Source organism: uncultured Dysgonomonas sp. (genome assembly GCF_900079725.1).
Lineage (GTDB): Bacteria > Bacteroidota > Bacteroidia > Bacteroidales > Dysgonomonadaceae > Dysgonomonas.
Window position 1 is genome coordinate 2,132,930 of sequence record NZ_LT599032.1, and the last position, 57,671, is coordinate 2,190,600.

Here is a 57,671-nt window from a genome sequence, read left to right on the forward strand (position 1 = left end):
TCAATGTAATCCGCTTTATTTTTTATCGTTTTGTAGAATGTTTCGACTTCTAGTGAATAATCGTCATCACCAAAGTTTTGTAAATAACCTAATGCCACCTGATCGGAAATTTCCGGTTTAAGAAATTTGTCACTGGGAGCCCAAATATCAAGAGGTGTTGCAGATGCCGTATTCGATATCAGGTGGATATATTGACTCATCCGGTTATAACTTAACTTTATAGATTTATCTTCATTTAAAGCATAAGCCATTGCCAATCGTGGTTCAAGGTTTCCAAAACTTACGATAGATTTATTTGTGCCGTAATATTTTGTTCCTACTGGGGTTCCTTCTTCATAAATCTGAAATTCAGGATTGAAGACTACCGCTTTATCATTTTCGTATATATTTATTTCTTCTTTGCCGAGTCGTTGGAAGTTACTGTATCGGAGTCCGTAGCTGACTGATAACTTATCCGTTAACTTCTGCTCTGCACTAAGGTACAGGGCATTCTCAAAAGCATTCTTTTTAGCAATCTGATCCGGAATAACTCCCGATGTTTCATCGAAGGGTCTGATTGTTCCGGGATTAAACTGATAATAAATAGAATTAAGTCCATAATTCAGGATCAAGTTATTGGATAGATAATGCTTAAAATCATATTTGAAGTTATAGTTTCTAATATTTGACTTCCAATCGATACCTGCAAACTTTATCTTTAATCCATATTTATAATCGCTATAAATAGCTGACATATTAGAGAATATCTTATCGGTAAAGATGTGATTCCATCTTACATTGGTTAGAATATTTCCATAATTGTTTATCAAAGATTTATTCATGTCAAATACATCATTACCCAAATATCCGGAGACAAAAAGATTATTCTTATCGTTGAACCGATAATTAAGCTTGGCATTCAGGTCATAGAAGTATGCTGAGTTCGGCTCGTCTGCCAACTTCAGTAAAAGGTGTGCGTATGTCCCTCTTCCAGCCACAACAAACGAGCTTTTGTCTTTTACGATTGGTCCTTCGACCAATAAGCGACTGGAGATTAAACCGATTCCCCCATTTACATGATATTCTTTATTATTTCCCTCTTTCTGATAGATATCTAATACAGAGGATGCCCGACCTCCGAAATTGGAAGGAATACCTCCTTTATATAGTTTTAGGTCTTTGATCACATCAGAATTGAAAACAGAGAAAAAACCGAACAGGTGTGAAGTGTTATAAACTACCGCTTCATCCAGTAAAATGAGATTTCCATCTACAGAGCCTCCTCTTACATTAAATCCTGATGCGCCTTCCTGTGCATTGGTTACCCCAGGGAGTTGTAACAATGATTTCAATACATCGACTTCCCCCATAACCGCTGGCATTTTCTTAATTGTACTTATGGGAAGCTTATTGACGCTCATTTCGGGTTTGAAAATCCTGGTCTTATTTTCATTGACAGTAACTACAACCTCTCCTAATGTTGAACTTTTCTCAAACATCGAAAAATTTTTCGTTGTATTTGCGGTTAGGGAAATACTCTCTTGAATACTTTCAAAACCCATGTAACTGATGATAACAGTATAATCTCCTTTGGGTAGTGTGATGGAGTAAAAGCCGTAGGAGTTGGTAACGGTAGAAGCACTTCTTGCTTCTGAAATGATAATACTTGCACCAATCAATGTCTCATTATTGGAGTGATCGGCAATAGTACCGCTCAATGTAAATTTCTCTTGCGAGAAAGCATTGGATGCAGTGATTAAAAGGAAGAGCATGCAAAAAAGTTTCATTCTACTTGTTTATTAGAGATTATATCATAAAGTATAATTGCGATACAAATATGATATCAATAATAAGCGTGTAGAAATTTTTGAGAAGAAGGACAAGATTTATGCGATAAACGGAGCTATGTCTAGCTTTTAAAGACTATCTATAAATCTAACTTCATTGTATAATTATAATAATAGTCGTGTTTATATTGAACTTTCCCTTCATTCAGCTTTTGGAATCCCAATCGACTATAGAAGGTAACATTCTCCGGCAATTGAGTTGTTAATCCGATTACATGGCATTTCCTCTCTTCGGATCTTAATTGTCTGATACTGTTCTTTATCATAAAAGAGCCAATACCAGTTCCCCTATATTCTTCTTTGACTACAACCATTGATAAGTAATAATATTCATTGGTGTTGATCGCTTTCGTTAGTAATTGTTTATTATAGGAATCCATTCCTAACATTTTCTGTAAAGTTAGTAAGCCGAATTTTATAATAAATCCAGGTAATCCTATTTGTAAATAAGTTTTGAATTCCGGTTTGACACCTCCGGGAGGGAGTAAACTATATACACCTATTATGCGACCTGACTTATTGTCTTTAACAACGTTTGTCACTGATGCTTTTTGATTGAGAAGAAGCAAAGTCGTCTTGAACAACCAGAATAAGCCATCCCATAAATTATCTTTTCCTGTGAATATTAAAGCATAAGCCGGATTCGACACAAATGTATCCGTCAACATAACAGCCACTTCTTCTACATCTCTTTTTTGTAGCGTTTCTATTTGAATATCAATATTAGTCATATATCGTTAGCTTTTTATTCACAAAGATATTTAAGAAGAGTAGCGAATAAAAAAATCATCAGCATAAGTTCTTCCGATGGGGAACTCTTTATCTCCTATAAAAATGGTGGTTCCTCTAACAGCTTCAATTTTATTGAATGGTAAAATATAGCTACGATGTACACGGATAAAATCCATAGAATTTAGTTTTTCCATCATATCTTTCATAGACATTCGGGCTACAATCGTTTTGCGGTCTTTTATGTGAATTTTGAGATAATCGGCTAATCCTTCAACATATAGAATGTCCGCTAAAGGAATTTTCACCAGATTAAAATCGGCACGAACAAAGATATTCTTATCTGTACTTTGATCTTGCTTATTGATATAGTCAAAATACTCCTGAGCTTTGGATATAGCTTGTGCAAATCGTTTCAGATTAATAGGCTTAAGTAAATAGTCAATAGCATTTAATTCATAGCTGACAACGGCATATTCACTAAAAGCAGTAGTGAAAATCACCATTGTTTTTTGCCGCAATGCTTTTACTAAGTTGATTCCGGTCATCGCTGGCATTTGTATATCGCAGAAGATCAGATCGACCGGATATTTATGTAGATATTTTAGAGCTTCACTCGGTTGAGTAAATGTTCTTTGAAGATTGATACTATTATTCTTGTCACACAATGATTTAATCACTGTAAGAGCTAACGGTTCATCATCTATGGCAATTGCATTCATCATTGTAAATCGATATATAAAGAAACGAGAAACTGCTTTTCTGTATTATTGATAACCAATAAATGTTTTGATGGGTAAATTAAATTTAACCGATGCTTTGTATTTTCAATACCTAATCCACTTTTTTCATACATATTCTGCTGAATACTTACTTTATTGTTTGACACACTCAACTGAAGTTCTTGCTTATTCATCGTTATTTCGATTTTTATATGGCTTTTTTGCTCAGAATTTACTCCATGCTTAAAAGCATTCTCAACAAAAGGAATAAGTAGCATAGGAGCAATTTGCAAGTCTGGAATATTTTCCATGCAATTATATTCCAGTTTCACGCTCCTGTCTAAGCGAAGCCGTTGTAATTCAATATAATTACTAATATAATTTATTTCATCTTCCAGTAAAACAAAGTCTTGTTGCGTATCCCTCATTGTATAGCGCATCATCTCGGATAGTTTATCTACCATATCCGCAGCTTTGGGTGAGGTATCAATAACTGTCGCATATATATTGTTCAGCGTATTAAATAAGAAATGAGGATTAATCTGTGATTTCAGGGATGCTATTTGTGCTGAAAGTTTCTCGTTTTCTGCCTGCTTTAGTCTCGTGTAAAATGCCCATAAAATAGAAGAGCCGATTGATAAGAGCCACAATACAATAGCATTGATCATAATAACCGGAATGATTTTTTCAACTATCGGTTCTGATTCAGTTAGCCTTTCAGGATTAAAATCAGAGAAATAAAATATTATGCCAAGAGTAAATAACACTATTACTATTATCAATAATAACAATAGAAAATAGAGCCAATTCTTTTTTGAAAATAAGAACCTAGGGATTAGACAAAAATAATTGAAATAAAATGTAATTAACAGCACACTGCTTATCATAAAGCATAGGAAAAGATACTTGATATCAGAAGCCGGATCTAATGAGTTGAATACCTGATCGGTTGAAATATATGGAACAACCAGCAACAACAACCAGACTAAGGTATGTATGGCAATGGTAAGTCGTTTAGTTTTCATAATTATATCTGAAATAAATTGCAAATTAAAGGTTTGTTTGTTTTCCTCCAAAAGAAATGAGAAGAACGTAGATAGTTTAGAGAAGTATGAGGAACAATCATGCTTTTTCGATTATATTGAATATTATTTTTTCTTTCCAACTGATAAACCACCTGTTTAAAAAGAGAATAATAAAAGCAAGGTTTTACCAAAGAACACTCTTTCATAAAAAGGAAGATTTTTTGAGTAAATTCGTAGAGCGAGATCTTGCTATATTATTCTCTGATTATACATTTGTGTTCAGATGAAAGAAAAGAAACTACAATGAAAATTTCTTAATCTACTATCTCTTTCAAAATAAAAAGAACCTAAGATCAATTTCCAATTACAACCTTATTAATCAGTCAATCATGGCTATCCTCTATTATACAGACAACAAAGCCTCCAAATAAAAATCCTAAAACACAATCAACCCAACATTCCGAAGACATTGGATATGCGCCCCAGTAGCAACCCCAAAAATACCAATACAAGTAGCCTAGTATTAGTCCGATAAACATGGCAAAGAATACTGATTTATTTTGAGTTATAAATACCCGTAGCCTTTTCATTATTTTCATGGCTCATTCCAATAAAAGCCTGACATATTCAATGTATTTGATCTTTTTTCTAAAATTATATTCTTTCGGATTTCCTTTGCAAAAAGATTATTGATTGCATGCCCCGGATGATTAGCCTCTATTTTCCCTTTTATGAAATATCCGACTAAAGCAATATCTCCGATTATATCGAGCAGTTTGTGTCGCGCTGGCTCATTTGAGATATTTAATGGCTTATTCATCATATATCCAAGATGATTAGCATTTCGTTTCTTTACATGTAACATATCTGATAGGTTATCCAATTTATCTTGTTGTATAACCTGATCGTAGATTATAATTGCATTGTCTAGATCTCCACCCTTGATGAGATTTTTATCTATTAAGGACTCAATCTCCCGAACGAAAACAAAAGTTCTTGCAGGAGCAAAATCTCTTACAAAAAGAGATAAGTCTGATAAATATGCGCCTTGTTGTTTCAATAGTACCGAATCAAATGAAATACTGCTCTTAATACTGAATGATTCGTTAGGTGTTAAGCTAAGAGATGCACCTGATATTTCATCTCTCACTTTAATTTTTTTTCGGGGGAAACTTAGATATATCCTTTTTGCATTTTGGGTAACAGTTCCTGTTTCTAATATCTTTTGAACAAATGAAATAGAACTTCCATCCATTATCGGAAACTCAGGAGCATCTACATCAATTAAACAATTATCTATTTCGCATCCATATAAAGCGGCTAATGCATGCTCAACAGTTCCTATTTGCATTATTGAAGAGCCTAACACAGTTCTTCTTTCTGTGGACACGACATTCTCTGCCACTGCATCTATGATTGGTTTATTAGGTAAATCTATACGTCTGATTTTATAACCATGATTTTCAGGTGCCGGATTGAATTTTATCTTTACACTCAATCCTGAATGCAATCCCTTTCCTGTAAGCAGAAAGCTGGTTTTCAATGTTCGTTGGTTTATTATCATATTGGATTTACATTAATTATCTCCTTTTTAATTAAGATGGGTGATTAGAATATTTAAACTAATATGCCCAAACTCATTATTGATGCAAATATTTGTTCTCATTTGAGATCACGTTCATATATCATTTCTAAGTTTGAAAAAGGGACAATACCCATAATTCGCTTGTATTCTTGTCCGTTTTTAAATAGCAATATATTGGGTGTCCCTGATATATTATATTTATCAGTAACATCATTTTCATCTTTTATGTTGACAGTATTGAAACGAACCATCTTGCCTTTCTCCAGAGCCAATCGATTCAGTTTACATTCCATGTTTTTGCAAACGTCGGAGTTCGGTTGATAAAACAGGACAAAGGACATTCCCATCGAAATACTGTCCTGAAGTTTATCCGGAGTTATATTTATCAAAGACGAATTGGTTCCCAACTGATCCTGATTCTCTATTTCACGATTCCCAAGAATGTAACAAAGTGAAATAACAACAATCAGTGCGAGTATAAAATACTCTGGTTTGATTCGCATACTCTCTCTCTTTGTTTTGTCGGTATAGGGAACTGCACTATTAGGCGACAGGTATGATATCGCCATGCAGTTCGCCTCTCCGACTAGTATGAAATGAAAAAAATTAACGTCCAGTTACTTGTAAGTATTCAATCCGTTTCTTTTGGTAACCGGTATACGACTCTACATACTTGTCCCGATTTTGCTGCAATAAGGTTTGGGCATCAAGTACATCGGTTAATGTAACCGTACCTGCTTTATAGTAGTTCGTATTCAGTCTTAGGTTTTCAGTAGATTGTTCTACACCGTCTTTTGCCAGTAAAATCTGCTTATAGGCATTATCCAGCTCATTTTTCACATTCTGCATCTGTAAGAGCAACTGTTCTTGTGTGTCAACTTTGTTATTCAACGCAATCTGTTCCTGTATTTTTTGCCGTTTGATAGCATGTGAACCTCCCCACCAACCTGAAAGAGGTACACTTACCGACGCGAATAAAATACCGTTTCCTCTCCATTTATCAATGATGTTCTCACCGTAATAGGATGCTCCTACCGCTACTGTAGGCAAATAATCACCCCTCTTCATCTTTGTTTGTAATTTGGTTGCTTCCACATTTTTGTCGAGTAATTTGCTTTCCATCCTTTCGGATAAAGCTGTGCTATGATCGACATAATATGCTATGGGCGATTCTGCATTTTCAATATCCGGTACAGCAATATCAAAATTATCAGATACGGACAGTTCCAATCCCATTAGCTGGCACATAGACATTTTCACAAGTTTAATCCCATTTTCCAGATTGATATGATTACTTTGTACTTCATTTTTTTTCAGTTTTACCTTCAGTACATCGTTATTTGTTATAAGCCCTGTTTTATAAGACAGTTCCACATCTTTGAGTAGTACATCCAGTTGAGCATCTATTATATTAAGCGTTTTTTCTTTTTCGTATAATGAGACCAATTGCCAATAGAGACCTTCAGTATTTAAGAGTACTTCATTTTCTGATAGTTTTGCCTGGTACTGGCTTACTTCTGTTCCTAAATCAGCGAGTTTGTTCCCTGTTACTATTTTCCCTCCGGCAAATATTGGTTGAGTAACCGTTATCCCAGCTTCAAACCCTTTGTCTAACAAACCCAATGACATTCCTGCCAGATTCAAAGACATCAAGGGATCTTTTGGTAATAGCCCCATACCCGAAGCACTTATCGATGGGAAATAGTTCGTAAACACTTCCTTCTTTGCTTGTTTTGAGGCATCGATCTCTAAACGGCTGTTTTTTATTTTCCGGTTATTCACGATAGCCATCTCTTTACAACTTTCAATATTGTATTTGTTCTGTGCTCCCAGATTTAGACTTGTCATGCACAGTATTATAATTGTAGAGGTAATATATTTATTCTTCATTTTCAATTTTAATTTTAGGTTTATTGTCTTCTTTGCGATATGCAAACCAATACATCAGAGGAAGCATCGTCAAAATAAACATCATTGATATCATTGTGCCGAAACATATAACGGTTCCCATAGGTGCCCAAAGTGGACTTTGACTGACAATCATCGGGATAACTCCCATCGATGCAGCAGCCGATGTCAGAAATATGGGGCGCATCCTTCGTTTACCGGCCTCTATACATGCATCAAGCACCGAGTGTCCGTGTTTATATCTTAGCTCTTCTGTATAATCATACATAATAATGCCATTACGCACAATGATACCGATCAAGCTAACGACACCGAGTACACTGGTTATACTGAAATCGAGCCCCATTATCTTTAATCCGATCACAGCTCCGAGTATACTAAGCAAAGTGGATGACAATACCAAAGTCGCTAAGCTCACTTTCTTAAAATGGAATACCAGAATAAAGAAAATGATAAAGATAGATATAGATAACCCTTTGATTATTTTAGGGAAGTTTTCCTCATGAAAATCTTTTACACCACCATAGGATATGCTGACGCCATGTGATAGAGAATCAGATGAGGATTGATTCTCAACGAGTTTTTCAATTTTTGATTGTACTTGACTCACTTTTTCCCCTCTTTTCAAATCTACATATACCGATAATGTACGTACACCGTTACGTCGTACTATCTGCCCTTGGTTCCAGTCGGCAGATACAGTCGCCACTTGGCGTAGGGGAACTGCCGGCGAAACCAGACCTGAAACATACTCATTTGAAACATCTTCGGCTGTTGGGTCTTTCTTTTCCCATTGTGACTTTAATACGACAGGAACCGAATAATCTCCTTCCCACAAAGTAGTTATCGGGGCTCCTCCAAAACGTGATGCCAGCCCTAATCCTACTATTGCCTCACTGATATCCTGCCGATTTGATTCGACAGGATCGAGTGCGATATTGATCCCCGGTAGTATCTCTTCGTAGTTTGTATAAACCCTGAGAGGTTCATTCATCTGTTTTAATCTGACCATCAGGCTGTCACTGAATTCCTTCAAGTCGCTGATACTATCTCCTGACAAACGGATCTCTATATCGGCATCAACACCCATTTGGTAATCCAACTGTTTAAATTTGACAAACGCATTGGGATAACGGTAAGCATATTTAGAAGCATACTCGTCCAATAAGTTTTCTGTATCGCTGCTGGAAGTTGTATTGACTATGAATTGTGCAAAATTTGTTCCTCCCAATTTTGGCGCATAAACCGTATGAAAACGAGGAGAACCACTACCCATAAAGGCTGTTACAGATAACACCCGCTCATCTTTATGAAGTATTGTCTCCATATCTTTTGCTATCGCTTCAGTTTGTTCCAATGAGCTGCCCTGCGGTAGATAAATTTCTACGGCAAATTGATTGCGTTCTGCTATTGGCATCAGCTTTATCGGTAAGGTAAGAGCTAGTGCAATACCAACGATAATAGACAAGACCCCAATAGATAGGGATAGCTTCGGATAGCGGAAAACAGCTTCGATCAATCGGTTATACGAAGATTGTATTTTGCCGAGCATCGATTTTTTCTTCGGCCTACTCTTATCTGTGACTTCTTCTTTTACTAACCCTTTTTTTATAAATACATATTGAAAATAAGGGATAACCAATATAGCTACCAGTAATGAGATACTCAGTGTGATAAGTATCGTCCATGGGAATGCGATCACAAAGTCATACATTTGTCCGGTGAAGGTTATTAAAAAAGGGAAGAAGGTTATTCCAATGGCTAATGTTGCAGAGAAAATAGCTTTAAAATATTCCTTAGCACTGGCTATGGATGCTTCCCGCCTAGGGATGCCATGATCCAGCTTTTCCAGATAGCTGTCGACAATCACAATCGAATTATCTACAATCATACCCAAGACAACAATAAGGGCTGCAAGCGTTACCGTATTAAGTTCCATTCCGAATGCAAACATCAGACCGATGGAAATAAAAATGGTAATGGGAATAGAAGACGCAGCAACTCCGGCAACACGTAACGGCAGCAGAGTCATGGTTACAATTATTACAGCTATGATAGCCATTAATAATTCTTTCAGAAAGGTATTGGTTGAATCGTTTACCACCTGAGGTTGATCGGCTATTCGTTGTATTTTTATATCATCGGGAATTGTTTGCTGAAATCTGGCAATAACGATGTCTACATCTTTTCCGTACTGAACAATATTATATCCTTCCCTCATTTCTGCCGATAGAATAAGGCAGGCTTTACCATTGTTGGTAGTATAGCTTGTCGGATCCGGGTATTCACGTACCACTCGCGCTATATCTTTCAGGCGGATATGGTTGCCTTGCACATCCGAATAGACTATTTGTTCTTCCAAGTCTCTTTCTGACTGATAAGGACGTGAAATGTGGATGGGAACAACCATATCTGCATTGTCAATTTTTCCACTGGCTGTAATAAATCCCTTGGTTAGTAATGTTTTGTACAGGCTGGCAATATTGATTCCGTAACTTGCTATTTTTTCTTTTTCAATATAGACACTAATCTGTTCGTTTTGAACACCGTAACGACGTAAATTGGATACAGATTCTACTGTTCGTAGCTTGTCCTCCAGATTCTCCATGTAAGTTTGTAACTGGCGCGGAGTTTTGGTATCTGACTCTATCGAAATAAGTAGGGCAGAGGTATCTCCAAAATCATCATTAGCGATAAGAGCCATTACTCCACCTGGTAACTGCATCTTAAACAGAGATAAACCATGTTTTATTTTTGACCAGACTTCGTCCTTATTATTTACATTATCATTCAGCTCCACAAAAACATAAACCATCCCGTCTTTGGAATAAGAATAGGTCTTTGATTTTTTGACTTCTTTGTAGGTAAATAGAAAACGTTCCAGAGGTTTAGTCAGTTGTTCTTCCACTTCTGCTGAAGTAGCACCCGGATATACTCCAACCACGACTCCTTGGCGGATAGTGAAAACAGGAAATTCCTGTTTGGGCATAACCTTCAATGCAAAAATACCGAATATGATGAGTATTCCCACAATAAGCAAAATAATCTTATTGTATCTTATAGACCAGGCTATAAGGCCTTTTTCTTCTTTCATTATGCTTCTTTTTTATTTATTAGTGACTTCAACCACTGATCCCGGGCTTATATTCTGATAGCCTTCGGTAATAAGCTCATCTCCGTCCTTAAGTCCTCCCACAATGGTTACACCGTTACCGATCAGTTTACCTAAAACGACTTCTTTATATACAGCTTTATCCTGGGAGTCTTTCAGCCACACAAAATGTTTACCTGATGCATCCAGTTGCACAGATTTAAGCGGTACAACGATATCCGAGAATTTATTTCCTGTTGAAGTCCTGTCATTAGACAGGTAAGCTTTACAAACCATCCCCGGCATGATGCGGGAATCTTTATTTACGATCTGTACCTTGATGTCATAAGTATGGGATACCGGATGTGCGGATATCCCTTTTTCTACAATTTTCCCATCGAATGAACTATCGTCCAAAGCCGATATTTTAATTGTACAGGCTTGTCCCACTCTCAAAGCTGATATTTCGCGTTCGGGTATTGCAATCTTAACTTTTACCGTATTTATTGTCACCAGATTATAAACAGGAGACCCCGGCATCACATTGGCTCCTGCATCGAGGTAGCGCTTACTTACAATTCCGGAGAAGGGAGCATACAAATTACAATCGGATAATCCTTTACGGGCGATACGTTCAGCGGATTGAGCCTGCTCCAGTGCAGTTTTTACTTCTACATATTGTATCTCCGGCAGGCTGTTGTTGTCATGTAACACGGTTAATCTGTTGTAGGCATCCTGCGCTCTGTTTAAAGCTGCTTTAGATGCATCATACATACTTTGCAGGGATATTGTGTTTAGCCGGGCCAACAGTTGCCCCTTTTGCACAGCTTGCCCTTCCTGGAAGTATATCTGTTCAATATTTCCACCTGTTTGAAAACTTATATCCACGGCGTTTTCACCTTCAACGGAACCGATGTATTCCTGTTTATAACTATTATTCATTGAACTTACCTCCTGTATTTTTACAGGTACTCTGCGTTCCTCATTTTTATCTTCTTTATTCGCAGAACAGGCTACTGTGCCGATTAGGAGCACTCCATAAATGCACTGTCTTAAGACTAATTTATTCATACCTTAATAATTTGAGACTAACTATTTTAATTCCAGTCGCAAATTTCAGCCTATTTAGTAAAATTACTTTTATCAAAATGTTGGAAAATATGTTCAAAATCTTGCTTTTTAGATTATCTTCGTATTACCTATTAAGGAATGTATTTTAATTTGTTAGGCTGTGAATGAGAAGAAATACGCGAAAATATCTCTAGAAGATATTGTGAATCAGAATTCAATACCTGGTATTCAGAATTTTATTATATCGGAAGAAAAAACGTATGTAAAGAATTCTTCAGTCAATTTTCAAAATTCTTTTTTTGATTTGAAATATCCACATGTCTGTGAAGGAATAGGTTTTGCTATTTGTACAAAAGGTAAGGCAAAAATCAGGATTAATCTTCGTGAATATCAATTAGACTCTAGTTCAATTATTACATTACTGCCCAATTATATTATTCAAATACTAGAGCAGGACGGAAATTTAGAGATAGAATTTTTAATGTTTTCTTTTGACTTTGTTTCTGATATTAAGATAGTGGCTGAAGCTGATTTTATCGAGAAAGTGCAACTGGCTACTTATCTGAAGATTGATGAAGAGACAGCTCTCGATTTACTTGAATTTCACGCTTTTATTGTAAAGCAGTATAAAAAGACGAATTATGATGAAGCTATCATGAAGAACTTGCTTATTGCTTTGATGACTAAAGTTTTACTCATTCATCAAGAATCAGATAATAAAAAGAAATCGGAGCCTTTAACCCACAGAGAAGAGATATTTCAGAGTTTTTTAAGGTTGTTATTCAGATATTATAAAAAAGAGCGCACAATAAAATTCTACGCTCAGAAGTTATTACTCACCCCTAGCCATTTGAGTAAGGTTATTAAAGAGGCAAGCCAGAGGTCTGTTTCACAATGGATTGATGAAATAGTTATCATGTCAGCCAAAGCAATGCTCAAAAGTTCCGATATGACTGTATCACAGATAGCAGAAGAACTAAACTTCGCAAATCCCTCATTCTTTGGCACATACTTCAAAAAAAGAACAAACCTTACTCCTTTACAATATAAAGAAAGCTAGTTTTTCAGTTCATCGACTTTCCTTCTTTATTATTCTTTAATTTTTACAATTACTTTATCTTCAGCATGCCCTCTTTGTATATATTCCAGAGCTTCATTTGTTTGCTCAAAAGGGTAAACTTTGTCAAGAATGACCTTGATAATTCCTGACTCTATAAATTTCGTTATTTCTTCAAGCTGACGACCATTTACTTTCATGAAAAGAAATTCATAAGCAATGCCCTTTCTTTTAGCTTTTCTACGAATACCAGAACTTATTACAGACAAAAGAAAACGGATAATCCGAGATGCACCTATATTTTTGCAAAATCAGGTGTTGGTGGCCCAGATATAGAAATAACTTTACCTCCCTTTCTTATATATTAAGTGACTTTTTAAGTGTTTTGGAATCTTGCGATTGATTGGATATTTCCATAAAACAGTCCCTCGTATTCCTGATCAAACTGGTCACCTTTTCTGCCTATTTGGACAAAAGAAAAAACCTTGACTTTCTACTGAGAATCAAGGCTTTACTTCTTTCTGCATCATTTGCTAGTGATCCGCTTTGGACCAACCAATTTGTATCTTAAACCAATGTTTATTAATATTTTACCAAATAACTACTACTACATCAGTAGCGGTTTAGTAGTTATTTTGGGCTTTTTGTTGTCTCTCATAACACCACTTTTGGCTTGGAGTTGACTTGTATTCTTTATATATACAAAGGTATAATGAATATTTGACATGTAATAAATTATTCCTTTTGTTTAAACATATTTGTCTTCAGACATTTGTTCTGTTTTGCTTTTGAATAGACGGCTGAAATATTGCGGATATTCAAATCCAAGTGAAAAAGCAATCTCATCAATCTCATCAACTGAAAGTGTAGTTATCAACAGCAGGCTTTTTGCCTTTTCAATTAAAAAGGTGTGAAATATGCTGTTGTGTATTCACACCTGTCAGATTGCGAAGTAGATCGCTCAAATAGTGCGTAGACATGGCTAATTTGGATGCAATATCATTCGCCGTAATAAGTTTGTCTTTATTATCATCAAAATGTATTTGTAGTATAGACTGAAAGCATGTCAGAATATCTGATTCAACACTATTTCTTGTCCTGAACTGTCGTGTGTAAAAGCGTTCGGCATAATTCAATAGTACACCCAGTTGAGATACTATTATATCCTGACTATGTTCGTCGATGCTCCGCTTATCCTCACTTTCAATATTCTGCATCCCAATACGGCATTCCTTCGATAAGAGGTAGAGACAGGCATTAAATACAAAAGGGACAATAAAATAAACATTTAACAGGCTTGCCTTTCTAGAAGCAAGCCTGTTAAGCAGATAATATTATCTCCAATATACAACTAAGTTTTAAAATATACGTAATACCAGTCCAGGATCGGAATTATCGCCCGTACCTGCTGCCATTAATCCCACGTGGCGTATCACTTCGCTAGGAATTATCAAACGATTATTTTCCAATTTAACTTCATTAGTTATTTCTACTGGGGTATCGCCTGCTAGGTCTTGTGCATAAATCTTATGCTTGCCCCATTCCACATTTTGTGGGAACACGAGAGTTACATCTTTAAAATATCCAAAGATTCCTACCGGAACATCAATATCCTCTACAGGAATTGTCACTCCCACCTCCTTGGTATAGTATTCACGTCCAAGGGTTCTGCTTACCGATACAAGGGCTATAGCTCCATTTGGATACCTTGAAGCTAGTACATAAGGCCGGTCTTCCATACTAGAATCCGAGAGTTCGGGAAGCGCCATTCCACGGCTTACACGTGCTGGAGCTGAAACCTGTACAGCCTCTCCGATTGTATGTGTTTGAACCCAGGTTTCGTTTTCATGAAGTATCCAGTTGTCATGTAATCTCTGCTCGTCTATAGTGTAAGGGACACTGCCAATGCCGAATGGTTCAGCAATGCGATGCCATCTCACCCCACGTATAACCTCATCAATACGGGATTTCACGTTACGTCCAACCTCTGGAAACGGTTTATCAGGAGTGCCATCAGGTAGGTTGCCAAGAAATGGATAACGCATGATACCAATTGCACATCCCAGCCCTGCAGCTATATAAGGTTCGTCTTCACAATTGAGGATACCTTTCGCACCCTCTTCGGCAGAGAAGGGCAACAGGTCGCAGATACGCTGTATGGTAACTGGCTGTGCAGTTATGTTTTCTACATCGTAGGTACGGAATATATCGCTAAAACGGGCATAATGCAAGTGCATAGGTGGGGCGAATTCCCAATAGTTGTGTACAGAAGCATGTTCCACCCACATCCCCGGAGCGTGCTGATGCCCTAGGTTGGTAATCATTCTGCGCCACTCTTTATTGTGACATTGGCGTCCCCAGTCTACTTTCCAATAGCTGAGTCCTGCATGGTTCGACTCTTGGAGGCGCATTGTCCAAAAATCTTTATCCGGTATTTCAGTAAACTTTTCTGCTTTTTCGGCAGCTATCCATCCGCCAGCACCACGCCATCCCCGGCCCTTGATACTGTCGACAAGTTGTTTTAGTCGTTCCTGATCATTCCCTTTAAATGATGGAAAACGCGTTGGGTCAAGTGCAATTGTTCCGAAATTATGAGAGTGGGTAGTATCAGTTACCGGAACATCCCACGAATCATCCATTACAAAAATAAGATCTTTGCGTATTTTCGGGTAAAAGTTAGTCCATCCTTCATATTTCCCTTTCCCGAAAAGGTTTTGTTCTACCATCCCTTTCATTGGGGTGCGCCCATTCATCACATAGGTTTGTACATTCCATGTACAAAAATAATCGGGGGCATTGGATGGTTTATCGGGAATGAGACTTTTAATGTCGCTACTTTCCGTACATGCTATGGCCCCAGCAAGACAAACGATGAAGAATAGACATTTTCTTAATAAATCGGTTGTTTTCATTTCTAATTTGTTTTGAAACAGAGGTTTATATATTTACTTCTCTTTGAGTCCTTCCAAGATACCTTCATAACCTGGCTTATGTTCATATTTTTCGCTGAAAGGCAATACTTTGTCAGGTATTCCTTCATATAGCCATCTCCATGAATATTGATCTGTCACACCCCAGAAGGTAATTCCGAAACGTTGGTTTGCGGGCAGTTCCATCATTGCTTCGGTAGCCCAGCGATAAACTTCTTTTTGTTTCAGTGCACTTTCTTCAGTGAACACATAGTCTGAATTATTTTCCATATTGGTCTGTACATCCAGTTCTGAGATGTGTACTTTCAATCCCTTGGCTCCGGCATCCCTGACAGCTTGTTTGAGTTGCAGATCGTTTATGTTGGCATTGGTATGCATTTGCAAGCCGATACCATGTATAGGAACTCTCTTTTCTATTAGTTCATCCATCAACTTGTTTACAGCGTCACTCTTGACTTTGCTGTACTCTTGTCCGTATTCATTATAAAAAAGTAAAGCATCGGGATCGGCTTTATGTGCCGCACGAAAGGCAATCTCAATATATTCGAGTCCGATTTTCTGATACCAGATGTTTTCTTCAATGCGTATTGAACCATCATCCAGCAGTGCTTCATTTACAACGTCCCATGATACAACCTTACCTTTGAAATGCCCAGCAACGGCCTTAATATATTTTTCAAGTAGCATAATGAAATCTTCACGGGTTCCGGTATAATTCTTTAACCATTCGGGAGTTTCACGATACCATACCAAGGTATGTCCGTGAACACGCATTTTGTTCTTTCTGGCAAAATCAATTATTTCGTCAGCTGCCGCGAAGTCATAAACATCTTTGCCCCGGCTGATAGCAGTCATTTTCATAACATATTCGGCAGTTATACTTGAGAATTCCCTAGCCGCCAATTCCCTGTATTGTGTGTCGTTTTTCAGAAACTCGGGCGAAATGGCACCTCCGAAGGGGAATACTGCTTCCCGCAACGTCTGTTTTTCGGGAGTGGGTAAGTCCTTAGAACTGCCGCAACTGCTTCCAAAATATGTAAGGAAAGCCAATGATCCGGTCAGAATTGCCGCATATATTGCTGTCTTTATTTCCATTATTTTTCAATATTGTTAAAAAAACTTGACAAAGTTGACATATATTTATTATTTTGACTCTGTCAAGTTTTCTTCTATTTGTAGGGCAATCTCTTGTGGTTGCCTGTTTTTATGTATCCCGGGTACCAAAAGGACACCCCTACTTTTTAACCAAATTAGCTACTCTTCGCTCCGCTGAGTGATATTTGACTCGTTTTCGCTTCATCAAACGATGTTTCCGACAACCAACGTTCACAGGAGTGTAGCGTATGTAAATCCGTCAATTTTAGCTAACACTGAACATTATTTCAATGATCCAATTGTTAATTATTGACAGCTAACTATCAACTGAACAAGGTATAGATAATTATTTTCAAATCTGATAAAACCTTTACCTTTCGAAATCTTCAGAGCCTTATTTCACATTAAACTGAGCCTGTTTCAAATCCGCATCCCGGGAAGAAGAGCCAATAGATACAGTAAACATTCCGGGTTCAACGCCATATTTCATATCAACATTGTAGAATGCCAATTGTGCAGGAGTTATCGTGAACTCTACGTTACGCGTTTCACCTGCACGCAGGTCGACACGGGCGAAATCCTTGAGTTCTTTTACCGGACGTGTTGCCGAACTTATATTATCAGTAATATATAACTGTACGATTTCGGTACCATCGCGCATTCCGGTGTTGGTCACTTCGACCGAAGCAGTCAGTGTGCCATCTGCTTTGATCTCATTGGTAGAAAGTTTTACTTCAGAATATTGGTAAGTTGTATAGCTCAATCCATAACCAAACTCATAAAGTGGGGTAGATTTTCCTGTAGCATAAGGAAACCATTTCGATGTGAACCTGTAATTATAATAGGTTTGTATCTGCCCCGAATGGCGAGGTATAGTCATCGGCAGTTTGGCCGAAGGATTCACGTCTCCGAATAGTATTTCTGCTACAGCCTGCCCTCCTTGTCCACCAGGTTCCAGAGCATTTACAATAGCAGGAATATGGTCGTCAATCCATTCTGTAGTCATTGGCCGTCCGCTCGTAAGCACAACTATTACAGGGATGCCTGTTTTGTATATTTCTTCAACAAGTTCCTGCTGAAGACCGTAAAGCGTCAGATCATAGCGGTCAACATTTTCGCCGTTGGTTCTTTCGTTCCAATTCCACCGCATTGAATTTTCACCCACAACCACAATGGCAAGATCACTCGTGCGTGCCATACTAACAGCCTGCTTTACTTTTTCAGTATCCATCTTGCGGATGTCCCAGTCGAAATCGCAAAGTGAAAACTGTACATCTGGGCGTACTTGCTTTAGACCTTCCCAAATGGTGATCACGTTTTCTTCGGGCTGTTCCATGGCCCAATCGCCTAATATAGACTGATTATTGCAGTTTGGACCTGTCACAAGTATTTTATGATACTTTTTGTCGTCAATAGGTAATAGTCCTTCGTTTTTCAAAAGCACAATACCCTGCCTTGCCGCTTCGAGCGCTGTCGCACGGTGGTCTTCATTGAAGACGATCTTGCGTGTAGTTTCGTCTTTCACATATGGGTTTTCGAAAAGACCGAGACGGAATTTGGCTTCAAGGATCATCCGAACCGATTTGTCTATCCTTTTTTCCGACAGCTTACCTTGTTTCACTAGATCAATGACACCGAAGTAGAATTCGGGCCCATGCATGTGGATATCCATACCTGATTCTACAGTCAGCTTAAATGCGTCCTCCCACGTGGGTACGACTCTGTGGTAATCCTCAAGCCGCTCGATATCCATCCAGTCGCTCACGAAAAACCCTTTAAATTTCCATTCGCCGCGAACTACGTCTTCGATCAAGTATTTGTTGGCATGGCAAGGTATCCCATTGTATTCGTTATGTGCAGACATAAAAGTTGCAACTCCGGCGTCAATACAGTCTTTAAACGGTGGAAAAAATATCTCGCGCATGGTTCTCTCCGACACGTCGAACGGAGCACCATTGATACCATTTACAGACTGGCTTCCTCCTACAAAGTGTTTGGCACAGGCAAGTACCTTGTCTTGGCCTGTATAATCTTCCATCTGAAGCCCTCTGACAGTAGCTGCCCCCATGCGTCCTACGAGTAGGGGGTCTTCTCCGAATGTTTCTCCGAACCGTCCCCAACGGGCATCCCGTGCAACTTCCACATTGGGCGTGAATGTCCAATGCATTCCTGTAGCCCGCATTTCAAGAGCGGTTTGGCGTGCCATCTTTTCAATCAGTTCGGGATTGAATGATGCAGCCTGATTTATCGGGGTAGGGTAAACTGTTGCTCCTTTCACCAATGCATTGCCATGGATGGCATCAATTCCGATGATAAGCGGAACTTTGAGCCGGCTTTCGGCAGCTAGTACCTGAAGGTGGTTAGCTTCCTCTACTGTAAGTACATGCAAAAACGAGCCAATCAGGCCTTCACGGGTCATTTGCTCGATCTTCTCGGGTGGAAATTCAGGATAGAAACCATTGGCATGACCTTTTTCTATTTCTTCGGGATCGACTCCGGCAGCAGTTTGCCGCATATGTTCCAGACCTACATACTGGCACATCTGACCGACTTTTTCTTCAAGTGTCATACGCCCTAAAAGGTCGGACACTCTTTTTTCTACCGGCTGTGCAGGATCAAGATAGGCGGCTTGGCCCTTTTCTCCGCCGCAAGCGAAGAAAAGAGCAGATACCAAGCCTATCAATGAAAATCTGATGATGTTCATCTTCTTTTTGCTTATAGTGTTTATTCTACTACAGTAAGGATATATTTACGATGCGTAGAGTGGTGGGGGGTACTGACTTCGAACAGGATTGAGACTGTGCCTATCGAGGTTGGCGTATAGGATATACTTGCTCCTCTTGCATATTCCACACCATCGACATACCAGATGGCAGTGCAATATTCCACAGGTGTGTACTGTAATTCTGCCTCCCATGGATGCCCCATCTGAGTCTGGACAGGTCTTTCTTCAATATCCATCAAGAAACCCATTATACGCGGATAATCATATTCTGTCAGCACCGGCGCTTCGGGATCGTCGCTGCATTTTGTAAATATCAATACTCCCGCCGCCATCAATAGTATTATATATATAAACTTTTTCATAATTATAAATTTAATAATTCAATTAGTCTTTATCCCACCATACACGGGCGTTCCAGCTATCTTCTGTTAAGCCCATAGCAGCGATGGCTGCCCTGTAATTTTTACCGTTCGAAGATGCTTCATCGAGAGGGTAGAATAGTCTGCGTGGCACAGTCTGTGATTCGATGGATTTACCCCCGGGGTAATCTTTACCGGGTTTAAGTGCAGGGTATCCAGTCCGGCGCCAGGAAGCAAAAGCCTCCGGCCCGTTTACATAATGCAATACCCATATTTGTTCGCAAACTTCTTTCAGCCTGTCAGCCGTTGCTGATGGAAAAGGATTTTGCAACATATACGCATCTATCTCATCTTCTGTTATTGCTTTCATTTCAGGATAATTGCTCTGGTATTTCATACTGGCTCTGAGTGCTTTTTCGTATAAGACTTCAACAGTCTCTGGTATCGAAGCAAGGTTCCATCTGAGCTTGGCTTCCGTTAAAAGCCATTGACTTTCGGCATAAGTCATCAGGTATCCAGGAGTAGCACCACCTAAAAGTGAATTATTTACCTGAGGCAGAGTCACTTTGTTGTCCCAGTAGTTTTTGGGGTCTCCAAACCAGTAGCCTTTTGCAACCCAAGGCTCGTAATTGAAGCATCCTGGATCGATTGCGGTAATATTTGCCTTCAAAGCATCATCAGCAAGGAACATTTCCAATGCATCAAAACGGCTCCACGGGTCACCTGCTGTATAGAAATCTGCGTTCTCAAATGAATAACATCCGGCTAAACGTGTCAGCCGTGGGTCGTTCATTTCAAGCAATTTGTTAAACCATGTAGAGCAAATAAAAGCTTCCGGATAGTCATCAATTCTACGGTATCTTTGCGATATTGCATTTCGGCGGAATTCTTCCGTTTTAAAGTCATAAATATCCATATACGGGACAAAAGCATCATCATCTAGTTGTAGTAACCCTGCGCTGTTCGCCATAATCTTGTTGATTTGTTCCTGCGCTGTCTGAGGCTCTATTTTGACCAACCTCATGGCAGCTCTCAACCACAACGAGTTTGCAAAACGTTTCCATTTTTCGATATTACCGTCATACACAATATCACCTGAAACTGCATCGCCACTGGTATTAAGAGCTGCACCCGCCTCTTCCAATTCTTTAAAAAAGTCGTAATAGATATCTTTTTGTGGAGTATAGGTAGGATTGAGGATACCACTATAATAACCCATTCCGGCATCGAAATAAGGAACATCGCCATAAGTATCTGTCAGGATCATCATGAGGTATACCTTAAATATTCTGGCAACAGAGTATATATTCACCTGATCCGGATTTTCTTTGGTCTGTTCGAGAATATCCACAAGGTTTTTAATTTGTACTGAATATATTTTCTTCCATAGTTTAGACATGGTTTCGTTATTACGGGTATATTGCCCTCCATATAGAGTCGCATTATATTCGCCTACATAAATCTGTGATATGGCCGACAAATAAACAACCATAGTTTCTGTGGTTTCCATATCTCCCCATGTCATCAGCTGTACATAAGTGAGCTGATTGTTCGGGTCCATCGAGGGCGAAGTCGTAGGATTGGTATTCATCTCGTCGAAATCGGTGCACGACGATGGCAGAACGACCAGGATGGAGAAAGTCAGGTATTTTATTATTCTTTTTAGCATAACTGTCTTTTTTAGAATTTGATGTTAACATTAAGTCCAAAACTACGTCTCGATGGCATTGAACCCCATTCTAAACCGAGGGAAGTCGAGTTATTGTAATTGGAGTCGGGATCTATATTGTCTATGTTCTTCCAGATAATGAACGGATTACGTGCAACGAAAGAAACAGAAACATCCTGAGCGAATTTATTTATCCACTGTTTGGGAAGATCGTAAGTAAGAGTCAGCTCCCTTAATTTTACATAGCTGTTGTCGTAAACGAACTGTTCCGGATCGTTGTCGGAAATATGTTGCCAATACACTTGCGGGTCGATTATTTTGGTATTCGCTGTATAGGATTTTGTTCCATCGGCGTTTGTAGTTTCCACAACACCCGGAGCAACGAATCCTCCAGTCGGTTCCCAATCGTTGGTATGTTTCCCTGCAGCTTTGCGTTTTTCTTCCGACTCATACCATGCATCACGTCCTTCAATGGTCGACTTGTGCTTACCACTGCGTACGAGATCTCTTGCTGTAAGGGAGAAGAGGTCTGCACCCACTTTTACGTCAAATATGGCTGAAAGAGCAAGTTTCCTGTAACGGAGAGATGTTGTTAGTCCTCCGGTCCAGTCCCAGCTGGCATTACCTATCACAGATCTGTTAGTCGATTTTAGAGGAAGCCCGGTATTAGGGTCTATGATAACATCGCCGTTCTCGTTTCGCTGCAATGTAAGCCCTGTGATCGAACCATATTTTTCACCTTCTCTTGCTTCAACTACAACATCTAGCCATCCCGCTCTGGATAGTTCCTGTGATTTTACATCAGGGTGAAGTTCTATGATCTTGTTTATGTTCTTGGAGAAGTTTACACTTACGTCCCATGAAAAATCTTTAGTTTCAACTGGACGTCCATTCAGCACGATCTCAACACCTTTGTTATCTACTTTGCCGGCATTGATCCATGCACCTGCGTAACCTGTACTTGTTGATGTGGTCATACTTAATATCTGGTCGTGGCTACGTTGGGAGTAATAGGTAAAGTCAAATCCCAGCCTGTTTTTCAGGAAGCGCATATCCAATCCTATTTCGAAGGAGTTTGTCCGGGTTGGTTTCAGGTCTTTATTTGGGATAACGGTGTTGCTTATGCTTCCTGCACCCATTGAACCGTAACTTTTCGATGACATTTTGTATTGCAGTTGCAACTGATAAGGATCAGTGTCGCTACTAACTTGCGCAAAAGAGGCCCTGACTTTGGCATAAGGAATAATATCCTTATTCACGTTCCATACTTCAGAAAAGACGAAAGATGTACTAACTGAAGGGTAAACATACGTTCTGTTACCAGCCGGCAGAGTGGATGAGTAATCCATTCGCATAGTAGCATCCAGGTACAGGAACCCGTTGTAACCTACGTTTGCCATGGCCATCAGCGAGTTGATCTGTTTTTCGTACGGAATTTCGTCAACTTCTATGCTGGTAAAGTTTTTCCAGCTTTGTACAGTACGGTCGACCATATTTTGTGCGGTAATAAGGCTTGTCTTATTGTCTACATAAAATATATTACTACCGACATTTGCGCCGAAGTCAAATTTGCCGAATTTGTCTTTGTAGAATGCAAGAGCCTCTACATTGTACGATTTGTTTTTGAAGTCCATCTCCTGCATGTAACCGGTTTCACGGCCAGGTGTAGTCATTGGAGCAAATTCCCTAAAGTTCATAAAGTTAAGGTCTGTACCACCTGTCAGACGGACCGAGAATTTGTTGTTGATTGCATAATTAAGCGATGCCATGCCGGAAAATTTATCCTTTGTCGAATTGTTTTCCATCGCATAGAGCATCCAGTATGGATTGAGAGCATAAGGATTTCTGCTGTTCCAATCGCCATAATTTCCATTTTCATCTTGATAATAATTTTTCAACCAAGCTTGATTGAATGTGGTAGGAAGCGTTATTAAGTTTTTGGCAGCGTTATAGCTGTCACCAGCTAGTGCCGGGCGATTCTTAACGTCTTCGCGGACATACGTTATCTTTGCATCTACGTCAACTTTACTGGCGATTTTTGTATTTCCCCTCAGATTGATACTGTTACGTTTCATATTTGTATTGGGAACGATGTCTCGATTGTATAAGTTGGTATAGGACAGCCTGACGCCATTGTCATCTTTTACATTGTTGATGGTTACAGTATTCTGGGTTGTAACACCAGTTCGGAAAAAGCCGTCGAGATTGTTCTTTGTGAGTTCGTAGGGACGTGTTTGCCCATCGAAATAATAGTAATGCAGATTAGGGTCAATCTTTGGTCCCCAACTTTGATTGGAAGATGTTCTGTCGCTGGGATCTTCACCATAGAACGAGCCATTGAAACCTTGACCATAAGAAGTTTGTAGGTCATTGTATTTGGTAAGCTGCTTTTCGATTGTCGTTGTCGAATTGAATTCCACACCTAAGCCTTGTTTTTTACCAGCCTTTTTAGTTGTTATCAGGATAACACCATGTGAAGCACGGCTACCATAAAGTGCGGCTGCAGCCGGACCTTTCAGTATCGACATGTTTTCAATATCGTCGGGGTTGATTGAAGAGATACCGTCACCGAGGTCAAAACCTCCACTCCCGTTTGCATCCGCAAAATTGGTATTATCAAGCGGAATTCCGTCCACAACATAAAGAGGCTGGTTGTTCCCAGTCAGTTCGGTCATACCGCGTAATACTACGCGTGTACTACCCGAAGGACCACCGGCAGTCTGAGTAACTACTAGTCCCGGAATCTTCCCGGCAAGCGAGTTGATGACATTTGTTTCTTTAGCTCTCTGTAACTCGTCTCCTTGCACTTCGCCGATAGAATAACCAAGGGCTTTTTTCTCTCTCTTAATGCCAAGGGCTGTAACTGTTACTCCTTCCAGAAGCCTGCTTTCGTCTTCGAGAACGACATTGAGATTGTTCAGGGTCGGGGTTATTAGAATCTCCTGTGTTTTGTAGCCAATGAAGTTTATAACAAGAGTCTCGTTTACAGCAACGTCGATTTTGAAATTTCCACTTTCATCTGCAATGAATCCACGCTGACTGTTCTTCACCGTCACGGTTGCACCGGGCATGGGCTCTCCACTGTTGTCTTTAATAGTTCCGCTTAACTTCCACATCCCACCCTGGGCATACAGACCCAAAGAGTTGGTAAGCAGAAAGAGAAACAGAAGTCCCACAATCTTAAATCTTTTCATGGTTTAAATTTTAAGGTATTAACGTTAGGGTTTAGTCTTACATTCCGGTCTAAATTGAGGAATGCTCAGTACAAAACTAAAGCATTTTTTATCGTCCGTAGGTTTGAAAACTGTCAAAATAAAGTTTGAAAATTGACATATTTTAATTTTTAGAAGATAATGGACCGCCGCTTCACGGCCCGATTTTACTAGGACTTACGCCGAAATGACGCTTAAAGGCAGTACTAAAATATTTGGCATCGAGAAATCCTGCCATAAGTGATACCTCAACGATTGAATAATTATTTGAGAGCAGTAGTTCTTTTGCATACCGGAGACGAATTGTGCGTATGAATTCATTGGGTGACTGGTCGGTAAGAGCCTTCAGTTTTTCATAAACCAATGTCCGGCTCATAGCCAGTTCCAGACAAAGGTTCTCTACCGAAAAACTGCTATTGGAGATATTGTTGTTCACTATTTTTATGCATTTAGCTATAAACTGTTCGTCTAGGGTGGCGGGTTTCACATGGTCTTCTGTTTCTGTGGTTACATTATCAGGCCTGACGGTTTGCAGGCTGTCGGAAGTCATATAGTACTGCTGGAGGTGTATACGGGTTTTGAGTGCATTAGAAACTTTAATTTTTAGAGCATCTACATCAAATGGTTTGGTTATATAATCGTCAGCCCCTAAAGACAGGCCTTCTATCATGCTCTCCTTGTTGGAGATGGCAGTTAGAAGAATCACATGTATATGTGAAGTCTCTATATTGCTTTTGAGTTGATTGCACAGTTCATCTCCGCGCATTCCGCTCATCATAATATCTGATATGACGATATCAGCTTTGTTCTTTTTGAAAAAGTCCAATGCCTTTTCAGCTGAAGGAACGCTATATACCTTGTACTCGGAAGAAAGAATACCTGAAAGGTAATTCCGCATGTCATCGTTGTCTTCAACAAGCAGTATATTATAATGGTGGTTAGCTAAAGTTGATCTCTTTCTCTTACCTTTTTCCTGTATTTTGTGTATAGTATTTTCCGAATGATCCTTTGCTACTCCGGTATTATAGGACGGGAATGTAAGGAAGAATGATGTCCCTTTACCTTGTTCACTTTCGAAGGATAATTCCGCTCCTATTTGCCTCATTAGTTTGTATGTATACATAAGTCCTATTCCCGCACCGGTTTCGGTTGAATTGATCGCATTGGTTCCCCGGTATATTTCCCGGAAAATTTTTTTCTGTTCCTTTTTGGCAATGCCTATACCGAAATCCTGCACTTCAATTACAGCTTTTTTACCCTTCGTGCTTAAACGGACAATGATATTACCCGGCCCGGGAGAATATTTCACAGCATTGGAAAGCAGGTTGTCAAGAATACTGTCAAGTTTTCTTAAACGTGTTTCGATATATATAATTTCGGGCGGAGACTCTATTGATATCTCCAGATTCTTTACTGCGGCCAGTGGTTCGAACTGGATTACTTTATCTTTTAGAATGTCCTGTAATTCGCATATAGTGAATTTTTGCCTGCCCGGATCGGACATTCCTTCTTTATGGAATTCCAGCAACTGAGACACCATCGTGTGTAATTTGTTGGCGTTAGAACGGGCCAGTCTGAGATATTCCATCCCTCTTGTTTCCAATCCGGCTAACTGGTCAAGACTGTCGAGAGGAGCCATTATGAGAGATAGTGGTGTCCGGATATCGTGTGCTACATTAATGAAAAAATCGAGTCTCTCACGCGAGGCTTTTTTTAGCATAAGTTCGCGATAATATCTCCAACCCCAATAGACAAGTATCGCCAGTGCTAACCCATATAAAGCCCATGCCAGATATGTATTCCAAAAAGGTTTGCGGACAATTATATCGAGTTCGCGTTCAGCGAGTAATACGCCGTCTATCCCATCAAGGCATTGAACCCTAAACCGATACTTTCCGGCAGGTATATTGGTGTAACCTGCCCGGGTAGATTGTGTACTTGTAGTCCAGCCCTCATCAAAGCCTTCCAATATGTATTTATAGGTATAGTTATGCTTACGGTAAATGTTGGGGGCGACGAAACCCATAGAAAACGAATTCTGATTGTGTCCCAGTGAGATACTTTTTGTTTCGGACAAGGGACTTTTCAGTATTTCGGGTGCATCAGCCGGAGTTATGTACTGGTAAGAGAGCATAAAGTCGGTGAAATAGAGTTGCGTTTCATTCTCCATTTTAGTCATCTGATCGGGGCTAAATATTACAGCACCATCTGTACTCCCAAAAGCCATTCTTCCATCGGATAATTGTGCAAATGACATGAACAGAAAGTCCTTGGTTGGCAGGTCTATGTTATAGAGTAACTTTCCGGTTGAGGGAGCAAAGCAAAACACACCCTTGTCGGTACTAATCCATAATATTCCGTTTCGTCCCTTAATAATACCATAAATAAAATTGGATAGCAATCCATCGTTAGTGGAAAAAGTACGAACTTCTCTTGTTTTCATATTCATACAGTTAAGTCCGCCACCGTCGGTGCCAAACCATATCTCATCGCCAATAACCACCGATGAATAGATGAAACTATTACTCTGAATACCTATACCGATGGGGTCGTTAAAGAAAAGTCTTCTCTTATGAGTATATTTATCGAACAGGTAAAAGCCGTTGGATGTGGCAAGAAAAAGTGTCCTTTTATTGAAAGAATTTATCGACCGTATTTCATTTATGTTATGTAATGAGATCTTTTGTGTACCATCTTTAAATGACACTTGGGCAAAAGGTGTATAAAGACAACCGAACCACAAATCCCCTTCTGCATCGCAATAGGAAGAATAGATACAGTCGAGTTGCGACGCCTCACTCAAAGAAGGTATATGGTAAATATCTCTTGTAGCTTTATTTATACGGTAAAGACCTGTACTGTACCCTCCTGTCCATATTTTTCCGTTTTTATCTTCACAGATAGTAAGGAAACTGTTGTATTGTTCAAGAAAATGAGTCCACTTTCCCGATAAGGTATGCAATAAACTGATGCCCTGATTAGTGGCGAACCATAAATCGCCGTCGCGGTCTTCGTGTATTGCATACACATGCGAGCCTTTTATTGATTGTTCGTTATTAGGTTGATGACTGATCCATTCAAAGTTACGGCGTTCACTTATTGCTGTCACTCCCGATGTATAGGTAGCTACCAAGATATTGTTATCGTCCACGAGAATATCGTAAACGCCGTTTCCTTTCAGTATACGCCCATGATGATCTGAGTCGGAAAGTATCTGTTCACAATATCCAGAAATGATGTCGACAGCATAAACACCACGTCCGTCGAACCCTATCAGGTATATATTGTCTTTCCATTCCCTGATAGCTTTCACAGGAGAGGGAGGAAGATTATCGAGACACTTTACAGACAGATATTTCTTATCCTTAACGTTCCATATTCTGATGCCATTGCTGAACGTACCTATCCATAATAGATCAGATTTGGAATCATAATATAAACTCATTATATTGTGCCCTTCGGCCAAAGTTTCACCTTCGGTCGTATTAGTCTCTGTATTGGTCCATTTTACTCCATTGGTAGTTCCAATAGCTAATTTCCCTCCAGAAAGGGGAATAATACAGTTCACGCCTATTTTTGAGGATGATGCTAAGATATCAGTTCCGGGCTTTTTCGCATCGAACCGAAGCAGGCCGCACGATGTACCCAACCAAAGTATACCCATCTGGTCTAGATAAAGATCATTCAACCAGCGTCCTGAATCCCGGATGCTAATATCATCTATAAACTTGAACGAGTCTGATAAGGCGGAATATTCATATATTTTGCCTCTGTCAGTAAAAGCCCACAGTGCCTCCTCAGGTCCCATTCTTACATACACTATTCTGCCATCATTATCCTGCATAACTTCAGCTTCAGCTAGTTGATAATGTCGGTAATTATACCCATCGTAGCGGGTTATGCCTGAACGCGAGGCTATCCATAAAAATCCATTCGTATCCTTTACCATTCCGGATACTGACTGACTCATACGCTTCTGTGGATCCGACAAGACAGCATGGCTGAACCCATATTGAGCCGATAGAGAGTATACTCCAGTAAGTATCAGCAAATTAATAAGCGATATTATTCTCCGATAATGAAACATGGTTTATTAGATTGGGTTAATGATCTGCGTTAATGTGACGGGTTAAAAACAAATATAATCAATATGATTGAGAATTCTATTAATTATTTAGACATAAAGGGATGTTTTACCTTTACTATTTTCTCTATAGGTAAAGATAAATTTATAATTGGAAAAACAAGGAAGCATTATTTTTGTAATCTCTAAAAAACAAATAAAAAATGCTTCCTAATTTTTCATCCTAATCTTCGGTAGTCACTATTTATTAAATCTAAAATAGAACCTCATGAGCTATAGTTCAATGAATGGTAAAAGCTCCATCAACCAATAAAGCATGCCTATGAACAAAAATACTTTTCCTCCAAATACTTTCATATTCTTTATGAATTAGTTAAAAAGAAATATGTGCAGAATTATTTTACTTTGCGGCTCAAACGATGTTACCGGGAGGTTCAATTGTGTTTATGAGGCTGATTTCTTATTTTTAAGCAATACACCACTAAAAGGTTTAAGATCAACAGTCAATTGCATTATTAATACTCGGAAAGTGGTTAGGAATGATAATCGATAACAGGAATTAATTGATTTGGAAAAGTTGTTTTCACTTGGCGGTTGAAAATAGATAAAAATCAGAGACAAACAGTAACAATTTAGTAGTGCTTTTTCCTTTGTTGTTTATAAACACAAAATCGATAGATCTTATAAATAACTGAAAATAAAATATTAAAATAATTATTATATGTGGGTTCTGATTCTGCAGGATCAATAAAAAAAGCTCTGTAAATAAATTATTTACAGAGTTTAATATTTTCTAGTGATCCCGCTGGGACGGGTCGTATATCTTCAACTCGGCTATACAAGCCAGTTTGCATGATGTCTAAAAAGTAGTCCTTGAGTCAGGCTACGATTGTATGTCACTATTTTTCTGCTTACTTCACAACTTCTTGTGGTACAATAAAGATATGGCTTATTTTTAGAAAATTCAACACATTAAATCAATATAATAAAGATAAGTTTCTGATCTGAGAATACTTATTTTACTTACGATTATCACCAATAGGGTATAATAGATAGTTCCTGATGTGTATCTATACCCTAAAAGGTGCATTTGCTAATCAAGATACTGATGTATAGGTATCATGTTGATAACTATATCATCTTTTTCAAATCTGTCACTTTGGTTGAGAGTAACGATTGTTCCTTCTTTGAGTCCAAGATTCTGCATAGCTTCTAATAAACCATTGTACTCTCTGTCGAAGTTCTCATCGTTTATATTCAGGCACACTTGTATTGCTTCTTTGATTGTGTTTTTCTCCATTGCTACAAAATCACATTCTCCACGATCTTTATAATAGAATATTTGTTTGTATTTTCTACGAAGATGCAAGAAGATTAGATTTTCTAAACGTCTCCCCATATTTTCACTTGTTGATATGGAGTTTTCTGTATAAAGTCCCATATCCATTACATATACTTTCTTTGGATTGCGAGCCTGTATTTTGAGCGAGTGACTGAACATTGGCATGAATTCCAATAAGTAAGAGTCTTTCAAGAAGGAAAAATATTCTAAGAAAGTAGCTGCCGATTTTATGTCAAACATCCCTACTAACTTATTTGCTGATACAAGATTGCCAATATTAGTTATCAGATAGGCTGTTAATTGGCGTAACGAAACAACATCACGAACAGAATGTCTTACAGCTATGTCTCTCATTAGTATATCATCAACAAGAGTATTTAGAATAAATGCCATACCAGTCTTTACATATTCGGGTATACCTCCCATCTTTAGATATTCTATTACCGCATCTTCGCCATTATCCAGTCCTTTGAATTGGATAAACTCTGAATAAGAAAAAGGAAATAGTTCCATCGATAAGTGTCGACCTGTCAAATGTGTTCCCAATTCAACACTCAGCATAGATGCATTTGAGCCTGTAATAAATACTTTATATCCGTCTCTCAAAAGTTGATTTACATACTTTTCCCATTCCTCAACAACTTGTATCTCATCAAAGAATAAAACTTTTATTTCTCGTTTTTCTATCTCTCTATGAAGTCGAGTGAAATCACCTACTTCAAATCCAGACAAACGAATATCATCAAAGTTTAAATATATAGCATCCTGATAGTCTCGACGAAGCAATTGTAATAACAAGGTGCTTTTTCCACAACGGCGGATACCTGTTATGATTGTCGCAAATGAATCTGCAACTGGTACATTAACCAGTGCATCACGAACAAATCCCGAATCTCGTTTAAGAAAACTATCTCTTTGTGAGTCTATAACTAAGGCTATTTCATCTTGTCGTATCATGTATTTCGATTTCTTTTGATGCAAATATAAGATATCTTTTAATATAACATAAGATATTTATGCCTAATATTTATCATGAAGATCCAATTAGATATTTTGTTAAAACCATGTTACAATATTTCTTTTAAATTATCTTTGTATATTAAGGTATAGATTTTTTAATTAACTCTTAAAAGATAAAGTGAATCGGCTAAACCAATTATATGAACAACTTGGCTTTAACAGAGAAAATGGATTGTTTCATCTGAATGAATACGATTCATGGATTCACAATTTCCCCTATAGAATAAGCCGATTAATAAAGGAAGTTATAAGACCTGTTGCATTTTTTTGTATTTTCAGTGATATAAAAACAGAGGATGATCATCCAACTCCGTTTAATAAATCATTTATTTTTTTCTTTGACAATCCAACAGTGGAAGAAGAAGAGAATATTCATAAGCATATTATTAACTTTAGTCTTGCACAATTAGTATTTATAAATAGAAACAATTCATTAGATTTATTTCACGGTAATAATTTTGAAAATTCCCATCTTGATTTTTTGCTAAGAAATGGGACAATAAGAGATTTTGACGATTATTCTTTTGTAAATCAACTAAACGGAAATGTTTATAAAAAGTTGGGGGCAAAGAGTAAGTCAATTGATACATTCTTATTGAACAATATTATAGATGCAAGACGCATCTTAGTTGCTAAAGATGGTTTAAACCTTTTACCCAAAGCTGCAAATAGGCTAATAGGTAGGCTTCTTTTTATCAGTTACCTAATAGATCGAGATGTAAAGTTCAGCGATCAAGAGATTATAAAAGGAGCAACAAAGGAAGAGCGAAAAAAAGCTTTTAGAAGTATAATATCAGATAGGGATCTCATATACAAATTCTTTTCATATTTGACAGATAAACATAATGGAGAGATATTTCCACTTATAGAAAAAAATAGGACTGATAACATTATTTATAATGAATATGAAATAGTAAACGAGTCTCACCTTAATGTATTAAGCCATTTATTCAATTGTGCTTCATTCTTCCAAAATGGAGAAAAATATGCTAACTATGTTGTTCAAAGATCATTATTCGATTTATATGATTTTGAGGTAATCCCTGTAGAGCTAATAAGTAGTATTTACGAAACATTCATAGGGAAAAAATCCGAAAATGAAATCCGAGAAATATCTAAGCAACAAACAATTAAAGCATATTATACCCCACCTTATATTGTTGATTATATCTTATCTCAAACGGTTGTTCCTTTCTTAGAAAATAAGAATGATACAAACTGTAAAATCCTTGATCCTGCTTGTGGCTCAGGAATATTTCTTGTAGAGACCTTACGGAAAATTGTAGAGAAAGAAATATCTCTGACTAAAAAATCGATTCCTGATGACCGCTTATGGAGCTTAATAAAAGCTAACATATATGGAATAGATATTGATGCTGATGCTATTGATATAACAATTTTTTCATTATATGTAACCATTCTTGATTATAAGAAACCAGCTGAAATAGAAAATTTTAAGTTTAAAAATCTTAAGGGAGAAAACCTATTTGGAGGAGATGATGCCGATTTCTTTAATATAGATCATGAGTTTAACAATGAAATCAAGGATTTAAATTTCATTGTTGGTAACCCCCCTTGGGGGAAAGTCTCTAAGTCCAAATATGTTGAATACATTAAAAGACGAAATTCTGAGGAAAACAAAGGAAATAAGAAGGAAGATCAACTGACTCTCAGCATTGGTGATAAAGAAATATGTCAAGCTTTTCTTGTTAGAACAAGTGATTTTGCAAAATCAAATCAAAATCAATTAAAATGTTCTTTTGTTATAACCAGTAAAATACTGTATAATACTGACTCAAAATCATTCAGGAGCTATTTCTTGCAGAATTTCAAAGTCCGTCAAATGTTAGAACTTTCTCCTATTAATAACAAAATACGTGGAGGGAATCATGTATTTGACACGGCTAGATATCCAGCATCAATTATTACATTCGAACCAGAGTTAGATAGATATAAAGTTTTAAATAATGTAGTTCAACATATAACAGTAAAACCGAATATTTTCTTCACAACATATAAAAGTATTGTAATAGAAAAGCATGATGTAAAGAAAGTTAAGCAACAGTATTTTATAGAGAAATTTGGAGGTTTTGATTGGTTATGGAAAACATTAGTTTTTGGGAATCATTTAGATTTTCAATTCATTGGTAGATTAAAGTCTCAATTTAAGACAGTAGCTGAACTAGGGTTTAACGATTACAATGGCGGTTTTAAGGCTGTTGATGGAGATATACAAAAAGAAGCTTCTGCTATTTATAAATATCTCTTTTTAGATGCTGAGAAAGGTTTTTCTCCTTATTTCATAACTACACCAACAACGTGGGAAGAATATATTAAGACAAATAAAGATTACAAGAACAATGAGAATGTAAAAAAAGGAATACTGGGATATATACCTCTTTTAAAATATTTCCAAGGAAATCGTGTAATCATGAAAAAAGGAGTCGTGCTTAAACCTAATTTATATGCAGGAGAACATTATTTTGGAGCCGTGACAGCTTTTTGCAAAGAGAATATATGTTATACAGCCACCGTTGCGGCCTTACTTCCTCCTAAAGATTGCACAGATCTGCAATTGAATGCATTAACAGCTATGTTTAATTCTAAATTATTTACTTATTATGCATTGAATACAGGCTCTTCTATTGGTGTAGAAAAAAGTCGTTTTAATTTTGAAGATTTCTTTAATCTTCCACTCAAGTTAACCGATAGATTAGGTGAATTAGCTATTTCTATTACGCAAAATAAAGATAATGAAAAACTCATCTTTTCTTTAAAACAAGAGATTGAAAAAGAAATATACAAAGCTTATAATATCTCAAAAAAAGAAGCATCCCTTATTGATTTTGCATTGAATGTATCTATTCCATCTCTACTTAGAGAAAAAAATCATGATAGCTTAAAATCGTTAGAACTTTCTTCTGAACAAGACCAAAATTACATAAGTGAATATACTGAAATCTTTCAGAATCATTTTATCAATCGATTTAAAAGCATAGGGAAAAAAATTATTCCCGAGGTTGTATACTCGAATAGCTTTTTAAGAATAAATTTTCATATAGTTTCAAAAACTTCTATTGACGAAGTAGATCCACGAAAAGTAAGTAAAGATGACTTGAACCTAATTTTAGGAGAACTATCTCTTTATCAGGTAAGCAAAGAGCTTTTTATACAACAAGATGTAAGAGGCTTCGCTCCAACATATTTTTATATCATCAAGCCGAATGAGCGCAAAGTATGGCACTCTGCTGTTGCTTATATTGATGCACTAGATTTTGAACAAGAAATAGTGAAAGCGGAAATTAGTTTAATGCAAAAAGGAAATTGAACTATGGTAGGTGCAGAAACTTTTGTAGAAAATAATTTCGGTTCTATCAATTATACGTTTAAAACCAGTTTAGAACTTATAATATATGGATATTCACAACTCAAAAATAGTGGATTGAAAGTGTCAAGAAGTGAGTTGTTAAAAGAAATGATGTCAATCCGCAATAAGAAAGAGGGAGAAAAAACGTCTTTGGATTTAGAAGATTACCTCAGAAATGTTTTGGTTAATGATTATATAGAACCAAATAGAGTTTTTTTTGGACTAGAAAACTTTAAATTTCACTGCGGAGTCGAAGAATTATATAACAATATAAGAACAGGTATATTAGATATTAAAGTTTGCTCTTCAGGGTTAGAGGATAATGTGTACTACATTTTTGAATGTAAACGCCTTAATAAAAATATCATTTATCAATATATTCATGAGGGGATAGTTCGATTTACAACTGATCAGAAATATTACCCAAGTTCTAATACCTCTCTATCTGGAATGATTTCCTTTCTTGAGTCGGAAGATAAAAATAAGATATTAAATGCTTGCGATGTGTACAGTATTCTTAATGCCCATTTAAACAAGCATAAAGAGGCAATAAATTTGTTAGAGAACCTCAACACAATAAATTTAATTAGTGATCACATAGAGGTTTCTAATTTTAATAATTTATATTATAGTAATCACAAACGCAACGATAAGCCGAATATTCTGATCTGTCATATTGTATTAGACTATAACGATATTGTTATAGAGTAGGTTAGGGAAATAATGTGGCAGTTTTTTTGTATATTGCACTTTGAAAACACATAAGTCCTATAAAATGTATATCTATGGAATTAAAAGAACACCGAAATTACAGTCTCTTGAGAATTGAAGAACTATCAAACCGAGTCTCTCAAATTCAAGAATTAAAAGATAGCAACCTGTGTATATATTCAACAGGTAGCTATGGACGACTCGAAGCCTCCAAAAATTCGGATATAGATCTTTTTTTAATTGATACAGGTGAACAACAAGCTTCTAATTTAGAGAAAACTCTTATTAATGCGGAGATAATTAAAATTTGTCGTAATTTTGGATTGCCTGAGTTCAGTAAAGATGGATTGTATCTGAATGCCCTATGGTTAAAGGATATGAAGAAAAATCTAGGTAGCCCATCAGATGATTATTTCAATTTCTTTACAGCTAGAATGTTATTACTCTTAGAATCAAAGGCTATTTATAATGCGGCACTATATGATAAATGTTTATCAGAAATAATCAATTGCTATTATGTAGACTTCCATGACCACACAGAGCATTTTCAACCAATATATTTGACAAATGATATTATTAGATTTTGGAAATCTTTATGTTTAAATTATGAGCATCGAAGGATCCGAAAACAAGTGGATAATCAAAATTCAGGTCAAGAAAAACTTGTAGCTCATACTAAGAATTTGAAGTTAAAGTTTTCGAGAAAACTTACTTGCTTCTCTTTTGTCTTAATGTTACTTGCACGTGAAGGAACAATAGATCAAAATGAAGTGAAAGAAATAGCATTGCTAACACCTACAGAAAGATTACAATCATTGAAGAGTATAAATTCAAATGTTTCAGATAAAATACAGAAAGCACTTAATTCGTATCAATGGTTTATTGATAAAACACAAGTGCCAAGTCAAGAAATGCTAAATTGGATTAGTGATAAAGAAGAAAGAAATATTGCATTTGAGAAAAGTAGACAATTTGGAGATGAATTGTTTGATATTCTAGAAGCCGTTGATAAACAATGCATTCTTCCCAAACTTTTAATATAAATGGATAGAAGAAATTCTTTTTATGTGCTTTACCCCAAAAATGATAGATTAAAAAAGTATTTAAACTCTATCAAACTAATCTGCGATTATAATCAGCGGACGGAAGCTCATATTACAGTTAGAGGACCATATAAAAATAAAGTAGGAGACGATTTTGTTGCAAAATGGTCAAATATTATCTCTGGTGAGATACTGTATATTTCTTTTGTCGAGAATTTTTTCCCTTTTGGACAAAATACAGTTTACTTCAGATGTGATGATAACAACGCTCTTAAAAAGGTGTGGAACAAATTAACATATAATGATTTTAAGCCTCATATAACTATGTATGATGGCAAAAATAAAAGATTTGCCATCAAGCTGTATAATTTGATTGCAAGTGATTTTGAACCCTTCCTCTACGAAGTTGACAAACTATCATATCTAGAACCTAAAAATCCAACTTTATTGGATATGTTCTCTCTTAAAAGTAACTTTGATTATACTTTTTATAAAGAAATCTTGGATATAGATATAGATTTAGAAATATTAAAAAAAATGCCAGAAGAAACAAAACTTTCTTATATAAAATCTATTTTGAGACATTTAAAAATGGAGTTTAACACCTACAATTATAAAGGTTAAATAGCGATTACAAACCTTGCCGATTGTTAGTTTCTCTTCTAATATTTTGCTTTTCAACAGTTCTACGTTGTTCCAATTCTTCTTTTTTACTTATCAGCACATCTGCACCTAAGCTTATTTGCCTATTTTCTTTTTCACAGGTAAGTATATCTTCTTGCAAACTTATCTGCTCGGATATAGAACCGTTCCTCATAGCATTATAATACTCAAAGCTTTCATCTAAAGGTCTGTTATAATTAAAAAATTTATCAAAACCTTTCTCAACTTGCTGAAAAAGATTAGTCCTATCAAACCCTCCTTTAACCGTTCCTTTTTTTGTGTTTTTGTGATTGGTTAGCGGACTTATTTTGATTTTGTTGGATTGGTCTTTACGGCTTACAATCAAATGGCAGTGCATATTCTGTTTGTTGTCTGACCTATCCCTGTCGAAATGTATCTTTCCGTAGAACTTTATATCTTCTGCCGATAATCCTTTATTGAAGTTTTTGGCATATTCGGGAATAACCACTTCACGGATATAGCGTTTCATGGCTTCGGCCTGCTCTTGTTCAGTTGCTCCCATTGCTTGTAACTCTTTCGTCGATGGGCTGATATGGATAGCGTAAAACTTAGCATCTGTTTTCAGTAGTTGAGCTTTATTGTTATCTATGTCCTTTACAACTTGTGATTTATACAGGTTCTCTTCTGTCAGGTTAAAGAAGCCTTCGGTATAAATACCTTTCTCCATACGTTCTAAGTCTTCGTGCTCTAGGTAATTTCCTAGTCGTCTACAGCTACCTGCATTGTTATATACTCCATTTGATGGTGGTGGAAAATCTATATTCATTTAGTCTATTCTTTGTGTGTGTTTGGTGCTATTATTCATTTATCAGATTTATAATTTCTGTTTTTAGGTTTTCTTTTCGTTTTCCATCCATTAATCCTGCTGTGGCTAGTTCTGAATAAAGGCTAATTAATTGAAGTAATTTCTTATTATCCTTCTGCTGTGTTTTATATATTGCCGATAGCTGTTTCGCCTGATTGTTTATTGCATCTGCGTGTCCTGTGAATTTTTCGCTTAACATTCTTAATAAATTACTCTGCCCTTCCTGATTGGCTTTAAGATGGGAAAGGATAATATCTTCCATTGATTTGACAATCTGGTCAAATCTTATGGCAATTGAATTGCTTGTCCGTATCATTGGATTGAGCTGTTCTTCTTCATAGTGTCGGATAAAACGGATAATATCATCCTGCCGTTTATTGATCCTCCTTAGTTCTGCCTTTGTTGATTCGGGAGCTTCGCTCGGATTGATATTTGCCTTATCTAAATACTGAAAAGCAAGTTTTGTTATTTCTCCTTTTTTCAGCAAATAGCGTTTGCTGAGTTTCTCTATAATCCTATCTGTTTCCTTATCTATCGCGATGGTGGTAAAGATGGTTTTTCTATTCTGTTTTTCCATTGTTATAACTATTTTATAGTTATTCATATATATAACTTGCTTAAGCAGAATTGTCTATCAATTCCAGTTATAGCAAGTGTTATAACAGTGCTTTTTAATAAAGCACTAAAGCCGAAGGCTTTGCCCCGAAGGGCAAGAGGAGAACAGGACGATAGTCCAGTTCCCTCTTGCTCAATTTAGCTAAACAATCCGAAGCGGTGGAGCGAGGGTGTTTCTGCTAAATGCGGAGCCTTTAGGGAGGGTGATAGACTGACACAGCCCTCACCTTTTTGCTTCATTCTGCTTAGATGAGTAAATGCAGAATCATTTCAGGATTTTACCCTCTTCTATGCCCTTGTTGAACATTACAATCTCCTTCTTTGAGGCATAGGACTGGATAAAATCTTTGACATCTGCCATACGATAAAAGGTCTTTCGCCTGACTAGGAAATAACGAAGCTGACCACTGTCCCGATATCTTTGAAGTGTTCGATAGCTGACTTTTAGTAGAAAAGCGAGATCTTGGTTGTCTAATAATTTATCTTCATTGTTAAATGCTTCTCCTGTAGCCATCATTGCTTTTAGGTCGCTACCTATAATTGTAAGCTTCTTGAATAGTTTCTCCATCCATGATAGAAAGTCTTCATTGTCTAAATACATAATTCTTTGTTTTGAAATTAATAATTGATTAATTCCAATCGATTGGTAAAGCAAAGAACTGACAATTGGAGACAGAAAAATAGAGGGATAGTTAACTACCCCTCTAATGATTATTTGAAATCAACTTATATACAATATGTTATAAATGCATTATTTTTCATCTTGTTTCTTTATCCTTACGCATGATCATATTACGAAGGAAATCGAGAGCTTTCGTTCGGTTGAATGGTTTTCGTTTATATATTTCACAGGTCTTATCTGAGATCTCGCCAAAAGAAACATTGAAGATCAGTTCGAATTTATTCCCAATCTGACTTTTACTTGCTGGCTTTCCTTCATTATTCAAGACTTCCTGACTTAGATAAAGGCTTTCGACAATCTCTGCTAATGCGACAATCCCCAAGTCTTTTGACTTAGGAATTATATGCAGATCGGATTTAAAGGTCTGCTCTTTTATAAATCGTTCAGGATGGGCAAACCTTGTTTCTAACAGAATCAACTCTGAGTTTATAACAGAAATAGCTTTTTGTAAATACAGCTTTCTTAGGACATTTTTCCCCCTGCTCGTATGTAATTTGTGACTGTAATGATTGAAACTCTACACGAGTAAAATTTAATCTCTGATAAATCGTTTGATAATCAGGATTAGATTGATTTAAGGTTAATACATGTTCTAAGAAGGTTTCATAGGCATGTTGCATTTCAAAGTTAGATACTTTTTTCGAGGGAGCAGATAAGTGCTCAAATAACCTCGACATCATCAATTGTTTCATAATATACAGAATGTATTAATTAATAAATAAGAACTACTTTTTATAGTATTCTTGATTCTAATTATCTACTAATGAAACATATTTTTTAAAACTCAATTTGAGAAACCTTTATTCCTTGAACGCTTCCTTATCCTAGTCTTTTGAATAATTTCTCTTTTAGGATCATTACTATATCTTTTTTCTGGTTTCTCAACATCGAGACTCTTCTGCATAGCATGGCTCAATAGTTCAAGCAATAAGTAATACATATATTTTTATTTTATTCTTTAATAAATACTATAAAAGTCAGGTTTGAGGCAGATGCCAATTCTTAAATAGTTAGAATATTTATCATACTCTAAGAGCTTTTCTGAATATCCGTTATAAAATTGAACGAATGTATATTGGTATGATTTTTTAGTTATTCTATACGCTATCCCTAAAGCAAGATTTCCATTCCCGATGCCTTTTCGTGGTGTTATATCCAAAGATAACCACCAGCGTTTTGACGAGTTAATTACATTAACTGAAAATATCCCATATCCTTTATAATCAATCAAATTTTTGTTGTTCTCACCGTCAACATATGGTATCCATGCTTCTGCACGGAGACTTATCCAAGAATTAAGGAAATACTTCCCTGTAAGGCTTAAGAAGTTCCAACTACGGGACTCATCTCCAGTTCTTCCATTTGATTCATGTTGAAGTTGGAGAAAAGCAGCACCCGTTAGTTTATTCCCATGAATAATGTATTTTCCTAAACCTATTCCCGGATTGTAATTATTGTCTTTAAACGGGCTTGATTCTTCGTATATCTGCCAAAATGATTTTTGAGTATATGTTAAATAAGCAAATGTATTAAAAGGTAAAACTGTTTTAGTAAGACGCTGTCTGATACTGACTTGAAAAAGAGCATCGGCAGAACTATTTGTTATTTTTCGGTTCAAGGGTATACCTGTTATAAAGAAATTATCTCTGTATGCAGCAAATGCTGGGCTACGATCCTCGATCTCAATTGATTCATCAACTGTTAGTTCAATATGATTGGGAGAAAGTAGCTCCTTCACAGAACTAGGAGCTTCTTTTCTCATCAAACTATCTAGTGTAACCTGTGCATCTAAAGAATAGATTGTTATGCAATAAAGAGAGAATAAGACTAATATTTTATATGCTTGCATCTTATTCTGCTATAAATATTTCGTTCTTATTTTTATCTGTATTAAATTTAGTTAGAGACCTATCAATCAAATAATATACTAACGGTACAACTACTAATGTCAAGAACATAGAGCTTATTAACCCTCCAATAATAACCCAGGCAAGTCCATTTTTCCATTCAGCTGCAGCTCCTGAGGCTAATGCGACAGGGAGCATTCCTACAGCCATTGCTAATGTTGTCATAATTATAGGTCGAAATCGTTGTTTCGTGGACTCCAATAAAGCTTCTTTTAAAGGGGTTCCTTTAGCTTTCAGATGATTAGTAAAGTCAACTAACAGAATAGCATTTTTAGCCACAAGCCCGATAAGTACAATTATCCCTAGAATAGTGAAAATATTAAGTGTTTCCATTGTGAAAGCCAAAGCCCAGAGTGCACCTATCATAGCTAAAGGTAAAGAACCGAGAACCACCAATGGGTAAACAAAACTGTTATAAAGTAAAACCAGGATAAAGTATACAAGGAAGATAGATACAATTAAAGCAATACCTAATGAACTAAAACTATCGCCCTGTGTTTCAAGTTCTCCTCCAGGTATTATATTGATCTGATCAGATAAGTCCAAACTCTCCACAGCCTTATTTATATCAGTTCCAATATCTCCAATAGGTCTGCCTCCAGTTTGTGAAGTAATGCGTATACATGGGGTTCTATTTCTTCTCTCTAAAAGAGTTGGACCTTCTGTCTCTTCAATCTTAGCAAACTGCTTTAATAAAACAAGTTGACCGAAATCGTTTAGCAATGAGAGATTCTCTACATTCCGGATATCTTCTCTATCAACCCTATCAAGTCGGATATTAATATCATATTCTTTGTCGTTTCTTAATAATTTAGAATCTGTGTTACCACTGAAAGCAAGGTTTAAAGTTCTCCCCAAATTGTCGAATGATATGCCTAAGTCTGCCATTTTATCACGATCCGGAATGATACTGATTTGAAGATTCCCTTCTTTAGAAGATATTTGTGGATGAATAAGACCTTCTATACTTTTCATTCTATTCAATAATAAGTTTGCAGCAGTTTGGACTGAATCTATACTTTGTCCTGTAATATAATATTCAATTGGAGATGCATCTATATTTCCCATTATGTCGGTCATTCCCAAGCTGACTATAACATCAGGAAGTGTACCTTGCAGTTCTAATTTTAGTTTTCTTGCTAAATCAATAGATGATATTTTGCGGTCTTTATGAGGAATTAGCTTTATCCGTAACTCAGACAACCTAGGTTGTGTCTGTCCATTTTCTTCAGCACCTACCGTTGTAAAAACATTTTCTACAACATTATTGCTTCTTACAATGCTTTCAGCTTTAAGGGTTATCTGATTAGTTTGTTCAATCGTTACCCCACGAGGTAATTCCAATTTAATAGCAAATTGTCCTTGATCTCCTTGAGGTGCAAAATCACTACCAATAAACCCTAGAACTAAAAGAGACAGGGAACCAAAAAATAATATAACAACGCTTCCCAAAACAATTATTTTATGAGAAAATGACCATGCGAGTATCTTACTAAACCAAGTAGCTATATGTGTTATCACTTCTTCAAATGATGATTGGAACTTTCCGAAAAAAGAATTCTTTCGGATACTTTCATGTTTACCAAAACGGGAATAAAGCAACGGAACAACTGTAAAAGACACCGCTAAACTTCCCAGAACCGAAAATGCAATAGTCAATGCAAATTGGCGGAATACATCTGAAATGATGCCTTCTGTGAAAGAGATCGGTACAAATACAACCATAATTACAAGTGTTATCGACATAACCGTAAACCCGATTTCTTTAACACCATCATAAGCAGCTTGCACTATTGTTTTCCCCTTCTCTAAATGTTTATGAATATTCTCTATCACAACAATTGCATCATCGACTAAAATTCCAATAACCAGCGTTAATCCAAGCAAAGACATAATGTTCAGACTAAATCCTAATAAGGACATTGGAATAAAGGTTATAATGAGAGAAAGAGGTATCGCGATAGCTGCGAATATTGAATTTCTAAAGCTCTGTAAGAATAGGAATACCGTTATTGCCACCAGAATAATAGCTAAAAATAAATCGAACATTACCGAATCGGCACTTTGTATAGTAAATTCGGCATTATCAACTGCGACTACGAAAGAAATATTTTTATTTCTGTATTTAGCTTTTAGTAATTCTAGTTGGGAGGTTATCGCTTTTGATATTTCGACTGTATTGGCATCGGCAGAACGTTGTATTGTAATACCAATGGACGGAATTCCATTGGTTCTATTTATGGTAGTTACTTCTTTATATGTATCTGCAACTTCTGCTATATCTTTTATCTTAACAACTGTTCCGTCTTCAAGCCGCTTAACCACAATATTCTCAATGTCTGAAATTTTCTCAAATTTACCTTCTAATCGAATCTGTAGATGTTTTTCTTCATTGCTAAGTTTCCCTGTGGGAAAGTCCATGTTGGAAGTAATCAAAGTTCTTACAATTTGGTCTACAGATAATTGATATGATTTTATTTTGTCTTCGTTAATATTGACTTGTACTTCTTTTTCCAACCCTCCAATAAGAGAAACTCTTCCCACGCCAGGAATCCTTTCAATTTGTGGTCTAATTTCTCTATCCACAATTTCAAACAGCTCTATTTCTTCAATAGAGGATGTTACACCAATAGTCATAATGGGGATATCGGTTATTTTGAAATCGGTTATCGAAGGATCTTTGACTCCTTCGGGTAGATCGGAACGTATCGCATTTATATTTCTTTGCGCATCTTGAATTATTTTGCTGAGTTTTGCTCCAGGCTTTAACTTAATGGTTACTAAAGAGAAACTCTCCATAGAAGTAGACATGATATTGTCTATTCCTTCCAAAGAAGAAACAGCCTCCTCGATTTTCTTGGTAACAGAATTTTCAACATCTTGCACTCCGGCACCAGGGTATGTTGTACTGACTGATATTGTCTCTGTGGAAATCGCTGGCATTAATTCTTGATTAATATTCATTAAAGAATAAATACCATATAGGACTAAGGCAACACAGCATATAATAACAGCAGTGGGTCTTGTTATTGATATTTTTGCAATCTTCATAATTATTTATATGGTAATTAGAATGGATTGTAGGATACTCCAAAAGTAAAATAGCCTGATGCTTTACGATTTAATTCAAATATATAATCGTTAGACAATTTGCTCTTTTCGACTAATCGATCTTGAAAGAAATTAGACATTCCTCCTTTTAGAGTAAATACCAAATCTTTTACAGCATATTCATATGTAATTCCCGTTTTTAGCTCCATTTGCCTAAAATCATACATAGAGCCTGAGCCAAAAGCTGTATTTGAAACATAAAAATTATCTCCGTCGAGTTCACTACCTATTGATATTCGACCATTTTTAAGTAGACTTCTTTTAAAAAGTAGCCTTTGTGGTAATATCAAGTCCATAGTCCATGCACTATTTCGGAACTGATGCTCAATAGCAAAAATAGGAGCTGCGGGTATAGGAGCTGCAGGATCAATAAATACAATAGCACCTAAACTAATCCTAGTACGATCTGTCTTTTTTAATACAAATGTACCACCTACAATCCCCTTTAAAAGTCCACGACCTTTATCGCTTGCATCGTAACCTAAACTTCCATTTATTATAAATGGCTTATTAAACAATTTTGAAAAATAAGTATAGCTCAAAGTCCCGGAAAAATAATGGAAATCATCTTTGTAGTCATGCAATGGGATATCAGGATTTATTCTATTTTCCAGTTTTTTAAATTGGAGCGAATTATATTTATATCTCAATGTTCCAGTAACAGTCCATTTAGGCTTCTTTATAATTGGTATATTTGTTGTTAATCGCAATTTTGTGTAATTAGCCACTTCTCCACTTTGATAATCTTGTCCGAAAAGTTCAGAATCAAAATTGGCAGGAAGATACTGATCTACCTGAAGATCAAATGTTCTTGTCACGGAGAATTTATCATTGATGTTTTTCTGGATTTGAGTCTTATTTTCATCACTTTCTTGTGCATTTAATGCAGAGCATAGAAAAGATAAAATAAGAATAGCGGGAAAAAATTTAGTTCCTATCATAAAAATAAGTTTAATGTATTATTATCAATTGAATATCTATTTGGGAGATCCCCTTAGTCTTGTTTATTTAATATGGAGACAGGTACACCATCAGTTAGATTTATTTGCCCACTATTAACGACAACATCATCAATAGATATTCCTGATTTAATCTCGATTTCTCTATCATTATAAAAGCCAGATTGCACACTTCTTTTATATGCTTTTCCATTCTTAACAATAAAGAGATAGGGTCTTTTCAGTCCACCAACAATGGCTTTTCGACTTATAATAATTTGTTGGGTTTCCTTTTCTAAGGGCTGAATGTTTACATTAGCATACATTCCCGGCTTTAAGGATTCATCGATACCTTCTAGTTTAATATCAATAGTGTAGAAATGTAAGTTATTTGCTTTAGGTGCAATAATATCCACAATACCAGAAAAGGATTCATTCTCTAAAGATGGTACCTGAATTTTAACTTTCCGGTTCTTACTAATTTTGAGGACATCTTCTTCAGTTGCATTTACTTGTAATTTCAATTCCGATCCTGAGATGATATGAGCAACTTCTCCTCCAGTTGTTACTAATTGTCCTTCTTCTACAAAAGTCTTAGATATAATACCTGAGCTAGGTGCGACTATAGTTGTATTTTCAATTTGATCTTTTAAGTTTGTAATATGTTCCTCCATCTCACGCAAAGACATCTGGCTACTTTCCAATTCTTGTTGGGATACCGCTCCTTGTGTTTGTAAAGATTGATAGCGCTGTATATCCTTTAAAAATTTAGCATAATCAGCTTGAGCGATAGTCAAACTCTTTTTCAAAACAGTATTTTCAATTTGTATAATTGCATCACCCTTTTGAACTCTGTCACCTGTCTTTTTGTATTTATGTATGCATATGCCTTCTGCTTTTGAAAGGATAAAGACCTCCTTATCCGGAATAATAGTTCCGTTGAGCATAATATCATTATTTAGCCTTGAAAACCGGGGGCTTTCGGTGATAACGGGTATAGTCGTATTAACAATCATTGATTGTTCTAATTTATCCTCCATCATTTTTTTATTAGTAGATAATATCCAAATTACCAACCCTATAAAGAAAATCGATACTGGGATTATAATTCTCATTTTCATTTTATTACAGCTTTAATATTATTTCTTAATCTTCCTTGCGATTTTAACAAATCAATGTGTGATTTTTTATAGTTGATCAGTTCTTTGATGTACGATATCTTTGAGTTGAATAATGTGGATTCTGTATTAAATACATCCGTGATGTCAATTAAACCTTCTTGATATAGTAGATTAGTTTTGTTATAATTATCTTCTGCAAGTAGGAGATTGTTTTTTTGCTCATTAATGGATTCATAGGATGTTTGCAGTTGATTAATAGCATTGCGTTGGTTAGCATCTAATTCCAGTTGTTTCTCCCTGATTTGAAAATCGATATTTTGCTGCTGGAAACGTAATTGTTTTATTTTATTCCGTTTTGCGAAGCCATCAAAAATTGGGAAACGAAGCCTCAATCCAACAACTACAGAACTGGCCCAAGGATCTTTTGTTATTTGAAATTTATCTGATTGAAACTGATATCCCCCAGCGATCAATCCAGACAATACCGGCAAATATTTCCGTTTTTCTTGCTTAATCTGTATTCCTATAATGTCTTTTTGCTTTTCTAGTATATCGAGTCCGATATAGTTATAGCCTGTTACTGAAGGAAAAATATCAGCTATTTCAATCAATTCTGAAGAAGTATAATTAATTTCAAATAAATCTTCTATAGGCATTCCGATCAGAGTCTTTAGATAATTTTTCTGCTGAAAGATCACATTAATCAATTCCTTTTTTCTAAGTTTTAGATTATTAATATTCACCTGAATCCGATTCAAATCTATTGGTCTGGAAGCCCCTTCACTGACTTTTTGACGGATTATTTGAAATAGCTCTTCTTGCTTTAGTGATATTGTATCTACGACTCGTAATTCTTCTTCGGAACTCATTACTTCATAGAATACATGGCTTACATTATAAATAACTTCTTCTTCGGTAAGAGATTTTCGAAGTCGCTGCAGTTCTACGTTGCTTCTCGCTATCTTTATTCCCTGAAATAAACTAGGATCATAAATAACTTGCTCTAGTCTAGCTGAAAGATCCAAAACATTTTTAGTACCTGCCTGTACTGAAATCTTTTCCCCGGGCTGTCCGATAATTTCCCCTGGAAGTATCGTCGATGGTATCTCGATGTATCTATCATACTGGCTATTTATTGAAACCTGAGGTAACAGTTGTGATTGCTGCTCTTTTCTTTTATATTCAGATTCACCAATTTCAGAATTGTGTTGCTGAATTACATTATTTCCTTTTAAAGCATAATCAATGCATTTTTCTAATCTATATCCTCCAAGAGATTCTTGAGCGTTGATCCTTGTGACGAATAATAACAAGAAAAATAAAGGATAAATTTTCTTAAGCTGATATTTCATTTTATACACCTTTTTTTTAGTTTGGTGTAAAACTATTCAGCAAGGTCTAACGAATAAAATAAAATCAATGAATGCAGAATAAATCAGTATAAACACAATTAAATCACTAAATAGCAATTAATAATCGCTTTATAAGGTAAATTAAACCGTTTGTGCTGTCAATTACCATTTTGGTAGAATACATTGAATAATAGAGCTAATATTTAATACTTTTGATTTAGATTATCCATTTAGTATAGAGTTTACTAAGTAAAATACAAGCAGATAAAAGGGTTACACATATATAAGTCTATATTTAGAACTAAAATGTAATCTCTCCTTAAATATTTCGTTTGATAATATATATACCACCAACAGATCAGACACGTATGAATTTCAAAACAATAATAACAACTCTTTATTCCAGACGAGCTACAGTTATATTGATTATGCTTATCCTATTTATATTCGTAAAGAATACCATAGAGCATAATGTCTTACAGTCATTCGTTTTGGTGCTTTTTTTGCTTATTCCTTCACTTCTCACTTATCTGTTAACTCATTATCTATTGATTCCAAAATTTATAGAACAACAACGAAGTGAAGGATATTTGCTTTATATTGTCGCATCTTGTTTCATGATATGTGGTATTGTGTATGTATGTGCAAGTATAGAGTCTTTATTGAGCGAAATTATCAATTCACTAGTTATGGAGCGTTATATCGGCGACATCAGACTGAAATATTTAGCTCTTGTAATGCTTACATATGCTATTAGTACTATAATATACTTTGTAAAGAAATTCAAGAAAGAGAACGAACACAAGGAAGAAGTGTTAGCAAGAAATAAAAATATGGAAATGGAGATGTTGAAAACCCAAATAAATTCTCATTTCTTATTCAATGCCCTCAATAATATTTATTCCATGACCTATTTCGACAACCAAAATGCTTCTAAATATATCATGAAGTTGTCTCAGATGTTACGTTATGTATTAGAAGATTGTGAAACAAATCAAGTACCAATATCTAGCGAAATCAAGTACATAGAAAACTACATTGATTTCCAGAAAGCTCGTTTTGAGACAGATCGGGACATTGTCTTTAATTATCGGAATGAAATAGGAGATGTATTGGTGTCACCGATGATTTTTCAACCCATTATCGAAAATTGTTTTAAGCATTGCCCGTTACAACATCAGAATAGTTATATCCACATTAATATAATAGTAGAGAAAAATCAGATTAAATTTACGTCTGAAAATACTCAAACATTGATGGAGGTACCAGTTAAGAGGAGTAGTATAGGCATAGAAAATATGAAAAGCCGGCTAAATATTCTCTATAAAAATCATTACATACTGAATATTGAAGATGGGAATGATATTTATAAAACGGAATTGATTATCAATATCTAATTATGGAAAATATGATGAAGGTTTTAATTATTGATGACGAGTTTCATGCTAGAAAACTCTTAAAAGACTACGTCGCTAGAGTCCCATTTCTGACTTTAATAAAGACTTGTGAAAATATATTCGAGGCTATCGAAATAATGCAAAAAGAGAATATAGACCTTTTAATCTTAGATATTCAGATGCCTGATATGACTGGAATAGAATTTGCTCGTAGCCTTAATAAAAAACCAATTATCATTTTCTCAACTGCATATTCTGAATACGCGGTTGAAAGCTTTGAACTTGATGTGGCTGATTATTTATTGAAACCTGTCGAATTTCCACGCTTTCTTCAAGCTATGTATAAAGCAAAAGGTAGATATGACGGAACTTCGCAGAGTACTGTTAACCCTATAAAACTAGCAGTTGTAGATAGCGATGATTTTATTATAGTAAAAGACGGAGCTAAAATATATAAAATCGAATATACTGATTTATTATATGTTGAAGGACAACGTGAATATGTTACTTTCCATACTATACAGAAAAGAATAACAGCTTTATATGTAATGAAAAATCTCGAAGACATCTTACCTTCTGAACGCTTTGTCAGAATTCATAAATCATATATTGTAGCCGTCAAAGCTATAGAAATGATAGAAGGAAATATGCTTAAAATAGGAGGAAAAACAATTCCAATTGGAAGTAGTTATAAGAAAGCCTTATTTGATCGATTAGGCAAATAAGGCTTTATCTATTTTATTCTATCAATTTACAATATTGAATATTATTTTTTCTTTACAACTGATAAACACCCCAATTAAAAAGAGAATAATAAAAGCAAGGTTTTGATAAATAATACTCTTTCGTAGAAAGGAAGATTATTTATTCAAACTCGGAGAGCTAGACCTTGATTAAATTATTCTCTTATAATACATTTGTGTTCAGATGAAAGAAAAGAAACTACAATGAAAATTTCTTATCTACTTCTTGAATGTCTCTCATAATAGAACTATCCAAAACTTTGGCATAATGTTGGGTCGTACGGACATTTGAATGCCCGAGTATTTTAGCTACATTTTCCAGCGATACTTTATTCGCTAAAAATACAATCGTTGCCGCTGTATGTCGGGCTACGTGCGTACTGAGCTTCTTGGTAATACCACACGAATCAGCAATTTCCTTCAAATAAGAATTCATGCGTTGATTCGTAGGCACAGGAAACAATACGTTTTTCTCGAGACAGTCTGGATGGGTCGCATATTTGTCTATAAGCATCTTTGCAGCTGTTATTAAAGGAATATTACACATATTATTCGTTTTCTGTCTGTTCTTGCGAATCCATAATGAGCCGTTGTTGTCTTTTACCAAATGTTCAGACTTTAATTGTTCAATATCCGAAAATGCCAATCCGGTAAAACATTGGAAGAGAAAAATATCTTTAACTGTACTTAGTCTTTCAATAGAGAAGTTCTTTTGAATAATAGAATTCAATTCTTCTTGTGTTAGGAACTCGATATTTGTTTCCTCGAACTTGAATCGGTAAGTCATAAAAGGGTCTTTCTGAATCCAGTCATTAGAATAAGCGATACGCATAATTTTCTTTACTTGCTTCAATCGGGTGATAGCCGTATTTTGAGCACAATTCTTCTCAGTCTTTAAAAAGGTATCAAATTTCTGAATGAAGGGTAGATCAATATCCTTTAGATTGATATCGGACTTCTTATATTCTTTCTTTAAGAACTCCTTCAGATATCTTACTGTACCCTCAAAACGGATTATAGTCTTTTGAGCATAGCCTTTACCTTGTAATTGCTTGATCTCTTTATTATGTTCTTCAAAAACGTCAATAAGAGTTTTGTACTTTTCTTCTACACCACAAAAGCGGTTACAAATTTCTTTTGCTGATATTTCGAGGTTGTCGGCTTCTAGTTGTCTGTGGATATTCTGAATTTTAGCCCTGACCGTATCAATATACATATTGATCTCAGTTGATAGTTTGTCTTTGGTTTTAAGCTTTCCTTTGGTCTGATCCCAATTCTCTACTAATGCACTTCTTCGGACAAACATTTCACAGAACCGCTTATCCACAGTGATTCTCATGGCGATAGGGGCTTCTCCGTTTGCTTTGATTTTATTCTTTTTTAGAAAGAATAAAACATGAAAGGATTTTTGTTTCATTTTACTACTTTTTTGTGGTTAAAATTACGTTTAAACCATCAAGTAGCTATGAGGTAAGTTGCTGACAAATAGTGACTAATACTCAAAATCGTGGACCATTTTTCGCACGCTTGCTTGTCCACGATTTAGGCATGTATATACTGTCGTAAATTGCCCTTTTTTGCCTATTTGGACAAAAGAAAAAACCTTGACTTTCTACTGAAAATCAAGGTTTTACTTCTTTTTGCATCATTTGCTAGTGATCCCGCTGGGGCTCGAACCCAGGACCCCATCATTAAAAGTGATGTGCTCTACCTGCTGAGCTACGGAATCTCCCTGTTGCTTTATCAAAGCGAGTGCAAAGGTAATAGAAAATATTTATTATCCAAATTTATAATTCTAAAAAATGGCTGTAATAAAAACATCCGTTACTCCCATCTCTCCCAAAAACAACCATAAGATAATTATATACAAACACTTACTTGCAGACATCCATATTGGCTAAAAAAATATTTTTTTAAAATTTATTTTGTTCCTAACCGTAATTTAAAGCCAAATTGAAGACACTGAAGCCGTTCATAATACCTCGGCCAAAAGAATCTGAGTTAGCCTAGCATCAGAGAAATAATACCCGATCTATCGGATGGGAGATAAAAAACTCACAAATCAATAATTCTCTCTACTATACAAAGATATATTTTACTAACTTTGCTTAAAGTCATATGCTATCGATGAAAAGAATACTTTCCCTCGTTATACTATTATTTTGTATTAGTGCTGTTTTTCCAAAAATATCACAGGATACAATACTTATTTCCCTGTATAAATTAGTAGAGCATAAAGAGCTTTACATGACAGAGAAGGAAGAGGAAATATCTGAGATAAAGAAAATGCTCAAAACTCCCAACATTACACCGGAGCAGCGATATGATATTAATCTTAAACTCTATAATGAATACAAAACTTACATATCAGATTCTGCAATTTATTATGCCAGAGAAAATACTGTGATAGCAGAAAAGCTAAATAATCCAGCTTGGGCATACGAATCTCAATTGGATTTAGTATCACTATATATCGTTGCGGGAATGTACATAGAAGCAATCGATATTCTTAAATCAATAAATAACAAGAATCTTTCCGACTGGCTATTGATAAAATATTATGATTGCTATAAACAATTATATAACTACTATTCAAATAATAACCCTTATACCCGCATATATATAGAAAAAAGCAAATTATATAGGGATTCTTTGCTCAATGTTCTGGATGAAAAGTCCAATCACTATAAAATAGTATATGCTGAAAAACTATACGACGAGAATAAGTTGCTAGAAGCCAGACAGATATTACAGGATATTTTAAACCAGACGGAATCCGACACTCATGAAAAGGCTGTGCTTGCATATGCGCTTGCAAACATTTACAAAAAAGAGGGAAGCATCGGTTTACAAAAACACTATTATGCTATATCCGCTATCTGTGATATAAAAAATGCGATCAAAGAGAACGCATCTATGCAGGCTTTGGCTTCCGCCTTATACGAAACAGGGGAAGTAGAAAGAGCTTATGATTGCATAAAATCCTCAATGGAAGATGCAATGTTCTGCAATGCACGATTGAGAACATATGAAGTATCTCAGATATTCCCGATTATAGACTCTGCCTATCAGGAGAATGTAAACAAACAAAAGTCGGAACTGCAATTATTCCTCATTCTTGTCAGTATATTATCCATATTTCTGATTATAGCAATAATATATGTGTACAGGCAAATGAAGAGAGTTGCCCGTATACGCAAGGAACTCTATCACACTAACGTAAAACTGAACGTGCTCAACGCCGATCTACAATCTACTGTTAACCAGCTAAATAGCGTCAACAAAGAGCTCTCTGACGTAAATAATGAACTATCAGAAGCAAATCAAATCAAGGAGGCATATATAGGACATTTCCTTGATTTATGCTCGACATACATCAATAAACTCGAAAAGTATCAAAATACACTCAATAAAAAAGCGGTAGAGAAGAAGCTTGATGAATTATACAAGATATTAAAATCCAGAGAGATGATTGACAATGAACTGAAAGAACTATACGAAAACTTTGACAATATATTTTTACATTTATACCCTAACTTTGTTGAGGAATTTAACTCCCTATTGGTGAGAGACGGACAATTTATATTAAAACCAAACGAACTATTAAACGTAGAACTTCGTATTTTTGCATTAATAAGACTCGGAATAACCGACAGTTCCAAAATTGCAAGCTTTTTACACTATTCTGCAAATACCATTTATAGCTATCGCACCAGAGTTCGGAATAAAGCGGCTGTGCCCCGCGAAGAATTTGAATCCATGGTAATGAAAATAGGCATAATAAAGAAGAACTAAGGCATACCACATCCATATTTTTCAACATCCTCAAAGCATTTAAATATCTATAAATTAAACGTTTAACAGTTTACACTATCTATATTTTATCCATGCGAATTTTATTTACTTAATAACTGCTTATATTTTTGCATGTAAGAGGTTAGGTCCATTTTCAGTCTCCAAAACTGAAGAAACTATGTTAACCATAAACAAGAAAAATTCATAAATCGTATAGACCATGAGAAAAGATCAAAAAAAGAAATGGGCATATGTGAGTAGAATAGGTTTACTTATTCTGACTTTACTTTTTACACTTCACTTATCTGCTCAAAACAAAAAAACAATTACAGGAACAATCCTCGATGAAAAAGGAGAAAGCATTATAGGGGCATCTGTAGCAGTAAAAGGTACCACTAATGGCACTATTACGGATATAGATGGTAAATTCTCTCTCGATGTAAATGAGAATGACATTCTGGCCATAACTTATGTAGGGTTCTTAGCACAGGAAATTCCGGTAACAGGCAAATCCAGCCTGCAAATCACCCTGAAAGAAAATGCGAAGATGCTCGACGAAATAGTTGTAGTAGGTTATGGCGTAATGAGAAAAAGAGACTTAACCGGAGCTGTTTCTTCCATCGATTCAAAATCGATGCAGGATAAACCCGTCGCCAATATTGGAGAAGCCTTGCAGGGACGGGCTTCCGGTGTTCAGATCATAAATTCAGGTGCACCGGGCAGTAATGTTTCTATCCGTATAAGGGGAATAAGTACAATTAATAACAGTGAACCATTATTGGTAATAGACGGTGTCCCGACAGACCTTTCTTTAAACGCTCTCAATATGGACGATGTGCAAACAGTCGACGTATTGAAAGATGCCTCGGCAACAGCTATTTACGGCTCAAGAGGTGCAAATGGGGTCGTTATTATTACAACCAAAAAAGGAAAATCCGGTGATGGTGTTGTATCATTCAGCGCCAATTGGGGTATACAGAATGCAACCAGCATGCCCGATATGCTAAATGCAAGTCAATTTGCGTCTTACCACAATGACATGATCGCAAATTATAGCGGGACGGAAAACCTGATGCAAAGACCCGATTTTGCTGACCCGACAACATTGGGAAAAGGAACAGACTGGATGGACGAATTGTTCCGGACAAGTACGATCCAGAATTACTCCGTATCTTATTCCGGCGGTACAGATAAGAGTAATTATTATGTATCAGCAGGTATTCTGGATCAGGAGGGGATTGTTATTAATACCTCTTATAAGCGGTATACCGTACAATTCAATGGGGAATCGAAAGTAAAACCCTGGCTTAAATTGGGCAATAATGTTACATTAAGCCATGATGCCAAGAAACAGGGAAGCTACAGTATCCGCGATGCGATGGCCGCACAACCTACACAACCGGTTTACAATGAAGACGGAACTTATTCCGGCCCGGGCAATCCAGCATATTGGTACGGAGATATTAAGAATCCGTTAGGGAATGCAAAAGTCAATAGCCAGACTACCAAAGGATATAACTTGCTGGGAAATATTTTTGCCGAAATCAATTTCTTCGATAAAGTTACTTTCAAAACGCTGGGTGGTATAGATTTTAAGTTCTGGGACAAGGAAAACTTTAGCCCTAAATACGATTGGAAACCGATTTCCCAACCTGAATCATACCGCTACGAAGAGTCCAACAAAAGCCTCACTTACCTTTGGGATAATACCCTTACCTATATAGATACCTTCAATGAAAATCACCACCTGAATGTGATGATCGGCTCGAGTGCCCAAAACAATGTATACAACAAAATGAATGCCAGCGTACAAGGTTTTCTGAGCGACAAGAATAATCAGTTATCTAACGGCTTGAATCAACCCACAGTCGGCGGAACGAAAAATGACTGGGCGCTGCTTTCATTTATGGGCCGTGTAAACTATAACTATACTGATAAATATTTGCTGACATTAACCGTCCGTCGCGATGGCTCTTCTCGTTTCTCAAAAGACAATCGTTGGGGAACCTTCCCTTCCGTTGCAGCAGCATGGCGTCTGTCGGAAGAAGCTTTTTATCAGAAGAACAAATGGGTAAACGATATAAAGGTGAGAGCGGGTTACGGAGTTACGGGAAATCAATGGGGTATAAATGAGTACGCCTATTTTACTAAACTAAAAACAGGACAATATGTATTTAACGGAACGCCTGTATCGACACTGTATCCGCTTGTAATGCCAAATCCGGATGTGAAATGGGAGACCGTAAAACAATGGAATGCAGGGATTGACCTTTCACTGATCGACCAGCGTATTAATTTATCATTAGACGGATATATCAAAAACACGACCGATATGCTGGTGCCGATGGCAGTGCCTATCACAACAGGATATTCGGATATCTATGTACCAAGTATTAATGCCGGAAAAGTGCGGAATACAGGATGGGAATTAACCATATCTTCCCGGAATCTGACGGGAGAACTGGAATGGAACACAGATTTGAATGTCTCTTACAATAAAAACAAAGTCATCAGCATGAATGAAGGTGTACCTTTATTTACCGGAGATGATATCAATATGACGAAAGTATTGGTAAATTCCGAAGGCAATCCAATCAATTCATTTTACGGCTATGTAACAAATGGTTTATTCCAGAACTGGGATCAGGTCAACAACGCCTCCATACAAGTTCCGGGAGGAACAGCACCGGGGGACATCCGCTTCAGTGATCTGGACAATAATGGGGTCATAAATGACAATGACCGTACATACATAGGTAATCCGACTCCGGAATGGTCATTCTCGATGAATAACAGTTTTGCTTACAAAAACTTCGATTTGCAAATATTCCTGCAGGGAGTAGCCGGTAATGATATTTACAATGCAAACCGTATCTGGCAGGAAGGAATGGCCGTACCTCAAAATCAAACAGCTAAAGTATTGGACAGATGGACAGGGGAAGGAACCAGCAATTCAGTACCAAGGGCTGTATACAGCGACCCGAATAAGAATGCACGCCATTCCAGCCGGTTTGTTGAAGACGGTTCTTATCTAAGAATTAAAAACCTGACATTAGGATATACATTGCCGCAAGCAATCTCAAAGAAAGCTTATTTACAAACAGTACGCATGTACATGTCATGCCAGAATCTCTATACTTTCACAAAATATTCAGGATTCGATCCGGAAGTCGGAGCTAATGGTATAGACCTCAGCACATATCCACTCACCCGTACGATCAGCTTTGGAGTAAATGTTAAATTCTAAGGTTATAAATTTAATATTAAAGAAAAGAAAATCATGAAAAAAATAATATATACAAGTCTTATTATGTTAGCATCTTTACTGGTTTCCTGTTCGGACTTCCTTGATAAAGAACCTTATGAAGACCCTAGCGCAGAAGTATTGAGCGACAAAGAATCTGCTATCGCTTTAGTAAACGGGGCATATCAACCCCTCCAACGTCCTAAGCTCTATAATATGCGTATCTGGACACTCGATATTATTGCAGGCAACAGTGAAGTAGGTGCAGGAGGCGGTACGGATGGAATAGAGACTGTCGACATAGCTAATTTCGTGACTACTACCGACAATGCTGCAGCTTTGGATATCTGGCGTGGCCCCAATCCCGGTATTTTGTATTGTAACACAGTTTTAGAAAGTGTCCCTTCTATGGATATCGATCAGGCTTTAAAAAACAGATGTATAGGGGAAGCCAAATTCCTGAGAGCACATTATTATTTCATTCTGGTACAACTATTTGGAGATGTACCTCTAACAACAACCACTCCTAAACCGGGCGATAACCTCAAGCCAACCCGTACAGACAAGATGACTATTTACAACGAAGTAATCATTCCTGATCTGAAGGAAGCTATAGAGCTTTTACCTCCACGCGAAGAGTATTCGGGCAGTGACATAGGCCGTGCTTCCAAAGGAGCAGCAGCTGGTATGCTGGCTAAAGTTTACC

40 protein-coding genes and 1 tRNA gene (2 of these 41 running past the window's edge) are annotated in these 57,671 nt (G+C 36.5%); 10 read left to right on the forward strand and 31 right to left on the reverse strand.

The annotated features are described in order from the left end of the window. The 10 genes from QZL88_RS08945 to QZL88_RS08990 all read right to left on the reverse strand — a co-directional run. A protein-coding gene (locus QZL88_RS08945) for a TonB-dependent receptor (RefSeq protein ID WP_296940256.1) crosses the window boundary here: on the reverse strand, positions 1-1,766 show its 5' portion. Its footprint begins 604 nt before the window's first position; the window shows 1,766 of its 2,370 coding nt (coding positions 1-1,766); its start codon is at positions 1,764-1,766; the stop codon falls past the left edge of the window. A gap of 140 nt (positions 1,767-1,906) precedes the next feature. After that, positions 1,907-2,557, reverse strand: coding sequence for a GNAT family N-acetyltransferase (locus tag QZL88_RS08950; RefSeq protein ID WP_296940258.1), 651 nt, complete (start codon positions 2,555-2,557; stop codon positions 1,907-1,909). Between the two features lie 30 nt (positions 2,558-2,587). Next, positions 2,588-3,280: a LytTR family DNA-binding domain-containing protein gene (locus QZL88_RS08955; RefSeq protein ID WP_296940259.1), complete on the reverse strand. Its 693-nt coding sequence runs from the start codon at positions 3,278-3,280 to the stop codon at positions 2,588-2,590. Then, positions 3,277-3,945 carry a histidine kinase gene (locus QZL88_RS08960; RefSeq protein ID WP_296940261.1) on the reverse strand — a complete coding sequence of 223 codons (669 nt, stop codon included), beginning with the start codon at positions 3,943-3,945 and terminating at the stop codon, positions 3,277-3,279. Before QZL88_RS08960 ends, QZL88_RS08955 begins: the two co-directional genes overlap by 4 nt. A 740-nt stretch (positions 3,946-4,685) precedes the next feature. Further along, positions 4,686-4,901 carry a hypothetical protein gene (locus QZL88_RS08965; protein ID WP_296940263.1) on the reverse strand — a complete coding sequence of 72 codons (216 nt, stop codon included), beginning with the start codon at positions 4,899-4,901 and terminating at the stop codon, positions 4,686-4,688. Beyond that, a complete protein-coding gene (locus QZL88_RS08970) occupies positions 4,898-5,866 on the reverse strand; it encodes a UDP-3-O-acyl-N-acetylglucosamine deacetylase (RefSeq protein WP_296940265.1) in 969 nt (322 codons plus the stop codon). Before QZL88_RS08970 ends, QZL88_RS08965 begins: the two co-directional genes overlap by 4 nt. A gap of 98 nt (positions 5,867-5,964) precedes the next feature. After that, positions 5,965-6,456, reverse strand: coding sequence for a thioredoxin family protein (locus QZL88_RS08975; RefSeq protein ID WP_296940267.1), 492 nt, complete (start codon positions 6,454-6,456; stop codon positions 5,965-5,967). A 37-nt stretch (positions 6,457-6,493) separates the two neighbouring features. Then, positions 6,494-7,777 carry a TolC family protein gene (locus tag QZL88_RS08980; protein ID WP_296940268.1) on the reverse strand — a complete coding sequence of 428 codons (1,284 nt, stop codon included), beginning with the start codon at positions 7,775-7,777 and terminating at the stop codon, positions 6,494-6,496. After that, on the reverse strand, positions 7,767-10,889 hold the full coding sequence (locus QZL88_RS08985; RefSeq protein ID WP_296940269.1) for an efflux RND transporter permease subunit: 3,123 nt from the start codon (positions 10,887-10,889) through the stop codon (positions 7,767-7,769). The genes QZL88_RS08980 and QZL88_RS08985 overlap by 11 nt, the downstream gene beginning before the upstream one ends. A gap of 12 nt (positions 10,890-10,901) precedes the next feature. Next, positions 10,902-11,957: an efflux RND transporter periplasmic adaptor subunit gene (locus QZL88_RS08990; protein ID WP_296940270.1), complete on the reverse strand. Its 1,056-nt coding sequence runs from the start codon at positions 11,955-11,957 to the stop codon at positions 10,902-10,904. A gap of 160 nt (positions 11,958-12,117) precedes the next feature. On the opposite strand from QZL88_RS08990, the gene QZL88_RS08995 reads away from it, so the two are divergent. Next, entirely contained in the window at positions 12,118-13,017 is a 900-nt protein-coding gene (locus QZL88_RS08995; RefSeq protein WP_296940272.1) for a helix-turn-helix transcriptional regulator, read from the forward strand. A gap of 29 nt (positions 13,018-13,046) precedes the next feature. Here the strand turns inward: QZL88_RS08995 and QZL88_RS09000 are convergent, their stop codons facing one another. The 10 genes from QZL88_RS09000 to QZL88_RS09045 all read right to left on the reverse strand — a co-directional run bounded on the left by QZL88_RS09000 (position 13,047) and on the right by QZL88_RS09045 (position 31,387). Next, on the reverse strand, positions 13,047-13,283 hold the full coding sequence (locus tag QZL88_RS09000; RefSeq protein WP_296940274.1) for a zinc-binding dehydrogenase: 237 nt from the start codon (positions 13,281-13,283) through the stop codon (positions 13,047-13,049). Positions 13,284-13,910: 627 nt separating this feature from the next. Continuing rightward, a complete protein-coding gene (locus QZL88_RS09005) occupies positions 13,911-14,231 on the reverse strand; it encodes a hypothetical protein (protein WP_296940276.1) in 321 nt (106 codons plus the stop codon). 141 nt (positions 14,232-14,372) lie between these two features. Then, positions 14,373-15,926, reverse strand: a complete 1,554-nt coding sequence (locus tag QZL88_RS09010; protein WP_296940278.1) for a hypothetical protein — start codon at positions 15,924-15,926, stop codon at positions 14,373-14,375. A 33-nt stretch (positions 15,927-15,959) separates the two neighbouring features. Further along, on the reverse strand, positions 15,960-17,039 hold the full coding sequence (locus tag QZL88_RS09015) for an endo-1,4-beta-xylanase (protein ID WP_296940280.1): 1,080 nt from the start codon (positions 17,037-17,039) through the stop codon (positions 15,960-15,962). A gap of 394 nt (positions 17,040-17,433) precedes the next feature. Beyond that, positions 17,434-19,743, reverse strand: coding sequence for a glycoside hydrolase family 3 N-terminal domain-containing protein (locus QZL88_RS09020; protein ID WP_296940282.1), 2,310 nt, complete (start codon positions 19,741-19,743; stop codon positions 17,434-17,436). A 20-nt stretch (positions 19,744-19,763) separates the two neighbouring features. Beyond that, the gene (locus tag QZL88_RS09025; RefSeq protein ID WP_296940283.1) at positions 19,764-20,126 is read right to left on the reverse strand and encodes a hypothetical protein; all 363 of its coding nucleotides are present in this window, start codon (positions 20,124-20,126) and stop codon (positions 19,764-19,766) included. A 22-nt stretch (positions 20,127-20,148) separates the two neighbouring features. Beyond that, a complete protein-coding gene (locus QZL88_RS09030) occupies positions 20,149-21,792 on the reverse strand; it encodes a SusD/RagB family nutrient-binding outer membrane lipoprotein (protein WP_296940284.1) in 1,644 nt (547 codons plus the stop codon). Between the two features lie 11 nt (positions 21,793-21,803). After that, positions 21,804-24,986 (reverse strand): SusC/RagA family TonB-linked outer membrane protein, encoded by a 3,183-nt coding sequence (locus QZL88_RS09035; protein ID WP_296940286.1) that lies wholly within the window; start codon positions 24,984-24,986, stop codon positions 21,804-21,806. Between the two features lie 172 nt (positions 24,987-25,158). Further along, positions 25,159-29,055 carry a two-component regulator propeller domain-containing protein gene (locus QZL88_RS09040; RefSeq protein ID WP_296940288.1) on the reverse strand — a complete coding sequence of 1,299 codons (3,897 nt, stop codon included), beginning with the start codon at positions 29,053-29,055 and terminating at the stop codon, positions 25,159-25,161. A gap of 1,126 nt (positions 29,056-30,181) precedes the next feature. After that, positions 30,182-31,387 carry an ATP-binding protein gene (locus QZL88_RS09045; RefSeq protein WP_296940290.1) on the reverse strand — a complete coding sequence of 402 codons (1,206 nt, stop codon included), beginning with the start codon at positions 31,385-31,387 and terminating at the stop codon, positions 30,182-30,184. A 181-nt stretch (positions 31,388-31,568) separates the two neighbouring features. On the opposite strand from QZL88_RS09045, the gene QZL88_RS09050 reads away from it, so the two are divergent. The 4 genes from QZL88_RS09050 (at position 31,569) to QZL88_RS09065 (ending at position 37,195) form a co-directional block, all read left to right on the forward strand. Further along, positions 31,569-34,778: a DNA methyltransferase gene (locus QZL88_RS09050; RefSeq protein ID WP_296940292.1), complete on the forward strand. Its 3,210-nt coding sequence runs from the start codon at positions 31,569-31,571 to the stop codon at positions 34,776-34,778. 3 nt (positions 34,779-34,781) lie between these two features. Continuing rightward, positions 34,782-35,528: a hypothetical protein gene (locus QZL88_RS09055; RefSeq protein WP_296940293.1), complete on the forward strand. Its 747-nt coding sequence runs from the start codon at positions 34,782-34,784 to the stop codon at positions 35,526-35,528. A gap of 74 nt (positions 35,529-35,602) precedes the next feature. Beyond that, on the forward strand, positions 35,603-36,571 hold the full coding sequence (locus QZL88_RS09060; RefSeq protein WP_296940295.1) for a hypothetical protein: 969 nt from the start codon (positions 35,603-35,605) through the stop codon (positions 36,569-36,571). After that, positions 36,572-37,195, forward strand: coding sequence for a hypothetical protein (locus QZL88_RS09065; protein WP_296940298.1), 624 nt, complete (start codon positions 36,572-36,574; stop codon positions 37,193-37,195). Positions 37,196-37,202: 7 nt separating this feature from the next. Here the strand turns inward: QZL88_RS09065 and QZL88_RS09070 are convergent, their stop codons facing one another. The 9 genes from QZL88_RS09070 to QZL88_RS09110 all read right to left on the reverse strand — a co-directional run bounded on the left by QZL88_RS09070 (position 37,203) and on the right by QZL88_RS09110 (position 47,786). Continuing rightward, positions 37,203-38,021, reverse strand: a complete 819-nt coding sequence (locus QZL88_RS09070) for a DUF5712 family protein (RefSeq protein WP_296940299.1) — start codon at positions 38,019-38,021, stop codon at positions 37,203-37,205. A 31-nt stretch (positions 38,022-38,052) separates the two neighbouring features. After that, positions 38,053-38,637 (reverse strand): BfmA/BtgA family mobilization protein, encoded by a 585-nt coding sequence (locus QZL88_RS09075; RefSeq protein WP_296940301.1) that lies wholly within the window; start codon positions 38,635-38,637, stop codon positions 38,053-38,055. 303 nt (positions 38,638-38,940) lie between these two features. Next, positions 38,941-39,276: a helix-turn-helix domain-containing protein gene (locus tag QZL88_RS09080; protein ID WP_296940303.1), complete on the reverse strand. Its 336-nt coding sequence runs from the start codon at positions 39,274-39,276 to the stop codon at positions 38,941-38,943. A gap of 157 nt (positions 39,277-39,433) precedes the next feature. Further along, complete coding sequence (locus QZL88_RS09085; protein ID WP_296940305.1) at positions 39,434-39,775, reverse strand: hypothetical protein; 342 nt, start codon at positions 39,773-39,775, stop codon at positions 39,434-39,436. Between the two features lie 540 nt (positions 39,776-40,315). Beyond that, entirely contained in the window at positions 40,316-41,119 is an 804-nt protein-coding gene (locus QZL88_RS09090) for a phospholipase A (RefSeq protein WP_296940307.1), read from the reverse strand. An 88-nt stretch (positions 41,120-41,207) separates the two neighbouring features. Further along, a complete protein-coding gene (locus QZL88_RS09095; RefSeq protein ID WP_296940309.1) occupies positions 41,208-44,315 on the reverse strand; it encodes an efflux RND transporter permease subunit in 3,108 nt (1,035 codons plus the stop codon). A gap of 17 nt (positions 44,316-44,332) precedes the next feature. Then, positions 44,333-45,316: a hypothetical protein gene (locus tag QZL88_RS09100; protein WP_296940311.1), complete on the reverse strand. Its 984-nt coding sequence runs from the start codon at positions 45,314-45,316 to the stop codon at positions 44,333-44,335. A 53-nt stretch (positions 45,317-45,369) separates the two neighbouring features. After that, the gene (locus tag QZL88_RS09105; protein WP_296940313.1) at positions 45,370-46,434 is read right to left on the reverse strand and encodes an efflux RND transporter periplasmic adaptor subunit; all 1,065 of its coding nucleotides are present in this window, start codon (positions 46,432-46,434) and stop codon (positions 45,370-45,372) included. Beyond that, positions 46,431-47,786, reverse strand: a complete 1,356-nt coding sequence (locus QZL88_RS09110) for a TolC family protein (RefSeq protein ID WP_296940315.1) — start codon at positions 47,784-47,786, stop codon at positions 46,431-46,433. Before QZL88_RS09110 ends, QZL88_RS09105 begins: the two co-directional genes overlap by 4 nt. Positions 47,787-48,154: 368 nt before the next feature. Here QZL88_RS09110 and QZL88_RS09115 point away from each other — a divergent pair, with 368 nt between their 5' ends. Together QZL88_RS09115 and QZL88_RS09120 are read left to right on the forward strand one after the other, a co-directional pair. Further along, on the forward strand, positions 48,155-49,183 hold the full coding sequence (locus QZL88_RS09115; RefSeq protein ID WP_296940317.1) for a sensor histidine kinase: 1,029 nt from the start codon (positions 48,155-48,157) through the stop codon (positions 49,181-49,183). A gap of 2 nt (positions 49,184-49,185) precedes the next feature. After that, a complete protein-coding gene (locus QZL88_RS09120) occupies positions 49,186-49,908 on the forward strand; it encodes a LytTR family DNA-binding domain-containing protein (RefSeq protein WP_296940319.1) in 723 nt (240 codons plus the stop codon). Positions 49,909-50,125: 217 nt separating this feature from the next. Here QZL88_RS09120 and QZL88_RS09125 read toward each other — a convergent pair whose 3' ends face one another. Then, complete coding sequence (locus QZL88_RS09125; RefSeq protein WP_296940320.1) at positions 50,126-51,343, reverse strand: site-specific integrase; 1,218 nt, start codon at positions 51,341-51,343, stop codon at positions 50,126-50,128. A gap of 239 nt (positions 51,344-51,582) precedes the next feature. Further along, a tRNA-Lys gene (locus QZL88_RS09130) sits at positions 51,583-51,655 on the reverse strand. Between the two features lie 398 nt (positions 51,656-52,053). Between QZL88_RS09130 and QZL88_RS09135 the strand changes: the two genes are divergently transcribed. From QZL88_RS09135 to QZL88_RS09145, 3 genes are all read left to right on the forward strand, one after another. Then, a complete protein-coding gene (locus QZL88_RS09135) occupies positions 52,054-53,721 on the forward strand; it encodes a DUF6377 domain-containing protein (RefSeq protein ID WP_296940321.1) in 1,668 nt (555 codons plus the stop codon). Between the two features lie 220 nt (positions 53,722-53,941). After that, positions 53,942-56,968: a TonB-dependent receptor gene (locus tag QZL88_RS09140; protein WP_296940322.1), complete on the forward strand. Its 3,027-nt coding sequence runs from the start codon at positions 53,942-53,944 to the stop codon at positions 56,966-56,968. A gap of 33 nt (positions 56,969-57,001) precedes the next feature. Continuing rightward, positions 57,002-57,671, forward strand: partial view of a RagB/SusD family nutrient uptake outer membrane protein gene (locus QZL88_RS09145; protein WP_296940324.1) — the 5' end (the start) only. The gene runs 818 nt beyond the window's last position; 670 of the gene's 1,488 nt are visible here — the first part of the coding sequence; its start codon is at positions 57,002-57,004; its stop codon lies off the right edge, out of view.

Coding starts and splice junctions, on each gene's coding strand:
- QZL88_RS08950 (WP_296940258.1), bottom strand. CDS start 2,557: ATGACTAATATTGATATTCAAATAGAAACGCTACAAAAAAGAGATGTA.
- QZL88_RS08955 (WP_296940259.1), bottom strand. CDS start 3,280: ATGATGAATGCAATTGCCATAGATGATGAACCGTTAGCTCTTACAGTG.
- QZL88_RS08960 (WP_296940261.1), bottom strand. CDS start 3,945: ATGATCAATGCTATTGTATTGTGGCTCTTATCAATCGGCTCTTCTATT.
- QZL88_RS08965 (WP_296940263.1), bottom strand. CDS start 4,901: ATGAAAATAATGAAAAGGCTACGGGTATTTATAACTCAAAATAAATCA.
- QZL88_RS08970 (WP_296940265.1), bottom strand. CDS start 5,866: ATGATAATAAACCAACGAACATTGAAAACCAGCTTTCTGCTTACAGGA.
- QZL88_RS08975 (WP_296940267.1), bottom strand. CDS start 6,456: ATGGCGATATCATACCTGTCGCCTAATAGTGCAGTTCCCTATACCGAC.
- QZL88_RS08980 (WP_296940268.1), bottom strand. CDS start 7,777: ATGAAGAATAAATATATTACCTCTACAATTATAATACTGTGCATGACA.
- QZL88_RS08985 (WP_296940269.1), bottom strand. CDS start 10,889: ATGAAAGAAGAAAAAGGCCTTATAGCCTGGTCTATAAGATACAATAAG.
- QZL88_RS08990 (WP_296940270.1), bottom strand. CDS start 11,957: ATGAATAAATTAGTCTTAAGACAGTGCATTTATGGAGTGCTCCTAATC.
- QZL88_RS09005 (WP_296940276.1), bottom strand. CDS start 14,231: ATGCAGAATATTGAAAGTGAGGATAAGCGGAGCATCGACGAACATAGT.
- QZL88_RS09010 (WP_296940278.1), bottom strand. CDS start 15,926: ATGAAAACAACCGATTTATTAAGAAAATGTCTATTCTTCATCGTTTGT.
- QZL88_RS09015 (WP_296940280.1), bottom strand. CDS start 17,039: ATGGAAATAAAGACAGCAATATATGCGGCAATTCTGACCGGATCATTG.
- QZL88_RS09020 (WP_296940282.1), bottom strand. CDS start 19,743: ATGAACATCATCAGATTTTCATTGATAGGCTTGGTATCTGCTCTTTTC.
- QZL88_RS09025 (WP_296940283.1), bottom strand. CDS start 20,126: ATGAAAAAGTTTATATATATAATACTATTGATGGCGGCGGGAGTATTG.
- QZL88_RS09030 (WP_296940284.1), bottom strand. CDS start 21,792: ATGCTAAAAAGAATAATAAAATACCTGACTTTCTCCATCCTGGTCGTT.
- QZL88_RS09035 (WP_296940286.1), bottom strand. CDS start 24,986: ATGAAAAGATTTAAGATTGTGGGACTTCTGTTTCTCTTTCTGCTTACC.
- QZL88_RS09045 (WP_296940290.1), bottom strand. CDS start 31,387: ATGATACGACAAGATGAAATAGCCTTAGTTATAGACTCACAAAGAGAT.
- QZL88_RS09055 (WP_296940293.1), top strand. CDS start 34,782: ATGGTAGGTGCAGAAACTTTTGTAGAAAATAATTTCGGTTCTATCAAT.
- QZL88_RS09060 (WP_296940295.1), top strand. CDS start 35,603: ATGGAATTAAAAGAACACCGAAATTACAGTCTCTTGAGAATTGAAGAA.
- QZL88_RS09065 (WP_296940298.1), top strand. CDS start 36,572: ATGGATAGAAGAAATTCTTTTTATGTGCTTTACCCCAAAAATGATAGA.
- QZL88_RS09070 (WP_296940299.1), bottom strand. CDS start 38,021: ATGAATATAGATTTTCCACCACCATCAAATGGAGTATATAACAATGCA.
- QZL88_RS09075 (WP_296940301.1), bottom strand. CDS start 38,637: ATGGAAAAACAGAATAGAAAAACCATCTTTACCACCATCGCGATAGAT.
- QZL88_RS09080 (WP_296940303.1), bottom strand. CDS start 39,276: ATGTATTTAGACAATGAAGACTTTCTATCATGGATGGAGAAACTATTC.
- QZL88_RS09090 (WP_296940307.1), bottom strand. CDS start 41,119: ATGAGAAAAGAAGCTCCTAGTTCTGTGAAGGAGCTACTTTCTCCCAAT.
- QZL88_RS09095 (WP_296940309.1), bottom strand. CDS start 44,315: ATGAAGATTGCAAAAATATCAATAACAAGACCCACTGCTGTTATTATA.
- QZL88_RS09100 (WP_296940311.1), bottom strand. CDS start 45,316: ATGATAGGAACTAAATTTTTTCCCGCTATTCTTATTTTATCTTTTCTA.
- QZL88_RS09105 (WP_296940313.1), bottom strand. CDS start 46,434: ATGAAAATGAGAATTATAATCCCAGTATCGATTTTCTTTATAGGGTTG.
- QZL88_RS09110 (WP_296940315.1), bottom strand. CDS start 47,786: ATGAAATATCAGCTTAAGAAAATTTATCCTTTATTTTTCTTGTTATTA.
- QZL88_RS09115 (WP_296940317.1), top strand. CDS start 48,155: ATGAATTTCAAAACAATAATAACAACTCTTTATTCCAGACGAGCTACA.
- QZL88_RS09120 (WP_296940319.1), top strand. CDS start 49,186: ATGGAAAATATGATGAAGGTTTTAATTATTGATGACGAGTTTCATGCT.
- QZL88_RS09125 (WP_296940320.1), bottom strand. CDS start 51,343: ATGAAACAAAAATCCTTTCATGTTTTATTCTTTCTAAAAAAGAATAAA.
- QZL88_RS09135 (WP_296940321.1), top strand. CDS start 52,054: ATGAAAAGAATACTTTCCCTCGTTATACTATTATTTTGTATTAGTGCT.
- QZL88_RS09140 (WP_296940322.1), top strand. CDS start 53,942: ATGAGAAAAGATCAAAAAAAGAAATGGGCATATGTGAGTAGAATAGGT.